The 41,890-nt window shown below is 65.3% G+C and carries 38 protein-coding genes, 1 rRNA gene and 1 riboswitch; of the genes, 24 read left to right on the top strand and 15 right to left on the bottom strand.

All coding sequences use genetic code 11. From position 1 onward, the window contains the following. The first annotated feature begins 49 nt into the window (after nucleotides 1-49). From VGR99_RS02975 to VGR99_RS02985, 3 genes are all read left to right on the top strand, one after another. Complete coding sequence (locus VGR99_RS02975; protein WP_326896809.1) at nucleotides 50-904, top strand: nucleotidyltransferase domain-containing protein; 855 nt, start codon at nucleotides 50-52, stop codon at nucleotides 902-904. Further along, nucleotides 904-1,806: a tRNA glutamyl-Q(34) synthetase GluQRS gene (gluQRS, locus tag VGR99_RS02980; protein WP_326896810.1), complete on the top strand. Its 903-nt coding sequence runs from the start codon at nucleotides 904-906 to the stop codon at nucleotides 1,804-1,806. Before VGR99_RS02975 ends, gluQRS begins: the two co-directional genes overlap by 1 nt. Before the next feature lie 71 nt (nucleotides 1,807-1,877). After that, nucleotides 1,878-3,140 carry an ATP-binding protein gene (locus VGR99_RS02985; protein WP_326896811.1) on the top strand — a complete coding sequence of 421 codons (1,263 nt, stop codon included), beginning with the start codon at nucleotides 1,878-1,880 and terminating at the stop codon, nucleotides 3,138-3,140. Here the strand turns inward: VGR99_RS02985 and VGR99_RS02990 are convergent. Continuing rightward, on the bottom strand, nucleotides 3,067-3,960 hold the full coding sequence (locus tag VGR99_RS02990) for a YihY/virulence factor BrkB family protein (RefSeq protein ID WP_326896812.1): 894 nt from the start codon (nucleotides 3,958-3,960) through the stop codon (nucleotides 3,067-3,069). The two genes, VGR99_RS02985 and VGR99_RS02990, sit on opposite strands and share 74 nt — an antisense overlap. A 164-nt stretch (nucleotides 3,961-4,124) precedes the next feature. Between VGR99_RS02990 and VGR99_RS02995 the strand changes: the two genes are divergently transcribed. The 6 genes from VGR99_RS02995 (at nucleotide 4,125) to VGR99_RS03020 (ending at nucleotide 8,290) form a co-directional block, all read left to right on the top strand. Beyond that, nucleotides 4,125-4,319, top strand: coding sequence for a twin transmembrane helix small protein (locus VGR99_RS02995; protein WP_008135291.1), 195 nt, complete (start codon nucleotides 4,125-4,127; stop codon nucleotides 4,317-4,319). A 1-nt stretch (nucleotide 4,320) separates the two neighbouring features. Further along, nucleotides 4,321-4,905: a cob(I)yrinic acid a,c-diamide adenosyltransferase gene (locus tag VGR99_RS03000; RefSeq protein ID WP_326896813.1), complete on the top strand. Its 585-nt coding sequence runs from the start codon at nucleotides 4,321-4,323 to the stop codon at nucleotides 4,903-4,905. A 142-nt stretch (nucleotides 4,906-5,047) separates the two neighbouring features. Further along, the gene (locus tag VGR99_RS03005; RefSeq protein WP_326896814.1) at nucleotides 5,048-5,797 is read left to right on the top strand and encodes an electron transfer flavoprotein subunit beta/FixA family protein; all 750 of its coding nucleotides are present in this window, start codon (nucleotides 5,048-5,050) and stop codon (nucleotides 5,795-5,797) included. Then, on the top strand, nucleotides 5,797-6,741 hold the full coding sequence (locus tag VGR99_RS03010) for an electron transfer flavoprotein subunit alpha/FixB family protein (RefSeq protein WP_326896815.1): 945 nt from the start codon (nucleotides 5,797-5,799) through the stop codon (nucleotides 6,739-6,741). The genes VGR99_RS03005 and VGR99_RS03010 overlap by 1 nt, the downstream gene beginning before the upstream one ends. Before the next feature lie 207 nt (nucleotides 6,742-6,948). After that, nucleotides 6,949-7,830 (top strand): 3-hydroxybutyryl-CoA dehydrogenase, encoded by an 882-nt coding sequence (locus tag VGR99_RS03015; RefSeq protein WP_188099940.1) that lies wholly within the window; start codon nucleotides 6,949-6,951, stop codon nucleotides 7,828-7,830. 265 nt (nucleotides 7,831-8,095) lie between these two features. Then, on the top strand, nucleotides 8,096-8,290 hold the full coding sequence (locus VGR99_RS03020) for a putative motility protein (RefSeq protein ID WP_027562813.1): 195 nt from the start codon (nucleotides 8,096-8,098) through the stop codon (nucleotides 8,288-8,290). Between the two features lie 3 nt (nucleotides 8,291-8,293). Here VGR99_RS03020 and tlpA read toward each other — a convergent pair whose 3' ends face one another. Beyond that, a complete protein-coding gene (gene tlpA / locus VGR99_RS03025; RefSeq protein ID WP_326896848.1) occupies nucleotides 8,294-8,959 on the bottom strand; it encodes a thiol:disulfide interchange protein TlpA in 666 nt (221 codons plus the stop codon). A 101-nt stretch (nucleotides 8,960-9,060) separates the two neighbouring features. Between tlpA and argH the strand changes: the two genes are divergently transcribed. The 3 genes from argH to lysA all read left to right on the top strand — a co-directional run bounded on the left by argH (nucleotide 9,061) and on the right by lysA (nucleotide 12,133). Beyond that, nucleotides 9,061-10,452, top strand: a complete 1,392-nt coding sequence (gene argH / locus VGR99_RS03030; protein ID WP_326896816.1) for an argininosuccinate lyase — start codon at nucleotides 9,061-9,063, stop codon at nucleotides 10,450-10,452. A 99-nt stretch (nucleotides 10,453-10,551) separates the two neighbouring features. After that, entirely contained in the window at nucleotides 10,552-10,842 is a 291-nt protein-coding gene (gene lptM, locus VGR99_RS03035) for an LPS translocon maturation chaperone LptM (protein ID WP_326896817.1), read from the top strand. A 25-nt stretch (nucleotides 10,843-10,867) separates the two neighbouring features. Then, on the top strand, nucleotides 10,868-12,133 hold the full coding sequence (gene lysA, locus VGR99_RS03040; protein ID WP_326896818.1) for a diaminopimelate decarboxylase: 1,266 nt from the start codon (nucleotides 10,868-10,870) through the stop codon (nucleotides 12,131-12,133). A 138-nt stretch (nucleotides 12,134-12,271) separates the two neighbouring features. Here the strand turns inward: lysA and VGR99_RS03045 are convergent, their stop codons facing one another. From VGR99_RS03045 to VGR99_RS03055, 3 genes are all read right to left on the bottom strand, one after another. Beyond that, the gene (locus tag VGR99_RS03045) at nucleotides 12,272-14,005 is read right to left on the bottom strand and encodes a tannase/feruloyl esterase family alpha/beta hydrolase (protein WP_326896819.1); all 1,734 of its coding nucleotides are present in this window, start codon (nucleotides 14,003-14,005) and stop codon (nucleotides 12,272-12,274) included. A gap of 224 nt (nucleotides 14,006-14,229) precedes the next feature. Further along, entirely contained in the window at nucleotides 14,230-15,135 is a 906-nt protein-coding gene (locus VGR99_RS03050) for an NAD(P)-dependent oxidoreductase (protein ID WP_326896820.1), read from the bottom strand. A 135-nt stretch (nucleotides 15,136-15,270) separates the two neighbouring features. Then, nucleotides 15,271-15,654 (bottom strand): carboxymuconolactone decarboxylase family protein, encoded by a 384-nt coding sequence (locus VGR99_RS03055; protein ID WP_014491654.1) that lies wholly within the window; start codon nucleotides 15,652-15,654, stop codon nucleotides 15,271-15,273. Between the two features lie 166 nt (nucleotides 15,655-15,820). Here VGR99_RS03055 and VGR99_RS03060 point away from each other — a divergent pair, with 166 nt between their 5' ends. Both VGR99_RS03060 and VGR99_RS03065 read left to right on the top strand, forming a co-directional pair. Next, nucleotides 15,821-17,989, top strand: coding sequence for a TIGR02302 family protein (locus tag VGR99_RS03060; protein WP_326896821.1), 2,169 nt, complete (start codon nucleotides 15,821-15,823; stop codon nucleotides 17,987-17,989). A 3-nt stretch (nucleotides 17,990-17,992) separates the two neighbouring features. Further along, entirely contained in the window at nucleotides 17,993-18,892 is a 900-nt protein-coding gene (locus tag VGR99_RS03065; RefSeq protein ID WP_326896822.1) for a DUF4175 family protein, read from the top strand. A gap of 163 nt (nucleotides 18,893-19,055) precedes the next feature. Here VGR99_RS03065 and VGR99_RS03070 read toward each other — a convergent pair whose 3' ends face one another. After that, entirely contained in the window at nucleotides 19,056-19,430 is a 375-nt protein-coding gene (locus VGR99_RS03070; protein ID WP_128954176.1) for a response regulator, read from the bottom strand. 48 nt (nucleotides 19,431-19,478) lie between these two features. Next, a complete protein-coding gene (locus VGR99_RS03075) occupies nucleotides 19,479-20,357 on the bottom strand; it encodes an MJ0042-type zinc finger domain-containing protein (RefSeq protein WP_326896823.1) in 879 nt (292 codons plus the stop codon). A 181-nt stretch (nucleotides 20,358-20,538) separates the two neighbouring features. On the opposite strand from VGR99_RS03075, the gene ftsE reads away from it, so the two are divergent. The 4 genes from ftsE (at nucleotide 20,539) to VGR99_RS03095 (ending at nucleotide 23,933) form a co-directional block, all read left to right on the top strand. Next, a complete protein-coding gene (gene ftsE, locus VGR99_RS03080) occupies nucleotides 20,539-21,198 on the top strand; it encodes a cell division ATP-binding protein FtsE (protein WP_326896824.1) in 660 nt (219 codons plus the stop codon). Beyond that, on the top strand, nucleotides 21,191-22,159 hold the full coding sequence (locus VGR99_RS03085) for an ABC transporter permease (protein ID WP_326896825.1): 969 nt from the start codon (nucleotides 21,191-21,193) through the stop codon (nucleotides 22,157-22,159). Before ftsE ends, VGR99_RS03085 begins: the two co-directional genes overlap by 8 nt. Nucleotides 22,160-22,432: 273 nt before the next feature. After that, nucleotides 22,433-23,137 (top strand): YdcF family protein, encoded by a 705-nt coding sequence (locus tag VGR99_RS03090; RefSeq protein WP_326896826.1) that lies wholly within the window; start codon nucleotides 22,433-22,435, stop codon nucleotides 23,135-23,137. A gap of 22 nt (nucleotides 23,138-23,159) precedes the next feature. Continuing rightward, nucleotides 23,160-23,933 (top strand): lysophospholipid acyltransferase family protein, encoded by a 774-nt coding sequence (locus tag VGR99_RS03095; protein WP_326896827.1) that lies wholly within the window; start codon nucleotides 23,160-23,162, stop codon nucleotides 23,931-23,933. On the opposite strand, the gene VGR99_RS03100 is transcribed toward VGR99_RS03095, so the two are convergent. After that, nucleotides 23,930-24,532: a gamma-glutamylcyclotransferase gene (locus VGR99_RS03100; RefSeq protein WP_326896828.1), complete on the bottom strand. Its 603-nt coding sequence runs from the start codon at nucleotides 24,530-24,532 to the stop codon at nucleotides 23,930-23,932. The two genes, VGR99_RS03095 and VGR99_RS03100, sit on opposite strands and share 4 nt — an antisense overlap. A 209-nt stretch (nucleotides 24,533-24,741) precedes the next feature. On the opposite strand from VGR99_RS03100, the gene VGR99_RS03105 reads away from it, so the two are divergent. Continuing rightward, nucleotides 24,742-25,926 (top strand): DUF2125 domain-containing protein, encoded by a 1,185-nt coding sequence (locus VGR99_RS03105; RefSeq protein ID WP_326896829.1) that lies wholly within the window; start codon nucleotides 24,742-24,744, stop codon nucleotides 25,924-25,926. A gap of 122 nt (nucleotides 25,927-26,048) precedes the next feature. Here VGR99_RS03105 and VGR99_RS03110 read toward each other — a convergent pair whose 3' ends face one another. The 3 genes from VGR99_RS03110 to VGR99_RS03120 are packed head-to-tail and all read right to left on the bottom strand — an operon-like array spanning nucleotide 26,049 to nucleotide 28,961. Continuing rightward, on the bottom strand, nucleotides 26,049-26,987 hold the full coding sequence (locus tag VGR99_RS03110; protein WP_326896830.1) for a prephenate/arogenate dehydrogenase family protein: 939 nt from the start codon (nucleotides 26,985-26,987) through the stop codon (nucleotides 26,049-26,051). Beyond that, on the bottom strand, nucleotides 26,984-28,078 hold the full coding sequence (locus tag VGR99_RS03115; protein WP_326896831.1) for a histidinol-phosphate transaminase: 1,095 nt from the start codon (nucleotides 28,076-28,078) through the stop codon (nucleotides 26,984-26,986). The genes VGR99_RS03110 and VGR99_RS03115 overlap by 4 nt, the downstream gene beginning before the upstream one ends. Nucleotides 28,079-28,112: 34 nt before the next feature. Then, a complete protein-coding gene (locus tag VGR99_RS03120; protein ID WP_326896832.1) occupies nucleotides 28,113-28,961 on the bottom strand; it encodes a chorismate mutase in 849 nt (282 codons plus the stop codon). Between the two features lie 221 nt (nucleotides 28,962-29,182). After that, a riboswitch (SAM riboswitch) is annotated at nucleotides 29,183-29,262 on the top strand. Nucleotides 29,263-29,347: 85 nt separating this feature from the next. Here VGR99_RS03120 and metX point away from each other — a divergent pair. Both metX and metW read left to right on the top strand, forming a co-directional pair. Next, complete coding sequence (gene metX / locus VGR99_RS03125) at nucleotides 29,348-30,568, top strand: homoserine O-acetyltransferase MetX (protein ID WP_326896849.1); 1,221 nt, start codon at nucleotides 29,348-29,350, stop codon at nucleotides 30,566-30,568. A 2-nt stretch (nucleotides 30,569-30,570) separates the two neighbouring features. After that, nucleotides 30,571-31,233, top strand: a complete 663-nt coding sequence (gene metW, locus VGR99_RS03130) for a methionine biosynthesis protein MetW (RefSeq protein WP_326896833.1) — start codon at nucleotides 30,571-30,573, stop codon at nucleotides 31,231-31,233. A 145-nt stretch (nucleotides 31,234-31,378) separates the two neighbouring features. Here the strand turns inward: metW and VGR99_RS03135 are convergent, their stop codons facing one another. Beyond that, nucleotides 31,379-32,242 (bottom strand): alpha/beta hydrolase, encoded by an 864-nt coding sequence (locus tag VGR99_RS03135; protein WP_326896834.1) that lies wholly within the window; start codon nucleotides 32,240-32,242, stop codon nucleotides 31,379-31,381. A 216-nt stretch (nucleotides 32,243-32,458) separates the two neighbouring features. Between VGR99_RS03135 and VGR99_RS03140 the strand changes: the two genes are divergently transcribed. Then, complete coding sequence (locus VGR99_RS03140) at nucleotides 32,459-33,103, top strand: TIGR02594 family protein (protein WP_326896835.1); 645 nt, start codon at nucleotides 32,459-32,461, stop codon at nucleotides 33,101-33,103. 130 nt (nucleotides 33,104-33,233) lie between these two features. On the opposite strand, the gene VGR99_RS03145 is transcribed toward VGR99_RS03140, so the two are convergent. Next, entirely contained in the window at nucleotides 33,234-34,022 is a 789-nt protein-coding gene (locus VGR99_RS03145; protein ID WP_326896836.1) for an MOSC domain-containing protein, read from the bottom strand. 242 nt (nucleotides 34,023-34,264) lie between these two features. Between VGR99_RS03145 and clpB the strand changes: the two genes are divergently transcribed. Further along, the gene (gene clpB / locus VGR99_RS03150; RefSeq protein WP_326896837.1) at nucleotides 34,265-36,904 is read left to right on the top strand and encodes an ATP-dependent chaperone ClpB; all 2,640 of its coding nucleotides are present in this window, start codon (nucleotides 34,265-34,267) and stop codon (nucleotides 36,902-36,904) included. A gap of 85 nt (nucleotides 36,905-36,989) precedes the next feature. On the opposite strand, the gene VGR99_RS03155 is transcribed toward clpB, so the two are convergent. Both VGR99_RS03155 and VGR99_RS03160 read right to left on the bottom strand, forming a co-directional pair. Continuing rightward, nucleotides 36,990-38,621 (bottom strand): hypothetical protein, encoded by a 1,632-nt coding sequence (locus VGR99_RS03155; RefSeq protein WP_326896838.1) that lies wholly within the window; start codon nucleotides 38,619-38,621, stop codon nucleotides 36,990-36,992. A gap of 142 nt (nucleotides 38,622-38,763) precedes the next feature. Next, nucleotides 38,764-40,827, bottom strand: a complete 2,064-nt coding sequence (locus tag VGR99_RS03160) for a M23 family metallopeptidase (protein WP_326896839.1) — start codon at nucleotides 40,825-40,827, stop codon at nucleotides 38,764-38,766. Nucleotides 40,828-41,811: 984 nt separating this feature from the next. Here VGR99_RS03160 and VGR99_RS03165 point away from each other — a divergent pair. Continuing rightward, nucleotides 41,812-41,890, top strand: a 16S ribosomal RNA gene (locus VGR99_RS03165); the annotation flags it as partial.

Genomic DNA, 41,890 nt, shown 5'->3' on the forward strand with positions numbered 1-41,890 from the left:
TAGGGACGATAAGACTAAGACCATACTATCGCGATCCTGGAAGTGCTGGATGAGTTTGAGACATATTCCTGTGGAGATGGACGGCGAGAAAGTCGCCCTGATCGATGCCATGCTGGACCGTGTCACCATTGAGCATCGCGTCTTCCTGCCACTGGCGATTGAAAGCGGCAGCCGGGCCTGGGGCTTTGCCTCGCCCGACAGCGACTATGACTGCCGCTTCGTCTATGTGCGCCGGGCGGTGGATCACATTACGCCGTGGACAAGTCGCGATGTCATCGAACTCCCGTTCGAGGGAGATCTCGATGCCAATGGATGGGATTTGCGAAAGGCGCTGCAGCTCCTGTTGAAGGGCAATGCGGTGATCGTGGAGTGGCTGTGCTCACCTGTCGTCTACCGGGGGCACGCATGGTTTCGCGATGATTTTCTGGCATTTGCGAGAGAGGCCGCGAGCCGGGAGGCCGTCTGCCGTCACTATCTTCATCTCGGCGAGCGTCAGCGTCGGGTCTATTTCGGCGATGGGACCAGCGTTCCGCAAAAGAAGATCTTCTATGCGCTTCGGCCTGCCGCCGCCTTGCGCTGGCTGCGCTTGCATCCCGCGGAAGCCGTCGCGCCGATGAATTTCCCAACCCTCATGGCGGAGTGCGATCCGCCGGCCGAATTGAAAGCGGAGATCGCTGATCTCATGGCGCAGAAGGCCATCACGCACGAGCTTGGCTCGGCGCCGTTGCCGCGCGCGGTGGCTGGCTTCATCGATTCGGAATTCGAGCTTGCCCGCGGGCAGTTCGAGGCAGGTGCAGGAAGTGCATCGGAAGAGATGATCCTTCGGGCCGAGCAGTTTTACCGTGGCGTGGTGGAGCGGATTGAACGCGAGAACGGCGCCACAATTCCGTTCCGGCTCGGCTGATGCCACCCGTTTTCCGATTTGCGCCCAGCCCGAACGGCTTCCTGCATCTGGGCCACGCTTATTCGGCGCTGCTGAACTTCGACCGCGCGCGCGAGACCGGCGGGCGGCTGCTGCTGCGGATCGAGGACATCGACGCGACGCGCTGCCGGCCGGACTATGAGGCGGCGATCTACGAGGATCTCGCCTGGCTCGGGATTGCCTGGGAGACACCGGTGCGGCGGCAGTCGGAGCATCTCGCCGAATATCGCGCCGCGCTGGAAAAACTCTCCGCGCTCGGCCTCGTCTATCCCGCTTTCGAAAGCCGCGCCGAGATCGCAAGGCTCGTGGCCGCGCGCGAGGCCGACGGGCCGTGGTCCCGCGATCCCGACGGCGCGCCGCTCTATCCCGGTCACGCCAAATCACTGTCTGCGGACGAGCGGACCCGCCTGATCGATTCCGGTGCGCCCTACGCCTTGCGGCTCGACATGGCGGCGGCCTGTCAGCATCTCGCCGGCCTGACTTGGCAGGAACTGGGCGAGGGACCCGATGGCGAGCTCGGCATCGTCCCGGCGCGGCCCGAGGCCTGGGGCGACGTCATCCTGGCCCGCAAGGAGACGCCGACCAGCTACCATCTGTCCGTCGTCGTCGATGACGCGCTCCAGGGCGTCAGCGAGGTCGTCCGTGGCCAGGACCTGTTTCACGCCAGTTCGGTCCACCGCCTGCTGCAAACCCTGCTCGGTCTGCCGGAACCCGCCTACCGTCACCACGCCCTGATTCGGGACGAGGCGGGGCGGAAGCTGTCGAAATCGAGCGGCTCGACCGGTCTGCGGGAGTTGCGTTCCGCCGGTACCTCGCCGGCCGGTATCCGTCAGTTGGTGGGATTAGATCAAGTTTCTCTGGGGGTTAGCAAAACGCCGCCGTGACTCCGGGGGTTCCCCCGTGCGATGCTTGCCCGACGGCCCGGGGTTCGAAGGGGATACTTCGAAGGGGAGTTATGGCGGCGAAAACGCGCGCAGCGCGCACTACGCGGACGTCCAAACGGGTGGTTCGGAAGCGGTCCGGGCCGGCCGCGAAGGTGCGCAAGCGTAGCACCAGGGCGGTTACGCCCGACGTCGTCCAGGCCGCGCTCGCCGCCTTTGCCCATGAGGTCCGCACCCCCCTCACCGGAATTCTCGCCATCAGCGACCTGCTCGCGACCTCCGATCTCGGCGAGCGGGAGCGGCGCTGGGCCGACACCATCAAGGCCGGCGCCGAGCATCTGGCGAGCCTTGCCACGCTGTTTGTGGACGCGGCCCGCACCGGCACAGGCGGAAATAGTCTGCGGCAGGACCTGTTCGACCTCAGGACGCTGGCCCGCAGCGCCGGCGACTCGCTGGCCGGCCGCGCCGCGGCCAAGGGCCTGCAGGCCCAGGTCGAGATCTCCGACAAGCTGCCGGGGCTGGTGGTCGGCGATCCCGTCCGCCTGCGCGCCGCGCTGGAAAACCTGATCGACAACGCCGTGAAGTTCACCGACCAGGGCGGCGTCGCGCTCGCGGTCGCGCCCTGGCGCCCCGCCAAGGGCAGGAAGACCGACAGGGCGAAGGGCAGGGTCGGCGTCGCCTTCTCGGTCTCCGACAGCGGCATCGGCCTCGCCATGGCCGAGATCAAGCGGCTGTTCCGCCCGTTCACTCAGGCCAATGTCACCATCGCCTCGCGCTTCGGCGGCGCCGGGCTCGGGCTGTCCTCGGTGAAGCAATTGGCGCGCGCGATGGGCGGCGACATCACGGTGGCGCCGCGCCGCGGAGGCGGCGCCACGTTCACATTGACGGTGTCCGTGGACGCGACGGGCTCGGGCAAGTCCCGCAAGTCGAAGGGCCAGGCCGAGGCAGATGCCGTGGCCGCGCTCCGCGTGCTCAGCGTCGAGGACAATCCGTTCGGCCGCGTCGTGCTCAACACCATTCTGACCGAGCTCGGCCATCATGCCGAGTTCATCGGGCGCGGCGAGGATGCCGTGAACCGGCTGGAGCAGGGCGCCTTCGACGCAGTGCTGATGGACATGGTGCTGCCGGGCATCGACGGCGTCGAGGCGATCAGGCGGATCCGCACCATGGCGCCGCCGCTGGCTCAGATCCCGATCATCGGCGTCTCCGGCCGCGGCGAGGACGAGGCCGCCTCGCGCGAGGCCGGCGCCGACGCCTTCCTGGTCAAGCCTGTGTCGCCCCGGGCTTTAGCGACTGCGCTGCTTGAAGCGAAACGCCGTGAGGAAGCCGCGACTTGATGATCGCGGCGTTGAGCTCGCCGCCGTAAACGAAGATCGCGGCGATGAAATACAGAAACACCAGCGCGATGATCACCGAGGCGAGCCCCGCATACATCGTCACGTAATTATTGGCGAAGCGCGCCAGGTACTGGCCGAACACGACGCCCGAGATCAGTGAGGCCACCATCGTGAAGACGATGCCGGGCAGGATCTGGAAAAAGCTGCGCCGTCCCGCCGGCAGCCAGGCGTGCAGGATGAACAGCGCCACCACCAGTGCGGCAATGGTGATGCCGTAGCGCAACCAGGTGAGGATGCTTTCGTTGGATTCGACGAACAGCGGAATGTGCCGCCGCGCCGCCTCGATGAAGAGCGGGCCGAGCACGATCAGGAACGCCATGGCGAGCGCAGTGACGGCCGCGACCAGCGTGTAGCCGATCGATTCCAGCCGCAGCCAGTACCAGCGCCGCATCTCCACCACCGCATAGGCGCGGTTGAGCGCGACCCTGAGCGCCTCGACGCCGTTCGAAGCGAAATAGACCGACAACACTGCGCCGATCGTCAGCACGCCGGTGCGGGTGGTGGTCAGCACGTCGTGAATCTCGCCGGAGAGCGAGTCGGCGACCTGCTGTGGCCAGATCTGGAGCATCAGGCTCGCGGCCTGGTCGGCCAGTTCCTTGGAGCCGAAGAAGCCGGCGAGCGAGGTCAGCACGATCAGAAACGGGAACAGCGCCATCAGCGTCGACAGCGCGATATGGCTCGCGATCGCCCAGCCGTCATCGGCCAGGAACGTGTAGAACGCGTCCTCCACGACGACGTAGATGGTGCGGATGGCCTTCACGGCTTGCCCCGTACGGCTGCCTCTCCCCGCAGGCAGGGGGAGGCGAACAAGGCCGGAGACGGACGCAAATCGGAAATCATCTCATGAGCTTCTGATATTCTTGGCGCAAAAGCCAGATCGCCAACGCCATGGCGGACCGGCGCGCACGGTGTTATCTACCGCCGATGGCATCTATCCTGAGTACTTTCATCCTGCCGGTGGCAGCCGGCGCTGTGGCGTTGGTGCTGCTGCTCGGTCTCGTCAACATGATGCGCGGCGGCTCGCCCAACACCTCGCAGAAGCTGATGCGCTGGCGCGTGCTGCTTCAATTCGTAGCGATCGTCATCGCGATGATCGCGGTCTGGGCGATGGGGCGCTAACATGGTCGTGCTCAACCGCATTTATACGAAGACCGGTGACGACGGCACGACAGCGCTCGGCTCGGGCGAGCGCCGTCCGAAATACGATCTGCGCATAGAGGCCTATGGTACTGTGGACGAGACCAACGCCGCGATCGGCGTGGTGCGGCTGCACACCCATGACATGCCCGAATTCGACGCGATGCTCGGTCGCATCCAGAACGATCTGTTCGATCTCGGCGCCGATCTCGCGGTGCCCGAGCGCGAGGGCGAAGGAACTAAAAGGGCGGAGCGGCTGCGCGTCGTGGCGAGCCAGGTCGAGCGGCTCGAGCACGACATCGACGCACTCAACGACAAGCTGGCGCCGCTGACCTCCTTCGTGCTGCCGGGCGGCACGCCGGCCGCCGCCTACCTCCACGTCGCCCGCACGATTTGCCGCAGGGCGGAACGCGCGATGGTGGAACTGGCGGCACGCCCAGGCGAGCCCGTCGGCGCCGCTGGCATCCAGTATATGAACCGTCTGTCGGACTTCCTGTTCGTGGCCAGCCGCGCCGCTAACCATAACGGAGCCGGCGACGTGCTCTGGGTTCCGGGCCAGAATCGCTGACCCCAAGGGTCGCAGACCCATTGAGCGGCGCATTTCTAAGGTCTAAAATTTGGCCCTGTCGCGCGTTGACCGGGCCGGATCAGGCCTTTAGGTTCCGCGCCAGTTCAATAGCCCCCCTACTAAATTGAGTGAAAGAGGATCGATGAAGGTCTTAGTGCCGGTAAAGCGGGTGGTCGATTACAACGTCAAGGTCCGCGTCAAGAGCGATGGATCGGGCGTTGAACTCGCCAACGTCAAGATGTCGATGAACCCGTTCGACGAAATCGCGGTCGAGGAAGCGCTGCGCCTGAAGGAAGGCGGCAAGGCGACCGAGGTCGTGGTGGTCTCCATTGGACCTGCGCAGGCGTCGGAGACGATCCGCACTGGTCTCGCCATGGGCGCCGATCGCGGCATCCTGGTGAAGGCCGAGGGCACCGTCGAGCCGCTCGCTGTCGCCAAGATCCTGAAGAAGGTTGCTGAAGAAGAGCAGCCGGGCCTCATCATTCTCGGCAAGCAGGCGATCGACGACGACTCGAACCAGACCGGCCAGATGCTGGCCGCGCTGCTCGGCTGGTCGCAGGCAACCTTCGCCTCGAAGCTCGAAGTCGAAGGCAGCGACTTCAAGGTCACCCGCGAAGTCGACGGCGGCCTGCAGACCGTGAAGCTCAAGGGACCGGCGATCGTCACCACCGATCTGCGTCTCAACGAGCCGCGCTATGCCTCGCTGCCGAACATCATGAAGGCGAAGAAGAAGCCAATCGCGGAGAAGACCGTCGCCGATTACGGCGTCGACGTTGCCGCGCGCCTCGAGGTTCTCAAGACGACTGAACCCGCGGGCCGCAAGGCCGGCGTCAAGGTCAAGGACGTCGCCGAGCTGGTGTCGAAACTCAAGAACGAAGCCGGGGTGCTCTGATGACGACGCTGCTGATTGCCGAACACGACAATGCGTCGTTGAAGGATGCGACCAACAAGGCCCTGACCGCGGCCGCCGCGCTCGGCGCCGACGTCGAGGTGCTGGTGGCTGGTCAAAACGCCAAGGCCGCGGCGGACGCCGCTGCCAAGCTTGCCGGCGTGAAGAAGGTGCTGCTCGCCGACGGCGAGGCCTACGGGCACGATCTCGCCGAGCCGCTGGCCGCGCTGATCGTCTCGCTGGCCCCGTCCTATGACGCGATCGTCGCGCCCGCGACCTCGCGCTTCAAGAACGTGATGCCCCGCGTCGCAGCCCTGCTCGACGTCATGCAGGTCTCGGAGATCATCAAGGTGGTCGCGCCCGACACCTATGAGCGTCCGATCTATGCCGGCAACGCCATCCAGACGGTGAAGTCGAAGGACGCAAAGAAGGTCATCACGGTCCGCACCTCCACCTTCGCCGCTGCGGGCGAGGGCGGCAGCGCGCCGGTCGAGAGCGTCGCCGCTGCGGCCGATCCGGGCCTGTCGTCCTTCGTCGGCGAGGAAGTCGCCAAGAGCGACCGCCCCGAGCTGACCTCGGCGAAGATCATCGTCTCCGGTGGCCGCGCCATGCAGAGCCGCGAGAACTTCGCCAAATACATCGAGCCGCTCGCCGACAAGCTCGGCGCCGGTGTCGGTGCCTCGCGTGCGGCGGTGGACGCCGGCTATGCGCCGAACGACTGGCAGGTCGGCCAGACCGGCAAGGTCGTGGCCCCCGAGCTCTATGTCGCCGTGGGCATCTCCGGTGCGATCCAGCATCTGGCGGGCATGAAGGACTCCAAGGTGATCGTCGCGATCAACAAGGACGAGGACGCGCCGATCTTCCAGGTGGCCGATTACGGCCTGGTCGCCGACCTCTACCAGGCGGTTCCTGAGCTGACCGCCGAACTCGCCAAGCTCGGCAAGTAAAAACCGCTAAAAACGCCGGCCGGAGGTATAAACTCCGGCCGGTTTTTCTTTTTCGAGGCGTTTTCTTTGGCGTGGGGCACGCCGGGGGAGCGATCCAATCTAGGTTTCGAGCCCGGGTTCTGATTAAATCAGGCTCCTGGTCAAATCAGACCTCCCGGCTCTGGGGGTAGCAGGCGCGACATGCGCGCCGTTCCGGTGGATGACATTATGGCGGCAGTGATCAAGAAGGTCGGCGTGATCGGCGCGGGTCAGATGGGCAATGGCATCGCGCATGTTGCCGCGCTTGCCGGCTTCGACGTGGTGCTCAACGATGTCTCGGCCGACCGGCTCAAATCGGGCATGGCCACCATCAACGGCAATCTGGCGCGCCAGGTCTCCAAGAAGGCGGTGACCGAGGACGACAAGACCAAGGCGATGGCGCGCATCTCGCTGGCCGAGAAGCTCGACGACCTCGCCGACTGCGACCTCGTGATCGAGACCGCGGTCGAGAAGGAAGAGGTCAAGCGCAAGATCTTTCACGAGCTCTGCGCGGTGCTGAAGCCCGAGGCGATCGTCGCCTCCGATACGTCCTCGATCTCGATCACCCGGCTTGCCGCCGCCACCGACCGGCCCGAGCGCTTCATCGGCATTCACTTCATGAATCCGGTGCCGCTGATGGAGCTGGTCGAGCTGATTCGCGGCATCGCCACCGACGATTCGACCTTCGAGGCCTCCAAGGAATTCGTCGCCAAGCTCGGCAAGCAGGTCGCGGTCTCCGAGGATTTCCCGGCCTTCATCGTCAATCGCATCCTGCTGCCGATGATCAACGAGGCGATCTACACGCTGTATGAAGGCGTCGGCAATGTCGAGGCGATCGACGCGGCGATGAAGCTCGGTGCCCACCATCCGATGGGCCCGCTGGAGCTTGCCGATTTCATCGGCCTCGACACCTGCCTGTCGATCATGCAGGTGCTGCACGAGGGCCTTGCCGACTCCAAGTACCGCCCGTGCCCGCTGCTGGTGAAATACGTCGAGGCCGGTTGGCTCGGCCGCAAGACCCAGCGCGGCTTCTACGACTACCGCGGCGCCAAGCCGGTTCCGACACGTTAAGGCGGTCTCGTGCCCCGGACGCTGCGCAGCGCGTCAGCGATGCGCTGCAGAGCCGGGGCCTAGAAGCCGCGCGCAAGCTGAGTCCTAGCAAGCTGAGTCATGGGTCCGGGCTCTGCGGTGCGTCACCATAGTGCGTCGAAGACGCGCGTGAACGCGCTTATGGTGCCGCGCCGCGTCCGGGACACGGACAGCGCCGTTACTGTGACAATTCATGTCGCGTTAACCCATCCGCCCTAGTGTCCGGCCCGGTACGAGGGTTCGCGTAATGGACATGATGGCGATGGTCAGCACCATGCTGGCCGCTCAGCAAGGCGCGCTGCAGTCGAATATTGCGGCGACGCTGACCAAGCAGAACATGGACATGGAGAAATCCACCGTCCTGACGCTGCTGGGCGCCGGTCAGCCCTCGCTCGCCAATGTCGGCCCCGGCGTCGGCGGCAACCTCAACGTCACCGCCTGATCTCTAGAGCGATGCGGCGGCCTTGCCCGTCGCGGCCCGGATCAGCTTGAGCGCATCCTCGCTCGCCCATTCTGCCGGCCCAGCGATCGTCGCGATCTCGCATCCCTGCGGGTCGACCAGCACCGAAGTCGGCATCCCCAGCGCCCGGCCTATTGCCTTAAGATCCTGAAAAACCTTGGCTTTCTGGTCGTTGAAATAGCCGATCCGGGTCAGATTGGCCTCTTTCAGGAAGGTCTTGGGCTTCTCGGGATCGCGGGTGTCGATATTGATCGCCACCACCTCGAAATTCGGGCCCGACAGCTTGCCCTGGAGCTCGTCCAGCGCCGGCATCTCCTTGCGGCAGGGCACGCACCAGGTGGCCCAGAGGTTCACCAGCAGCGTCTTGCCGCGGAAATCGGACAGTTTCTTCGGCTTGCCGTCGGCATCCTCGAAGGTGAGGTCGGGCAGCTTCAAGGGCGCGCTCGCCATGGTCAGGGCGGCCAGCTCGCCATGGGCGAGCGGGGCGAGTTTCTGCGCCGTTGCCACCGCCGGCTTGCAGGTCGGATCGCCTGAGGGCGCCCGGCTCAGGCCCAGCCCGTACAGCGCGGCGAAGCCGGCCAGCCCTCCAACCGCCACGGTGGCGATGACGAGGGGGATCCGGCGCGTGGCGGAGGGCTTCTTGTCGAGCATATCGTTTGTCATCCGGTCGCAGATATGGCTATCAGGGGCCTCTTAATACGGCTGGCTGCGGCCAGCAAATGTGCGGCAAGGCAAGGCGCGAGCAGGGGATCATGAGCAACAAGATGTGGGGCGGCCGGTTCTCGGAACGTCCCGATGAGATCATGGAAGAGATCAACGTCTCCATCGACGTCGATCGTCACCTGTTCGCCCAGGACATTGCCGCGTCCAAGGCCCACGCCGCGATGCTGGCCAGCCAGGGCATCATCACGGCCTCTGATGCGAAAAATATCGGCAAGGGTCTAGACACGATTCTGTCAGAGATCGGGAAGGGCGGCTTCACGTTCAAGCGCGCGCTCGAGGACATCCATATGAATGTCGAGAGCCGCCTGTCGGAGCTGATCGGCCCGGCGGCCGGGCGCCTGCACACCGCGCGCTCGCGCAATGACCAGGTCGCGACCGACTTCCGCCTCTATGTTCGCGACGTTCTCGATGAGACCGACGCGGCGCTCGCCGCGTTCCAGGCCGCGCTGGTCAATCGCGCGCTGGAACATGCCGCGACCGTGATGCCCGGCTTCACGCACCTGCAGACCGCGCAGCCTGTCACCTTCGGTCACCATCTGCTCGCCTATGTCGAGATGGCCGCGCGCGACCGCGGCCGTTTCCAGGATGCGCGCAAGCGGCTCAATGAATCGCCGCTCGGCGCCGCTGCGCTTGCCGGCACCTCGTTCCCGATCGACCGCCATGCCACCGCGAAGGCGCTCGGTTTCGACCGGCCGATGGCGAATTCGCTCGATGCGGTCTCCGACCGTGACTTCGTGCTGGAGACGCTGTCTGCGGCCTCGATCTGCGCCGTGCACATGTCACGTTTTGCCGAGGAGATCGTGATCTGGACCTCGCCGCTGGTGGGGCTGGTCCGCCTCAGCGACAAGTTCACCACCGGTTCGTCGATCATGCCGCAGAAGCGCAATCCAGATGCCGCCGAGCTGGTGCGCGCCAAGACCGGCCGCGTCATCGGCGCGCTCAACGGTCTCCTGATCGTGATGAAGGGCCTGCCGCTCGCCTATCAAAAGGACATGCAGGAGGACAAGCAGGGCGCGATGGAGGGCTTTGCCGCGCTGTCGCTGGCGATCCGCGCCATGACCGGCATGGTCCGCGATCTCGTCCCCGACGAGGCCAAGATGAAGGCCGCCGCCGGCGAGGGCTACGCCACCGCGACCGACCTTGCCGACTGGCTGGTGCGGACGCTGAAGATGCCGTTCCGCGAGGCCCACCACGTTACCGGCCGCATCGTCGCCAAGGCCGCCGAGGGCGAGATGGCGCTGCACGAGCTGCCGCTGAAGGAGATGCAGGCGATCGAGCCCAAGATCACCAAGGACGTGCTCGGCGTGCTCTCGGTCGAATCGTCGGTGAAGAGCCGGACCAGCTTCGGCGGCACCGCGCCGAAGAACGTGGCCTCCCAGGCCAAGGCCTGGGCGAAGCGGCTGGAAAAAGAGCGGAAATAGGGCTGAGGGCAAAATTTCGCTTATGTTTCATGGTCATCCGGCTCTCGCCAGAGCGCGCCAATCTCTGTATGGTGCAGCCCGCGTAGTGGGGATCTCGTCGTGACGTCAAAGTTTCGCCCGGCCGGCTCGGGGTGGGCCATCATTGTCTTGAGCCTGACGGCGCTCGCGCTGGCCGGCTGCGGCCGCAAGGGCCCGCTGGATCTGCCGCCGACCGCCTCGAGCGCGTCCACGGCCAACATCGCCGCGCCCACCGACACCGAGATCGAAGCCCAGAGAACGCCGAGCGTGTTCAACCCCACCTATGGTGCGGAAGCCGGCCCCGCGGCGCCCAAGGGCAGCAAGAAATCGTTTATTCTCGACCCGCTCCTGGACGACAGACCCAGCCGGTAGGCTGGGGACAAACTGAGCCGACGCCATGAATCATTTCGACTACCGCAACGGCGTGCTGCACGCCGAGGCGGTGAACCTGTCCGAGCTGGCCGCGACCGTCGGCACGCCGTTCTACTGCTATTCGACCGCAACGCTCGAGCGGCACTACCGCGTCTTCGCCGACGCCTTTGCCGGCGAGAAGGTGCTGGTCTGCTACGCCATGAAGGCGAACTCCAACCAGTCGGTGCTGCGCACGCTGGCCAAGCTCGGCGCCGGCGCGGACGTCGTCTCCGGTGGCGAACTGAAGCGTGCGCTCGCGGCCGGCATCCCCGCAAGCAAGATCCTGTTCTCCGGCGTCGGCAAGACCGAGACCGAGCTGCGCGCGGCGCTGGCCGCCGACATTCTCTGCCTCAACGTCGAATCCGAGCCCGAGCTCGAACTGCTGTCGCGCCTCGCGACCGAGATGGGCAAGACGGCGCGCATCTCCGTGCGCGTCAATCCCGACGTCGATGCCGGCACGCATGCGAAGATCTCGACCGGCAAGTCCGAGAACAAGTTCGGCATTCCGATCGCCTATGCCCGCGAGGTCTATGCCCGCGCCGCCAAGCTGCCCGGGATCAAGGTAACAGGCACCGACGTGCATATCGGCAGCCAGATCACCGATCTCTCCAAGATGGAGACCGCGTTCCGCATCCTCTCCGAATTCGTGCAGACGCTGCGCAGCGACGGCCACGACATCAGCCACGTCGATTTCGGCGGCGGCCTCGGCATTCCCTATTACATGGACCGCGAGGCGCCACCGGCGCCCGACGCCTATGCCGCCATGGTCAAGCGCGTCAGCCACAATCTCGGCTGCACGCTGATGTTCGAGCCGGGCCGCATGATCGTCGGCAATGCCGGCATCCTCGTCGCCAAGGTGATTTACGTGAAGCACGGCGATGGCAAGAATTTCGTCATCATCGACGCCGCGATGAACGATCTGATCCGCCCGACGCTGTATGAGGCGCATCACGACATCCTGCCGGTGACGCAGCCGGCGAGGGATGCCGCCACGATCATGGCCGACGTCGTCGGCCCAGTCTGCGAGACTGGCGACTATCTCGCGCTCGACCGCACCCTGCCGACGCCGAAGCCGGGCGATCTGATCGCCATCATGACCGCCGGTGCCTATGGCGCGGTGCAGGCCGGCACCTACAACACGCGGCCGCTGGTGCCCGAGGTGCTGGTGAAGGGCGATCAATACGCGGTGGTGCGCCCGCGCATCGAGGTCGAGCAGCTCATTGCGATGGACACGCCGGCGCCGTGGCTGTGATGTCGTAGCCCGGATGGAGCGCAGCGAAATCCGGGACAGTCTCTCTGCGGCCCAAGGCCCCGGATTGCGCTTCGCTCCATCCGGGCTACGGGACCCGGTAAAACGCCGGCGAGCCTATGCTCACCGGCGTTGCTCATTTCACGGCCCGTATTTCGGCGCCGGCTTCTGGTTGAAATCGTTCTCGTCAGTGACGCAGGTGAAGTTCGCGGCAGCGCTGGTGCTGCCGCTGCCGTTGTACTTTGCGACCTTGGGGAAGACGCAGAGCGGCCGGGTCATCTGCACCGCAGGTGGTGTGTCATCGACGAATTTCGTGGCGAGGATCGTTTCCGGCGGGACCCCGGCCTCGACCCATTTAACCAGCGGTGTGAGCGCATCGAACGTGTTGGGGCCGGGTCCGCCCGAGCAGTGATACAGCCCGGGCACCATGAACAGCCGTGCGTAGCTCTGGGTCCGCTGCAGCGCCGGATTGCCATTGCCATGATCGAAGAAGCCGACCGGTTGGAGCCCCTGGGCTTCATCCCCCACCAGCGCGAGGAAATAGTTGATGCTGCTCTGTGACGGAATCAGCGGGTCGGCCCAGCCGTGATACATCAGCAGCTTGCCGCCATGCTCCCTGAATTCGCTGAGATCCGTGCTGGTCGCGTTCAGCACTGCGGCAAGCTGGTTATCGACCTTGGCGATGTCGTGGTGGAAGTCGAAATTGGCAAAGTTGGTCGCGCTTGATGGGTAGCCGAAGCTCGGCCCGAACACCCAGTAGAACAGGCCGTCGAAGGCCGGCTCGGGCAACCGTTCCTGGAACGCGAGGCCGAGTGCGAGGATGTCGTCGGTCTCGTTGCCGCGCTGGGAGCCCGGATTGATGATCTGCCCGTTCACCGGGTCGTTCGTGCCGCCGTAATAGCGCTGCATGGTCGTGACCTGCTCGGAGGTCAGGCAGGCGGGCGGCGCGTTGCCGCCGGTGCAGAGCAGGACCTTCGGATCAAAACGGCAGTCGCGCGGATCGGTCAGGAATTGATCGGTCTTGGCGCCGCCGTCCCGGCCGACGCACTGCTTGAGCACGGCCTGGTTGATCAGCGTCATCTGGCCGGCCTGGATGAAGCGGCCGGGGCTCGCATGCGCGTTCTGCCAGCCATAGAGGCCGGCCATGTGCAGGTGGGTGCGGTTGAACGCGGCTGCGCCCGCCAGGATGCCGTCATAGTCGTTGGGGAAGCGCTGCGCCTCCATCAGCGCGTTCTGGCCGCCGGTGGAGCAGCCGGCGAAATAGGCCCTTTGCGGCTGGTGCCCGTAGAACGCGTTGGCGATTTCCTTGCCGCGCACGGTCATCAGATGGATCGCGCGGTAGCCGAAATCCTTGATCCGCTCGGGATGCCCGAACAGGCCGGTCGAGGGGCTCGCGGGATCGCCGAATTGAATGGCGAGAGGATTGCCCATGTTGCCGGCCGAGCCGCAGAACAGCGGGCTGCATCCCGAAGACCCGGTGCCGAGATCGCTGTTGGTCGCGGCAAAGCCGCCCTGGATGCCGAGGGCGAGCGAGTTATAGGTGATCACGCCCTGGAAGCCGCCGCCGCCGGTGCCGAGGAATCTGCCGTTCCACGTCGTTTCGGGCAGCCAGACTTCGATCCTGATATTGGAATCCGAAGTCGGCACCAGCGTTGCGGTGACGCGGCAAAACGCCGGAAGATTGGTGATCGGGCTCGAACCAGGCGGGACGAAGGTGCCGGTCGTGTTGTCGTCCGCCGAATTGATCACCGTGTGCTGCAGTTGCAAGGATCGAAGATTGGTGCACGCCGTCGCCATTGCGGGCGAAGTACCGAGTGCGACACAGGCAAACAGGGCCATGGTCGCACCGACAAGTAAGTGTCGATGACGCTTCATTCCGTCCTCCCTGATTTTTATGCAGTCGTGTAGGGCGGACAGGATAACTTACAAAGAATACAACTCAAGGGTGAATGGAGACGTCGCGAAATTTTTGAGAAACTCGCGCGTCAGTTGCGGTGCCGTAGCCCGGATGAAGCGCAGCGTAATCCGGGACTCTTGGCATCATCCAACAATCCCGGATTATGCTTCGCTCCATCCGGGCTACGGGACTGAGCGTGCGGTTACTTCCCCCCCAATCCACCCTTGCCGCCAACCACGACGCCGGCCTTCTTCTCGATCGGCTTGATCGCAGCGGTGAAATCGGACTCGGCGCCTTCCGTGCTGATGACGGTCTCCCACAGGTGCCCGACGGCGTCGGCCACCTCCATCGAGAGGCCGAGTTGCTTCATCTCGTCCAGCGCCAGCCGGACGTCCTTCACCATCAGCCCCGTGGCGAAGCCGAAATCGAACGTGCGCGGCAGCACCGAGCGCGGAAACTTGTCGCGGCTCGCGGTGTTCATGCCCGAGCCTGAATTGATGACGTCGATCATCACGGCAGGGTCGAGCCCAGCCTTCACGCCCATCACCACGGCTTCCGACGTCGCCACGATCGCAGTCGCCGACAGGAAATTGTTGGCGAGCTTCATGGTTTGCGCCGCGCCGGGCTTCTCGCCGATGAAGAACACTTTTCCGATCACGTCGAGTGCGGGCTTGAGCAGTTCGAACTCCGCCTTCGGCCCCGAGACCATCACCGCCAGCGTGCCCTTCTCGGCGCCGCCGACGCCGCCGGAGACGGGGCAGTCGATCTGCACGATGTTGCGTTTGGCCAGGAGGCCGTGAATCTTCGCGGCCATCGCCGAGCCGACGGTGGAGAGGTCGATGAAGCGCTTGGCGCGCTTGCCCTCGATCACGCCGTTCGCCCCAGTCGCGACCTCGAGCGAAGCCTGCAGCGAGGGCAGGCTCGCCATCACGGTCTCGACCTGGTCGGCGACATCCTTTGCCGATGTCGCAGCCGTGGCGCCGCGCGCCACGAGCTTATCGACGACCTCCTTGCGTGTGTCGAACACGACGAGCTTGTGACCGGCCTCGATCAGCCGCCGCGCCATCGGGAAACCCATGTTTCCGAGGCCGATGAATCCGATGTCCATGGTTCTATTTCCTCCCGCCGTCATTGCGAGGAGCGAAGCGACGAAGCAATCCAGGCTGTCTCCGCGGAGGGTTACTGGATTGCCTCGCCTCGCTCGCAATGACGGAGCAAATGCGTTGCGTTTTGTTTGTTGGCCTCACGCCTTCCCGTCGATCTCCGCGAACACCTCGCGCGCGATCCTGAAACTGTCGACGGCGGCGGGCATGCCGCCATAGATCGCGACCTGCATCAGGATCTCGCGGATCTCGTCGCGGCTGACGCCGTTGGTGAGCGCACCCTTGAGATGCGCGCGGAACTCGTGCTGGCGGTTGAGGATCGCGATCATCGCGATGTTGAGCATGCTGCGGGTCTTGCGCGGCAGCTCCTCGCGGCCCCACACCGTGCCCCAGCAATATTCGTTGAGCATTTCCTGGAACGGACGGTTGAAATCGTCGACGTTCTTCAGGGCGTTGTTGACATAGGCTTCCCCCAGCACCGCTTTGCGGACTTCCAGGCCCTTGTCGTGCATCTTCTTGTCCATGGCGTTCCTTTTTTCCCTCAGGTGGCGGCGCGGAAATTACGGGGTTGCTGCGGACCAGTCACGTCCTCGTGTTATGCGGGAAAAGGGGGCGCTCCCGTACAGGAACGGATGCCTCAGTGCTGCCGTTGTGGTACGCTTCTCTCCACCGGGCAACCTGGAGAGCTGATTGAACGGCGTCACCCCCGACCCGTCAGACCCGATCCGCGACGGCGACGCTCTGTCGCGGCTCAAGCTGGCGCAGGCCCTCGATCGGGCCATCTATGCCATCGCGTGGGAGCGTGCCTGGCCGAATTTGGCGCGGCTGCTGACCGTGATCGGCCTATTCCTGGTGGCGTCCTGGGCTGGCCTCTGGCTGGCACTGCCGTTCCTCGCCCGCGCCATAGGCTTGGTCATTTTCGCCGGCGCTGCGATTGCCGCGTTGTTCCCGCTGGTTCGTTTCCGCTGGCCGAGCCGTGAAGAGGCTCTGGGCCGGCTCGACCGTGGCTCCGGCATCCGCCACCGCCCGGCGACAGCGCTCACGGACACGCTGACCTCGCAGGACCCCGTCGCGCAGGCGCTGTGGCAGGCGCAGCGCGAGCGCACGCTGGCCTCGCTCAAGCGCATCCGTGCCGGTCTGCCGCACCCGAGGCTCCCCTTGCATGATCCCTGGGCGTTGCGCGCGCTGGTCATGGTGATGCTGGTTGCGACCTACTTCGCGGCCGGCGACGAGCGCGCGATGCGGCTCGGGGCCGCCTTCGACTGGAACGGTGTGCTGGCCCCGACCAATGTTCGCGTCGATGCCTGGGTCACCCCGCCGATCTACACCGGCAAGCCGCCCATCATCCTGTCGGCCGCCAACAAGGAGGCCGCGGCGCTGCCCGCGAGCGGCCCGCTCGCCGTGCCGGCCGGCTCGACCCTGATCGTGCGCTCCTCCGGCGGCAGTCTCGATGTCGCCGTCTCCGGCGGCCTCAAGGAGGTCGCCCCCACGGAGGCCACGCCCAAGGGTACCAACGAAAAGCACTTCGCCATCGCCGGCGACGGCACCGCGCATGTCCGCGCGCCCTCCGGCCAGCCGCAATGGGCCTTCACGGCGACACCGGACCGCCCGCCGACGATCGCGCTCGCCAAAGATCCGGAGCGCCAAGCCTACGGCGCGCTGCAGCTCTCCTACAAGATCGAGGATGATTACGGCGTCACCGGTGCCGAGGCGCAATTCGTCCTGCGTCCCTCCGACGCTCAAGACGCCGACACCAAGAACGCCGACGCCAAGAACGCTGACACCAAGAACGCTGACACCAAGAACGCTGACACCAAGGCCGCGCGGCCGCTGTACCAGCCGCCGCAATTCGCGCTCACCTTGCCGAACGCGCGCACCCGCAACGGCGTCGGCCAGATGGTGAAGGACCTCAGCGAGGATCCCTATTCCGGCGCGGACGTCACGCTGACGCTCACGGCCAAGGACGAGGCCGGCAACGAGGCGAAAAGCGAGCCCTTCAACATGCGCCTGCCGGGGCGGCTGTTCACCAAGCCGCTCGCCCGCGCGCTGATCGAGCAGCGCCGCATCCTTGCGCTCGACGCCAACAAGAACTCCGATGTCTACGCCGCGCTGGACGCGCTGATGATCGCGCCCGAGATGTTCACGCCGGAGGCCGGGCAATATCTCGGCCTCCACAGCGTCGCGCGCCAGCTCGAGGCGGCGCGCACCGACGATTCCCTGCGCGAGGTCGTGGCCAGCCTGTGGGCGCTGGCGGTGACGATCGAGGACGGCAATATCAGCGACGTCGACAAGGCGCTGCGGGCAGCCCAGGACGCGCTCAAGCAGGCGCTTCAGCGTGGCGCCAGCGACGAAGAGCTCAAGAAGCTCATGGACAATCTGAAGACCGCTCTCGACAATTACATGCGCCAGTTCGCGCAGCAGATGCGCAACAATCCGCTGGCGCGTCCGGCCATAGGCCTCGACGACCAGATGAAGCGGATCGAGCGGCTGATCCAGCGCGGCAATCGTGACGCCGCCGCGCGCGAGCTGGATCGTCTGGCGCGTTTGCTGGAACGCCCGCCCGGCCCGCCCAGCGCCGAGCAGCGAGAGATGGACGAGATCGCGCGCGAACTGAACGATCTGCTTCGCGAGCAGAACGCACTGCGCGACGAAACCGACCGCCAAAGCAAGGACTCCAAGCGCGGTCAGCGCGGCACCAAGCCGCTGCCGCCCAAGGTCGCGGAGATCCTGCGCAAGTCGAGAGAGCTGCGGCAGAAGACCCGCGGCGCGACCACCGAACAGCTCGACGATCTGGCGAGGCAGCAGGAGTCCCTGCGTGAAGAGCTCAGGACCTGGCGTGAATCCCAGGGAGGTAGATAGCTGATGAAGCCCACCTCGATTTTGCGAAACGGAAAGGCTGCGCGGGGAGGGCTTTCGACCGCCGCTCTCGTGCTCGCGCTCTCCTGTTGGACGGCTTCGACCTGCCTCGCCCAGTCACGCGACCAGCAGAGTCTCGATGCGCTGCTCGACAGCGCCGACAAGTCGATGAAGCAGTCCGCCGACAGCCTGAAGGAAAAGAACTCGGACCAGAGCATCGGCCAGCAGTCCAAGGCGATCAGGGATATGGAGAAATATCTCTATCCCGATCCGAACGATCCTTCGGCCTCGCGCGAGGGATCGGATATCCAGGACCGGCAGGAGCAGTTGAAGAAGCGGCTCGAGGCCCTGAAGAAGAAGCTCGCCGAGATGGGCCTGCCGCAGGACGGCCAAAAGGGCCAGCGCGGTCAGAAGCAGCAGGGGCAGCAGGGACAGCAGGGACAGCAGGGCCAACAAGGTCAGCCGGGTGACGGCGATCAGGACGGCGAAGACGGTTTCGATGCCGCCGAAAACGCCATGGGCGATGCCGGCAGTCAGATCGGCGAAGGCGATGCGGATGGCGCGACGACGTCGCAGGGCAAGGCCATCGACGGCTTGCGCAAGGGCATGCAGGACCTGGCTGACTCCATGGGCGGGCAGCAGAACGGCGAAGGCTCGGAGCCCGGCGATGGCGAAGGTCCCGGCCAGGCCGTCGGCCGCCAGTCGGGCAACGGCGAACGGACCGATCCGCTCGGCCGGCCGCTCCGCGGCAAGGACTATAGCGACGATTTCACGGTCAAGATTCCCGGCGAGATCGACGCCCAGCGCGCGCGCCGCATCCTTGAAGAGCTCCGCCGGCGCCTGAGCGATCCCGCCCGTCCGCAGATCGAGCTCGACTATCTCGAGCGGCTGCTGAAGGATTTTTGACGGCACGCTCGCTGCCGACACCACATTCGGTGTCATCGCCCGCGTAGGCGGGCGATCCAGTATTCCAGAGACCGGCGTTAGAGAGCTCGCTCTCGCCATATCCGCTGCCGCGTACTGGATGCCCCGCCTTCGCGGGGCATGACGGCGGAATGTGTGGCTGCCGCTAGCCCTTCTTCGCCGCCAGCGCGTCCGCCACCGCGGTGCGGATGTCGGCGACCGAGAACGGTTTGGTCACGACGTCATGTACCAGCGCGTTCAGGTTCGACGCGCGCTCGCGCTGGTCGGCAAATCCGGTCATCAGCAGGATCGTCAGATCGGGGAAATCGCGCGCGGCGGACAGCGCCAGCGCGATGCCGTCCATCACGGGCATCTGGATGTCGGTGAGCAGGAGGTCGAACGCGCCGTCCTCGCGGGTCAGGATCTCCAGTGCCTCGGCGCCGTCCTGCGCCGTCACGGTCTCGTGGCCGTCCATGGCGATGGCGCGCGCCACCAGCTGGCGCATCGAATCCTCGTCGTCGGCGATCAGAACTTTTGGCATCAGACCAACCCTTGGGGCCAACCTCCCGCGCGGACCCTGCGCGCCTGATTATACGCTGCCACCGGCAATGTCGCGCCGGTTGAAGAAACGGACGTCGATATTGCGGCCCTCCGCCGGCGGCGAGGCCAGGCGCGAGCGGAAGAAGGCGCGCTCCCCGGGCTGCAGCACGGTCTGCTCCAGCACGGTGTTCCAGGCGTAGATCTCGGCGCCCTGCGCATCGCGCACCGCAAAGCGCAGGCGCGGGATATCGAGCGGCTTCTTGCCCTGACCCACGATCACGCCCTCGATCACCAGCACCTGTTTACCGTCCACGGACTCGCTGGAAAGCTTGACGTCCTTGAAAGCCAGTCCGCGCAAATTCACGTCGAGCCCGACCAACTTGTAGAAGGCGGCCGTCTGCGGCAGCAGGCGCACCACGTCGCCGCGCCACATGATCAGGGCCAGCACCAGCGCGGCCATGGCGGCGCAGGCGGTCGGCAGGCCGAAATAGGATTTTCGTGGCGCTACAGTGGGGACCGGACGCTTCACCCGTGCCCCGCGGCGGCTGAACAGGCCACGGAACCAGGACTGGTGCTGGGCGCCGGCGGCATCCTCCTCGGCGGCCCGGGCTGCGGCTGTCCATTCGTCCTCGATCTCCTTGGCGCCCTCGTCCGGCCAGTCGCTGGCGATCGAAGGGCTGTCGACCACAGGCGCGTCGGCGGAGTTGTCGTCCTTGGCGTAGGAGTTCCACTGATCGGCGAGGTCGGACTGGTCGTCGGCCTGGCTGGCCGCGGCCATGGCCGGAACGGAGGCCTCCTCGATGGCATCCTCGGCATAGGCGACCCAGGTCTCCTTGCAGCGGGAGCAGCGGACCGTCCGTCCGTTCGCCCCGAGGCTGGCAAGCTTGATGGCGTAGGATGTCGTACAATGGGGGCAGACGATATGCATGGACACGGGCCTTGATGCACGGACTGGTCTTGACGATGCCCCGGTCGCGGAGAGCCGGGCACCCCAAATGCTACAGGGCGACCGTTAACGAACCGGAAACCATAACGGCCGCACAACCCCTTGATCGCGTGCGGCGAAACCTCGCCGGCCGCGCGGCGCCACCTCTCGAACGGAGCTGAGCTTGGTTCGGTTCGAAAATGTCGGATTGCGTTACGGTCTGGGGCCGGAGGTCCTGCGCGACCTCAGCTTCCAGATCCCGGCGCATTCGTTCCAGTTCCTCACCGGCCCGTCCGGCGCCGGCAAGACGTCGCTGCTGCGCCTGTTGTTCCTGTCGCACCGGCCGACGCGCGGCCTCGTCAATCTGTTCGGCCACGACGTCTCGCAGCTCAGCAAGGACGAGATCGCCGACCTGCGCAAGCGCATCGGCATCGTGCTGCAGGATTTCCGCCTGCTCGACCACATGACGACCTATGAGAACGTGGCGCTGCCGTTCCGCGTCATGGGCCGCAGCGAGTCGAGCTACCGCAAGGAGGTCATCGACCTCCTGCGCTGGGTCGGGCTCGGCGACCGCATGGACGCGCTGCCGCCGATCCTGTCCGGCGGCGAGAAGCAGCGCGCCGCGATCGCGCGCGCGGTGATCTCGCGACCTCAATTGTTGCTTGCGGACGAGCCGACCGGCAGCGTCGACCCGACACTCGGCCGCCGCCTGCTGCGGCTCTTCATCGAGCTCAACAAGTCGGGCACCGCCGTCATCATCGCCACCCACGACATCGCCCTGATGGACCAGTACGAGGCGCGACGCTTCGTGCTGCATCAGGGCCGGCTGCACGTCTATGAGTAAGACCGACGAGCGCGGCGTTCTGGTCGACCTCGGACAGGAGCGTCCGCCGCTTCCTGCCAAGGCGCGCAATTTGTCGCCGATCGTGCCGCGCGCCTCGATCCACGGCCGCGCGCTGGTCGCCGTCGTCGCCATCATGACGTTCCTGGCTTCGATGACCACCGGCACGGTGCTGCTGGTGAGTGCGTCCGCCGCGGAATGGCAGTCCGACGTCGCAAGCGAAATCACCATCCAGGTTCGCCCGCAAGCGGGGCGCGATCTCGATCGCGACACCGCGGCGGTGACCGAAGCGATGCGCGCGCAGCCCGGCATCGTCGAGGTCAAGCCGTTCTCGAAGGATGAAAGCGGCAAGCTGCTCGAGCCCTGGCTCGGCACCGGCCTGTCGATGGACGACCTGCCGGTTCCGCGCATGATCATCGCGCGCGTCCAGCCCGGCACGGCGCTCGATCTCGGCGCCTTGCGCGCGCGCGTGACGCAAGTGGCGCCGGGCGCCAGCGTCGACGATCACCGCGCCTGGATCGAGCGGATGCGCTCGATGACCAACGCCACCGTGCTCGCCGGCATCGGCATCCTCGCGCTTGTCATCGTCGCGACCATCATCTCGGTCTCGTTCGCGACCCGCGGCGCGATGGCGGCGAACCGCCCGATCGTCGAGGTGCTGCATTTCGTCGGCGCCGGCGACCGCTACATCGCCAACCACTTCCTGCGCCATTTCCTCCGCCTCGGGCTCGAGGGCGGCGTGATCGGCGGCGGCGTGGCCATGCTGTTGTTCGGCTTCTCCGAGTCGATCGCCGGCTGGTTTTCGGGGACCCCGGTTGGTGATCAGTTCGCAGCTCTGCTCGGCACCTTCTCGCTGCGGCCGTCCGGCTACATCGTGCTCGCGGTGCAGGCGGTGCTGATCGGCGCCATCACCGCCGTCGCCTCGCGCCAGACGCTGTTCGCGACACTGAACGATGTGGATTGAAGTTTCTTCTCCTCTCCCCGCTTGCGGGGAGAGGCCGGAATTCGCGCTGAAAGCGCGGATTCCGGGTGAGGGGGACTCTCCGCGAGTCCAACTGCTACCGTCCTCGCGGAGACTCCCCCTCACCCCAACCCTCTCCCTGCAAGCGGGGCGAGGGAGCGCACCACCTGCGCGGACAGAGTTGTGGTTCGTTGCGTTCGTAGAGCCCGGTAAACCGGACTCCACTTCGCCTCAAAACGTCCTAAAATCATCCGGGGAAGGGATCACCGACATCACATGACCGCGCCGACCGACGATCGATCGCCGAAACTGCCGCGCGGCTGGCTGCGCGCGGTCGTGGTGTCGACGATCGCGCTGGCCTTCGTCGGCGCGGCGGCGGGCTTCATCGCGTTCCTGTCGCAATTGCGCGGTGCCGAGATCGCCCCTAGCCGCAAGGCCGATGGCATCGTGGTCCTGACCGGCGGCTCCTCGCGGGTCTCGGACGCCATGGAGTTGCTCGCCGCCGGCTACGGCAAGCGGCTGCTGATATCAGGCGTGCACCCGACCTCGACGGCGAGCGACATCTCCCGCACCCTGCCGGAGAACCAGTCCTTCATGACCTGCTGCGTCGACCTCGACCGCACCGCGCTCACGACCCGCGGCAACGCGGCGGAGGCGCGGCGCTGGGCCGAGGGGCGCGGCTTCAAGTCGCTGATCGTGGTCACTTCGAACTATCACATGCCGCGCGCGCTCGTGGAATTCTCGCATGCGATGCCGGAGACGATTCTGATCCCGTTCGCGGTGGTCGGTGACAAATGGCGCGAGGAGCCCTGGTGGACCTCGGCGTCCACCTTGCGGCTGCTCCTGTCCGAATATGTCAAGTATATCGCGGCCGAACTCAGGGTGCGGCTGGAGGATTTCGGGATTGACCTTTCGCCCGAGATGTCGGAGCAGCCTGCAGGCCTGACGCCGAAGCGGCCCGCGACGGCACAGGTCAATTGAACGGCAATTGAACGGACCGTCGATGTTTTTGATCTTCCTGCGCTCGCTCGTGTTCAACGTGCTGTTCTACACCGTGCTGGTGGTCCTCGCGATCGTGGCGCTGCCGACCTTCGCCTTGCCGCCGCGTGCCATGCTGACCGTTGCCGAATGGTGGGCGAAGGCGACGCTGTTCCTGATGCGCGTGGTCTGCAACATCAAGGTGGAATTCCGCGGCGTCGAGAAAATCCCGCAGGGACCGTTGGTGATCGTCGCAAAACACCAGTCGTTCTGGGAGACCTTTGTGCTGCCGGGCTTCTTCAATCGCCCGATCTTCATCCTCAAGCGCCAGCTCATGCAGATTCCGGTGTTCGGCCAGTTCCTGGTCAAGACCGGGATGATCGCGATCGATCGCAATGCCGGCGTGAAGGCGCTGCTGGACATGACGCGCCGCGCGCGCGAGGCGGTGCGCAGCGGAAAGCAGCTCGTGATCTTTCCGGAAGGCACGCGCCGCGCGCCGGGCGCGCCGCCGGACTACAAGACCGGCTTTGCGCAGATCTATTCGTCCTGCGGTGTGCAGTGCCTGCCGATCGCGCTCAACTCCGGCCTGTTCTGGCCGCGCCGCACCTTCATGCGCTATCCCGGCACGCTGGTGGTGGAGTTCCTCGATCCGCTGCCGCCGGGCCTGCCGAAGGACGAGTTTCTCTCCCGCGTGCAAGCCGCCATTGAGGAGGCGACCGCGCGCCTCGTCGACGCGGGCCGCAAGGAGCAGGAGCAACTGATCGGCAGCGCGCCGAGCTACGCGCCGTCGGAGAGCTAGCGGTTCTCTTGATCTTCCACGGGAGGCAGTGCGTGCGCATCACCATGCAGCATGGTCGCAAGCTGATGCAGCTGCGTGTCGCGAAATCCTTCGGCCTCGATCGCCTTCACCGTCGCCGTGACGTAGTCGCGGTTGGCGCCGGACTGGCCATGGCCCTGGATCACGTGGCGGTGCTGGTCGGCGAGCGACAGCCTCCCGGCATATTGGACATGACCGCGGTCGACGACATAGGCGAGGGCGGAGACGCGCTCGCGCGCATCGTTCTCCAGCCACACCGAGCGCATCACCTCGCGATAGACCGAGGTGACCTGTTCGCGCGCGCGCAGATAGGCGACGACGTCGGCGCGGTTCTTCTCCGTGACGCGGAAGGCGATGCCGCGACAGGCGCCGCCGCGGTCGAGCCCGAGCACCAGGCCCGGCTTCTCCGGCGTGCCCCGATGCACGAAGGAATAGACACAGAGCGCGCGATGCTCGCCGACGAGCCGCGCCGGGACGCGTTCTGCGAATTCGAAGCCCGGCCGCCACATCAGCGAGCCATAGCCGAACACCCAGAGGTCGCCCTTGGCTGTAGTGACGGAGGGGAGGGTGATTTCGGACATTTCGGGCACGGCTAGAGCATGATCCGGAAAAGTGTGAAGCGGTTTTCCGAAAAGATCATGCTCAAACAAGGAGCTAAAGCGCGAGGCGATTTTCCAAATCGCGTCGCGCTTTAGCAGAACCGGGCCCCCAAGCGAAGCGAATTCTCCGCCCTTGATGTGAGGCCGGCCTCGCTTACATTTGCCAAAATCTGGCGTCAAAGGGTCGCCGCATGTCCGATATGACCGTTGCCGCAGGCCGGCGCTCCCGTTGGGGCCTTTTCATCGCTCCCGTTCTTGTCCTGATCCTCGCCGTGGCGTGGAGCTGCTTCTGGTTCTATGCCGCTTCGCAGGCCGAGGTGGCCGCCGACGCCTGGCGCGCGCAGGAGGCCAAGTCCGGCCGCATTTACGATTGCGCCAAGCGCTCGATCGCGGGCTTCCCGTTCCGCTTCGAGGTCCAGTGTTCCGGCGCCAGCGTCGCCCTGGTGTCGCAGAACGCCAGCAAGACGCCGTTCACGGCCAAGCTCGACAACATCCTGGTCGTTGCGCAGGTCTACGATCCCAAGCTCGTCATTGCCGAATTCTCCGCGCCGGCGACGCTGATCGACGGCGTCACGCAAAACACCTTCGTGGTGAACTGGAGCAAGGGGCGCAGCAGCGTGGTCGGCCTGCCGGCCGTGCCGGACCGCGCCTCCATCGTGTTCGACGATCCCAGCCTCAACCGCCTCGACGGCAGCGTGCAGGTGCCGCTCGCGCGCGCCAAGCAGATCGAGTTGCATGGCCGCCTCGCAGAGGGATCGAAGTCCGATCATCCCGTGATCGAGACCGTGCTCCACCTCGCGCAAGGCAGCATCCAGGGCGTTCATCCCCTGCTCGCCGAGCCGTTCGAGGCCGACACGCGCGCCAAGATCACGGGTCTCTCCGACCTCACGCCAAAGCCCTGGCCGCAGCGTTTCCGCGAGATCCAGGCCGCGGGCGGTCACATCGAGATCGTGCAGTCGCGCATCCAGCAGGGCGAGATGATCGCGGTCGCGGCCGGCACGCTCGGCCTGTCGGCCAATGGCCGACTCGACGGTGAATTGCAGATGACGGTGACGGGCCTCGAGCGCGTGATCCCGGTGCTCGGCATCGAGAAGATGCTGGAGGAGGGCGTGCCGCAGGCAACGCTCGACCGCGTCGCGCCCGGCGTGAAGTCGCAGGACCTCAACAATCTCTTCGGCGCGCTCGACCGCGCCGTGCCCGGCCTCGGCAAGGTCATCAAGCAGAACGCCAATGCCGGCATTGCCGCCGGCATCAACTCGATCGGCACCGAGAGCACACTGGAAGGCAAGAAGGCGAGAAGTTTTCCGCTGAAGTTCGTCGACGGTGCCGTGCTGCTCGGGCCCGTCAAGGTCGGCCAGATCCCGCCGCTGTATTGACTCTTTCTCGTAGCCCGGATGGAGCGAAGCGAAATCCGGGGCGGCGTTAGCGGGATCCAAGAATCCCGGATTACGCTGCGCTCCATCCGGGCTACGCAGCTTTGTCCGGGCTACATCACCGCTTACGGCTTCTTGCCGAGCTGCCCATGCTGGCGGCCGAAGTCCGCGGCGGCCGAATCCTGGCCGATCTCGACGATGCCGCGGCGGATGGCGCGGGTGCGGGTGAAGTGGTCGAACAGCGCTTCGCCATCGCCGCGACGGATCGCGCGGGTGAGCTTTGCCAGATCCTCGGTGAAGGTGCCGAGCATCTCCAGTACGGCCTCCTTGTTGGCGAGGAACACGTCGCGCCACATCGTCGGATCGGACGCCGCGATGCGGGTGAAGTCGCGGAAACCGCCGGCGGAGAATTTGATGACTTCGGACTCAGTCACTTGCGCCAGCTCATCGGCGGTGCCGACGATCGTGTAGGCGATGAGATGCGGCAGATGGCTGGTGATGGCGAGCACGAGATCATGATGATCCGGCGTCATGATCTCGACCTTGGCGCCCATCGCCGCCCAGAACGCGCGCAGGCGATCGGTGGCCGCGGCATCGACGCCTTCCGGCGGCGTCAGGATGCACCAGCGGTTGATGAAGAGCTCGGCGAAGCCGGAATCGGGGCCCGAATGCTCGGTGCCCGCGACCGGATGCGCCGGCACGAAGTGGATGTTTTTCGGCAGGTGCGGCGCCATGTCCCTGACGATCGCGCCCTTCACGGAGCCGACGTCGGAAACGATCGCGCCGGGCTTGAGATGCGGCGCGATCTCCTGCGCCACCGGCCCGCAGGCGCCGACGGGAATGCAGAGGATGACGAGATCGGCGTCCTTCACCGCTTCCGCATTGGTCGCCACGACCTGGTCGACGATGCCGAGCTCGATCACGCGCGTGCGCGTCTTCTCCGAGCGGGCGGTGGTAACGATCTCGCCGGCCAGGCCCTGGAGCTTCGCAGCGCGCGCGATCGACCCGCCGATCAGGCCGAAGCCGATCAGCGCGACGCGCTGGAAGTGCGGGTTCGCGCTCATTTGCCGGCCATGAAGTCGCGCAAGCCGTCGACGACGAGGCGGTTGGCCTCCTCGGTGCCGATGGTCATGCGCAGGGCATGATGCAGGCCGTAATTCTTCAGCGCGCGCAGCACGAGGCCGCGCTTGGTGAGATAGGCGTCGGCCGCATCCGAGGTCTTGCCGGTTTCCGGGAAGTGGATCAGCACGAAGTTCGCGACGCCCGGCGTCACCTTCAGCCCGAGCTTGGTGATCTCCTCGGCCAGCCAGTTGCGCCAGGTCTCGGTGAACTGCTTCGACATCGCCTGGTGCGCGGTGTCCTCGATCGCGGCAACGGCGGCGTACATCGCCGGCGTCGACACGTTGAAGGGACCGCGGATGCGGTTGACGGCGTCGATGACGTGCTCGGGGCCGAACATCCAGCCGATGCGCAGCGCGGCGAGGCCGTGGATCTTGGAGAAGGTGTGCGTCACCACGGTATTCTCGGTGGTGGCGACCAGCTCGATCCCCATTTCATAGTCGTTGCGGGAAACGTAGTCGGAATAAGCGGCGTCGAGCACCAGCAGCACGTGCGAGGGCAGGCCGGCGCGCAGGCGCTTGACCTCGTCGAACGGGATGTAGGTGCCGGTCGGATTGTTGGGGTTGGCGAGCCAGACCAGCTTCGTCTTCGGCGTCACCGCCTTGAGGATGGCGTCGACGTTGCAGGTGAGGTTGGTCTCCTGCGCGATCACGTTCTTGGCGCCGACCGCCATGGTCGCGATCGGGTAGACCAGGAAGCCATGCGTGGTCGAGATCGCCTCGTCGCCATGGCCGAGATAGGTGTGGGCGAGCAGATTGAGGATCTCGTCCGAGCCGGCGCCGCAGATGATGCGGTTGGGGTCGAGACCGAAGCTGCGGCCGATCGCTTCGCGCAGCACGCGTGAGGTGCCTTCCGGATAGTCCTCGAGGTGGTCAGCGACCTTCTTGAACGCCTCGATCGCCTTGGGCGAGGGCCCGAACGGCGTCTCGTTGGCCGAGAGCTTGAACACCTTGCGGCCGGGCTCCGGCACCGGGGTCTTGCCGGGCGTGTAGGGCGCAATATCGAGAATGCCGGGATTCGGCATGGGGCGGGACATCTTCAACTCCGGAATAGCTTAAGCGGTACGCAATTTACGATTTCGACCCGGTCGGGGTCACCGTATAGCGCGTTGCGTGGCTGCCGACGAGGGCCGTGGAGCGCACCGAGGCCCCCGCCTCGATCAGGGCAGCCTTGATCTTGTCGATGCTGGTGTCGCTCGTGACCGAGACCAGCAGCGCGGCGCCGTCGAAGGCGGTATCGGGCACCGCCACGATCTCGGCGAGCGGCGACAGGGCGCGCGCGACCTCGGCATTCCAACCCGAGACACGCACGCTGAAGGTCTCGACCTCCGTCACCAGCGCACTGTCGGCGACGCGCGAGATCGCGAACACGGGCAGCGCGGCCGGATGGTCGGCGCGCTCCACGAAAGGCATCCGTGCGATGATCTTCGGCGCGCCGTCCGCTTCGAGCTCCAGCCACCACGGCGTGCGGCTCGAGGTCGCCGAGACCAGCGCCAGGTCGCCCTTGGATTTCGCGACCGCATCAACCGCGGCCTGCGCGCTGAAATGCGCGACATAAGGAACGGTGAAGCCGAAATGAAAGCGCACGGAATCGCGCATCGCCGGCTCGCTCACCGAGATGTCGGCGTGCACGGAGAACGGCGCCTGGACATAGGTGAAGGTCGAGATGATGACGCGCCAGATGCTCTCCACCGTGTCGAGCGGCAGGATGCCGCGATGACGCTGCACGATGTCGCGCATCATCGATGCCTCGCGCGCCGGGCGGAACGCCGAGCCGACCTCCTGGGTCTGCTTCACCTGGATCAGGCGGTCGATGATGTCGCCGCGCTGCATCAGGAGGCGATGCATGTCCGCGTCGATCGCGTCGATCTCCTTGCGCAATTCCTGGAGCGATGGTGGCGCGGGCGGGCGTTGGGACATATCTGACTTGGGCTTTTGAGAGCTTGGACTGTTGAGAGGCGTTCCAATACGGATCGGCGAGGCAAATTGGTAAGCTCGGATCCGCTGCGGTCGATGTCCTGATTAGGCAGTCGGGGCGGCGAAAGCAAAGAGAAATGACAGCCTTTTGGGCCAAGACGGCAGAGACGAATTTGGCTCATCCCGGCCACGACTTGACGAAAACCGCCCAAGACAGTAGGTTTTGCCTGTTCCGTGGTCATTTGAGCCGGCCGGCTTGCAGCCACGTTAAAAAACTCGCTAAACAGGCCGGGGACGCTTCCGATCCCGGCCGAACCTATCGTTCAGGCCGGGTTTTTCATGGCCTGATGTCAGCGGCGGTCTAGCTTCCGTCGCATACGAGGTCGATGATGGTTGGCGTCAAGTCGATTCCAAGTCCTGCGATCAGTGCCCCCGCGATCAATGCCGACGACCGGTCGCATGAGGTCGATCATCCGAGTTCGCAGGTCGCGCTGTTCGGCGCCGACCAGCCGCTGCGGCTCGATTGCGGCATCGATCTCTCCCCGTTCCAGATCGCCTATCAGACCTATGGCGAGCTGAACGCCGAGCGCTCCAACGCGGTGCTGATCTGCCATGCGCTGACGGGCGACCAGCACGTCGCCAATGTGCATCCCGTCACCGGCAAGTCCGGCTGGTGGGAGACGCTGGTCGGCCCCGGCCGACCGCTCGATCCCTCTAGGTACTTCATCATCTGCTCCAACGTGATTGGCGGCTGCATGGGCTCGACGGGGCCGGCCTCGATCAATCCCGCCACCGGCAAGGTGTGGGGCCTCGAATTCCCCGTGATCACCATTCCCGACATGGTGCGCGCGCAGGCGATGCTGATCGACCGGCTCGGCATCGACACGCTGTTCGCAGTCGTCGGCGGCTCGATGGGCGGCATGCAGGTGCTGCAATGGACCGCGGCCTATCCCAAGCGCGTCTACTCCGCGCTGGCGATCGCCTGCGCGACGCGGCACTCGGCGCAGAACATCGCCTTCCACGAGCTCGGCCGCCAGGCCGTGATGGCCGATCCCGACTGGCACAATGGCGGCTATGCCGATCACGGCATCCACCCGCATCGCGGCCTCGCGGTCGCGCGCATGGCCGCGCACATCACCTATCTCTCGGATGCCGCGCTGCACCGGAAATTCGGCCGGCGGATGCAGGACCGCGAGCTGCCGACCTTCTCGTTCGACGCCGACTTCCAGGTCGAGTCCTATCTGCGTTATCAAGGCTCGTCCTTCGTCGAGCGATTCGACGCCAACTCCTATCTCTATCTGACCCGCGCGATGGACTACTTTGACATCGCCGGCGACCATGGCGGCGTGCTGGCGAAGGCGTTCGCGGGCATCCAGACCCGCTTCTGCGTGGTCTCCTTCACCAGCGACTGGCTGTTCCCGACCTCGGAATCGCGCGCGCTGGTGCATGCGCTGAATGCGTCGAGCGCGCGGGTGTCATTCGCCGAGATCGAGACCGATCGCGGCCACGACGCCTTCCTGCTCGACGTGCCCGAATTCTTCGACATCTCCCGCGCTTTCCTGCAATCAGCGGGCAAGGCCCGCGGGCTCACCGGCAACAAGGACGGCTAGCGATGTCTGCACAGGAAGTGTTGCCGCTCGGCGACGCCGCAGCGGAGCAGCCGGCCCAGTTTCGCGCCGACCATCTGCTGGTCGCCGAGATGGTCAAGCCCGGCTCGAAGGTGCTCGACGTCGGCTGCGGCGAGGGCGATCTGCTCCAGCTGCTGGAGAGCCGTGGCATCGACGGCCGCGGCATCGAGCTGTCGCGCGAGGGCGTCAACCGCTGCGTCGCCAAGGGCCTCGCGGTGGTGCAGGGCGATGCCGACACCGACCTCGTCAATTATCCCGACGATGCCTTCGACTACGTGATCCTGTCGCAGACGCTGCAGGCGACGCGGCAGCCGAAAGTGGTGCTGGAGAATCTGCTGCGCATCGGCCGCCGCGCCATCGTTTCGTTCCCGAATTTCGGTTTCTGGCGGATGCGGCTCCAGCTCCTGATCGGCGGTCACATGCCGCGCACGGAGAACCTGCCGGCGACCTGGTACGACACCGCCAACATCCATTTCTGCACCATCAAGGATTTCGTCGAGCTCTGCGACGCGATCAACGTTAAGATGGAGCGCTCGGTGGCGCTCGATCTCTACGGCCGCCCGGTGCCGCTGAACCTGCCCTGGTGGGTCTGGAACATGTTCGGCGAGCAGGGCGTGTTTCTGCTCAGCCGGGGCGGGGGGAAGTAGGTTCTCGTCGTCGAGACGAAGCGAAGTAGTAGACCCTCACCCTGAGGAGCGCGCTCTTGCGCGCGTCTCGAAGGGCGAGGCCACCGGCGGGGCCTTCATCCTTCGAGACGCGCGTTCCGCGCTCCTCAGGATGAGGAGTTGACAGTCAATGCGCCGCCAGCGACCTCGGATCGCGCACCGGCCAGCGGCCGGCCTCCACCAGCGTCACGAACCGCTCCACGCTCGCGTTGAACAGCGCGGGCTCTTCGAGATTGAGCACGTGGCCGGACTTCGGAAACATCGCGAGGCCCGCGGCCGGCAGATGCTTCTTCAGAAACAGGCTCGCACCGATGCAGGGATCGTCCTCGTCGCCGCAGATGATCAGCGCCGGCGTCGACACCTTCCTGATCGCATCCGCCAGCGTGTAGAGCGACGGACGGCCGCCCTGGAAGCCGCGCATCGTGCTGGCGGAGCCCTTGGCGTCGTGCCGTGCCAGCGCGGCGTAGAAATCGGCGTGGCCGCGCGGGTCCTTCACCAGGAAGGGAATCCGGCTCGGCGCCTCACGCGTGACCTTTGCGACCTCGGCGGAGCCGAGCGTCTCGAACTGCTCGGCATTGGCGCGGCACTGCCTGCGCCAGGCCTCCAGGTTCTCGAGCTCCGAGCCTGAGCCGACGCCGGCCAGCGTCATCGACAGCGCGCGCTCCGGCGCATTCAGCCCGATCTGGAGCGAGGAGTAGGCGCCCATCGACAGACCAACGAGATGCGCGCGCTCGATCTTGAGATGATCGAGCACGGTGAGCGCGTCGGTGTAGAAGTGTTTGTAGGTGTAGACCTCGCCGTCGGGCACGTCGGACGGCGTGTAGCCGCGCGCCGAATAGGTGATGCAGCGGTGGCCGCGCGAGAAGTAGCGCATCTGCGGCTCCCAATTGGTGTAGTCGGCCGCGAATTCGTGAAGAAAAATAATCGGCGTTCCCTGACCCGCTTCCTCGAAATAGATGCGGACGTCGTCCCTGGTCGTGGCGTGGGGCATTAACTGTTTCCCTCTCTTCAAGCCGCAATTCGAGGATCGCAGTTAATGTTGTTGTCCGCAATGCGGCAGCATCCAACCAGCACCAACACAAAATCATCGCAGCTATTCACTGGGGCGGCGTCTTTTTCTCGCCACATCGGACCGCTTAACGGCCGGACACACGTCGGCCACCGCACGGGCCGGCCTGGAAGAGGGGGTGTGAACTAAGGATGAAGAATGGTTGAGTTGTTTGCGTCTCGCCTGTCGCGTTGTGTTGTCGCGACGGCGATCTTCTTCGCGGCGGTTGCCGCGTTCGTTTCTCCGGCCTCAGCGCGGCCGCATCATCGTCACAGCGCAGAGCGGCACGTCTACGTGCACCATGCCAGACATCATCATTATCGCCACCACGCACGCAGCTCGCGCTTCGAGCGCAGCGCGGCGCAGTTGCAGGCGAGCGGATTTGCCGACACGCAGGCCAGCTATGATCCGAACGCGAATGCGGGCGGTGTGAGCGCGGGCGGCAGCTTCGGCGGCGGATCGGGCCTCGTGTCCGAGGCGCGCCGCTATATCGGCGGCAATCCGACCGGACGCGGCAGCCTGTGGTGCGCGCGCTTCATGAACATGGTGCTGCAGCACACCGGCCATCAGGGCACCGGATCGGACATGGCGAGCTCGTTCGCGCGCTACGGCACCCGTGTCTCCGGTCCGCAGGTCGGCGCCATCGCAGTGATGTCGCGCGGCCGCCGCGGCGGTCATGTCGGCATCATCACCGGCGTCGATGCGCAGGGAAATCCGATCATGATCTCCGGCAACAACGGCAACCGCGTCCGCGAGGCCCCGGTCTCGCGCGGCCGGATTTATGCGTACGTGATGCCGAACTAAAGCGAGATCCGTAGGGTGGGTTAGCTGGCGGTCGCGCGAAGCGCGGTCGGCTGGCGTAACCCACCATGCGTCCTCGGGTGGCGAACGAAGTTGGTGGGTTACGCCTTCGGCTAACCCACCCTACGAACCGTCACACCAATCTCGGCTCTTCCACCGCAACCGCGTCACCGACGCCGATCTCGCCGTCGGCGATGACCTCGGCGTAGATGCCGCAGTCCATGTGGCCGAGATTGCGCGACAGCGTCGGCGGGATCTCGAGATCGCGCTTGGCCGTCACCGGGTCCACGTTTGTGGCCGGGCAGCGGACGATGCGCTTGACCACCTTCAGCCGCGCCTGGCCGATCGCGAGCGTCTGGCCGACGAGGTCGAGCTCGGACCAGGCCGGCCAGCCGGTCACGTAAAGATTGCCGCGGAAGCGCAAGGGATGCACGGCGGTGCCACCGAGCATGGCCTCGATTGCGCGGACGCTGTTGAGATTGATGATCGACACGACCTTGCGGGCGACGTCGGAAAAGCTGTGGTCGCGGCCGGACAGGACCTTTGGCGGGCCCTTCAGCTCCGGCTGAAAATTCTCGGTGAAGTAGCCCTCGATGGCGGCGCGCCCGGCGGAGGTCTCGAGATCGCCGCTGGCGACGATCTGGCCGTCCTTGCGGATGGTGAGCTGGTTGGTCGCGTCCTCGAACCGGCTGTCGAGGGTCGCCAGCCGCTCATTGCGCGCCAGCATCAGGAACTGGATTTTCGGCTTCCAGGCCGGTGCTTCGGGATCGAACCCGCTCGGGCCGTTCTCGATGGCGTAGCGGCGGTCGGCGGGCAGGGTCTGGCCGGTCCGCAGCGGAACCCGGGGCAGGCTCTCGGGTGTCAGGCCCTTGATCGGGTAGCGGTAAAGGCCGGTGATTTCGGCGGTCTGGCTGGCTGTCATACGACTACTTAGGGGATTCGACCCGGCTCCGCCAAGCAGGCGCATCAGCGCACGAAATTGTGAACTCGCCTCTTCCGATCAGAGGGCACGCTTCCCACATCTGGGTCAGGTCGGCGCCAGCGCCGGCTGATAACGACCGCTGCTGGTTGAGGAACGTCAACGCGGCCAGCGGAAACCCAATGAAGATGCCGTTTGGGGTGCCTTAGAGGGCCCCATGGGCAGGCCGAGGGACAGAAAAGACCATGAATATCGACAAATATACCGAACGCTCCAGGGGCTTCATCCAGTCAGCGCAGTCGCTTGCGGTGCGCGAGGGGCACCAGCAGTTTTCCACCCTGCACATGCTGAAGGTCCTGCTGGACGACAATGAAGGCTTGGCTTCCGGCCTGATCGACCGCGCCGGCGGCAATTCCCGAGCAATTCTCAAGGCGACCGAGGACGCCCTCAACAAGGTGCCGAAGGTCTCCGGCGGCGGCGCCGGCCAGATTTATCTGGCGCCCGAGCTCGCCCGCACCTTCGACGCTGCTGAAAAGGCCGGGGAGAAGGCCGGCGACAGCTTCGTCACCGTCGAGCGGCTGCTGCTCGGCCTGACGCTGGAGAAGACCAGCGAGGCCGGCGCGATCCTCGCCAAGGGTGGCGTCACCCCGCAAAATCTCAACGCTGCGATCGAGGCGCTGCGCAAGGGCCGCACCGCTGACACCGCGACGGCCGAGAACGCTTATGACGCCCTGAAAAAATATGCCCGCGACCTGACCCAGGCTGCGCGCGACGGCAAGCTCGACCCGGTCATCGGCCGCGACGAGGAGATCCGCCGCACCATCCAGGTTCTCTCGCGCCGGACCAAGAACAATCCCGTCCTGATCGGCGAGCCTGGCGTCGGCAAGACCGCCATCGCGGAAGGGCTCGCGCTGCGCATCGTCAATGGCGATGTGCCCGAGAGCCTCAAGGACAAGAAGCTGCTGTCGCTCGACCTCGGCGCGCTGATCGCGGGTGCAAAATACCGCGGCGAGTTCGAGGAGCGGCTGAAGTCCGTGCTCCAGGAAGTCACCGCCAGCGAAGGCAACTTCATCCTGTTCATCGACGAGATGCACACGCTGATCGGGGCCGGCAAGGGCGACGGCGCGATGGACGCCTCCAACCTGCTCAAGCCCGCGCTCGCGCGCGGCGAGTTGCACTGCATCGGCGCGACCACGCTCGACGAGTATCAGAAGCACGTCGAGAAGGATGCGGCGCTGGCGCGGCGTTTCCAGCCGATCTTCGTCAGCGAGCCCTCGGTCGAGGACACCATCTCGATCCTGCGCGGCCTGAAGGACAAGTATGAGCAGCACCACGGCGTGCGGATCACCGATTCCGCGCTTGTTGCCGCAACGACGCTGTCCAACCGCTACATCACTGACCGCTTCCTGCCCGACAAGGCCATCGACCTCATGGACGAGGCCGCGGCGCGGCTGAAGATGCAGGTCGATTCCAAGCCGGAAGAGCTGGATTCGCTCGACCGTGAGATCATCCGGCTCAAGATCGAGCAGGAGGCTCTCAAGAAGGAGAGCGATCTCGGCTCCAAGACCCGTCTCGAACTGCTCGAGAAGGAGCTGGCCGAGCTAGAGGAGAAGTCTGCGGCGCTGACGTCGCGCTGGAGCGCGGAGAAGAACAAGCTCTCCGACGCCCAGAAGCTCAAGTCCGAGCTCGACGCCCTGCGCGTCGATCTTGCGAATGCGCAGCGTCGCGGCGAATTCCAGAAAGCTGGCGAGCTGGCCTATGGCCGGATCCCGGAGCTGGAGAAGCAGCTTGCGGACATCGAGGCCCGCGAAGGCTCCGGCGAGATGATGGAGGAGGCGGTCACCGCCAACCACATCGCGCAGGTGGTCTCGCGCTGGACCGGCGTGCCGGTCGACAAGATGCTGGAAGGCGAGAAGGAAAAGCTCCTGAAGATGGAGGACCAGCTCGGCACCCGCGTTGTCGGCCAGGCTGAGGCCGTGCGTGCGGTGGCAACCGCCGTGCGCCGTTCGCGCGCGGGCTTGCAGGACCCGAACCGGCCGACCGGCTCGTTCATGTTCCTGGGCCCCACCGGCGTCGGCAAGACCGAGCTGACCAAGGCGCTTGCGGAGTATCTGTTCAACGACGAGACCGCGATGGTCCGCCTCGACATGTCCGAATACATGGAGAAGCACTCGGTCTCGCGGCTGATCGGCGCGCCTCCGGGCTATGTCGGCTATGACGAGGGCGGCGCGCTAACCGAAGCGGTGCGGCGCCGGCCTTACCAGGTCGTGCTGTTCGACGAGATCGAGAAGGCGCATCCGGATGTCTTCAACGTCCTGTTGCAGGTGCTCGACGACGGCCGCCTGACCGATGGTCAGGGCCGCACCGTCGATTTCCGCAACACGCTGATCATCATGACCTCGAACCTCGGCTCGGAGTTTTTGGTGAACCAGCCGGAGGGCGAGGACACCTCGGCCGTGCGTGAGCAGGTGATGGGAATGGTGCGGGGGCATTTCCGCCCCGAGTTCCTGAACCGCGTCGACGAGATCATCCTGTTCCATCGCCTGCAGCGCAGCGAGATGGGCCGGATCGTCGAGATCCAGTTCGCGCGCCTCCAGAAGCTGCTGACCGATCGCAAGATCGTGCTGACGCTCGATGCTGCCGGCCGCGACTGGCTCGCAGCCAAGGGCTGGGATCCCGCCTACGGCGCAAGGCCGTTGAAGCGGGTGATCCAGCGTTACCTCCAGGATCCGCTCGCTGAGATGATCTTGGGCGGCGACATCAAGGACGGCGACAGCGTTGCGATCTCGTCCGCAGGCAACGTGCTGACCTTCAACGGCAAGGCGCAGCAGACTGCGGAGATCACCCAGTTCGACGCGCCGGCCTCGAAGCGCAAGCTGAACTGAGCGCTGGCATTCGGAGCCTGAAACCACACATCGCCCCGGAGAGGTTCGTCTCTCCGGGGCGATTTTTTGTTGCTCGGCGTGCGCGTTACTTCTTCACGACCTTGTAGATCGCGTTCTCCACGTCCGAGGTCACGTAGATGACGCCTGTCGCACCGATCGCGACACCCGTCGGGATATGCGTCGGCAGTCCTCCAGGCGCCCCGGTCAGGCCGATCGGAAGATTGGCGGCGATCTCGGTGATCTTGCCGTCCTCCGGCGCGATTTCGATCAGCCGTTTCGCGCCGACTTCCGCCACGATCAGCTTGCCGTCGCTGCTGCGGGCGAGGCCTTCGGGCATTTTCAGGTCCTTGGCGATCACGGTCTTTTCGCCGTTCCTGTCGACCCTGGAGAGCTGTCCAGCGAAGGCCTCGGTGACATAGACCTCGCCGCTCGAGCCGCCGACGAGCCCGATCGGGCCCTCGAGGTCCCCAATCAGCGGGGTGCGGTCCTTGCCGTGCTCGCCGCTGACACGGACCAGCGATTTGGTGCCGAGCTCGGCCACAAGGATGCTGCCGTCCTCGAGCACGATGGCGTCGTGCGGCGCCTTGAAGCCGTGCAGCATGTCACGCGTGGCGCCGGTCTTGCCGTCGATCACCTGCACCGTGCCGGTGAACCAGCTCGACAGGATCACGTCGGTGCCCTTCGCCGTCGCGCTCATCGGGTATTCGAGCGTGACGCCGTCGGCATGCATGCGCGCTTTCTCGGTGACATCGCCGGTCGCGCCGTCGACCGTGCGATAGGCGAATACGTCGGCGACGTGGATCGTATCCTTGTCGTTCTCCGAGGTGACGCCGATGCCGCCGGGCAAAGCGAGCTTGCCGATGATGATCTGCTTGGCCTGGCCGGTCGCGGGATCGACCTCCTGGATGCCGTTGTCGGCCATGTTGGAGACGTAGATACGGTCCTTGTCGTCGATTGCGAGGTTGTCCAGCGAGGGCTTCAGCTGTGCGACCACGGCTTTGGCGCCCGATTGGGGATCGACCCGGACGAGCTGGCCGAGCGCGGTGTCGACCACCCAGAGATTGCCCTTGGAATCGAAGTTCACGGCGGCCGGGACCTTGAAGCCGTCGGCAACCACCGTCAGCTCGGCCTTGTCGACATCGACTTTCGCGACCTGTCCCTTGAACCAGAGCGGACCGTAGAGCTTGTCGTCGGGCCCGAATTCGAAGCCGTTGAGGCCGCCCATCTTCTCCATGATCTGGCGGGGTGGTTTGACGCCTTCGACGTCGATTTCATAGAGCGTGTCGCCGAGGAAGACCGTCGTGGCGTACAGCCTGCCGTCCTTGCGGAAGGCGAGCGAATTGATGCCGGGAAGGCCGCTGGCCAGCTTCTTGATCGGGCCGTCGCCCTTGCGCGCGTAGAGATCGCCGGCGAGGAAGCCGGTCCAGGCCATGGTGCCGTCGGGCGCGAATGCGATGTCGTCGGCCATCCCGATCGGAGCGGGGATTGCAACCTTGGCGGTACCGCTGGAAATATCGACCTCGTAGAGCATCGCGCCCGCGACGCTGCCGGCGAACAAATGGCCGGCCTTGTCGATCCCGAGCCCGTGCACGCCATGGAATGCGGAGCCGGGGACGAGTTTCGTGACCTCCCAGGTTCTCGGTGAGGTCTGCGCCGATGCACTCGTGACGGAGAAAAGCGCAGCCATCAGCGCTGCGCAGGCGAGCCTGTTCGTCATGGCGAGACCTCCCATTTTTTGGAAAGTATTCGCCCGTCATGCGGCTTTGGCAAACGAAACTTGAGATTGTGACGCGGCGTCGTTTCGCAGCGTTCCGTTCAATTCTGTTCGGAGATGTCTGGCCGGAACTGGCCGGTTGCCACTAACGGTTGCTGACCTGCAGCGGTCCGCCGGTCGCATCCGACATGCGGGCGATGGCGCCGTTGCGGCCGCTCATCATGCCGTCGAGCCGGTCGCGTTCCTTCTCGAAGCCGGCCAGCACCGTGCCTTCCAGCGAACGGCCGCGCGGCAGTTTTACGCGCAGCGGATCGACGAAGCGGCCGTTGACCAGGATTTCGTAGTGGACGTGGGGTCCGGTGGACTGGCCGGTCGAACCGACGAAGCCGATGACCTGGCCCTGCCGCACCTTCTTGCCGATTTCCATGCCCTTGGCGAAGGCCGACATGTGGCCGTAGGCGGTCTCGTAGCCGTTGGAATGCTTGATGCGGATGTACTTGCCGTAGCCGCCTTCCGGGCCGGCCTTCTCGATCATGCCGTTACCGGAGGCGAAGATCGGCGTGCCGTAGGCGGTGGCCCAGTCGACGCCGGTGTGCATCTTCACATAGCCGAGGATCGGATGGCGGCGGCCGCCGAAGCCGGAGCGCATGATGGCGTTGTTGACGGGCTTGCGCACCAGGAACTTCTTCGCGCTCTTGCCGGTCTCGTCGTAGTAGTCGACGACGCCGTCGTCGGGGCTCTGGTAGCGGTAGTATTTCTTGGTTTCGCCGCCGACCGTGAGGGAGGCGAACAGTACGTCGTTCTTTTCGTTCGACGTCGTGCCTTCTTCCTCGCCGGCGTAGAAGACGTCGAAGGAATCGCCCGGCTGCACCTTGCGCTGGAAGTCGACGTCGTAGGAGTAGATCTTGATCATGTCCTCGATGACGGGCATCGGGACCTTGTTGCGCATCGCGGTCTCGTAGATGCTCTGGTAGAGCCGCACGCCGGTGCCGTCATCGTCATCTTCGTCGTCGCTGTTGGCGTTGGCCGTGGCGTCGGCGACGGTGTTCATGGTGGAGACGTCGACCGCGACGTATTTGCCGAGATCGGACAAAGCCGCGATCGCCTCGACCACCGTGTCGTTTGCAACCACGACGCGATAGGGCTGGAGGCGGGCGCCGGGGCTTGCGGGCGCCATCAGGATGCGGAGCTTCTCGCCTTCCTTCAGGCCGCCGTCGCGGCCGCGCGGGCCGAGCGTTGCGGTGATCGCCTTGATCTCGTCGGCGGTGGCGCCGAGATCGCGCAGGACGGAGCCGACGCTGTCGCCCTTCTTGACCATGTGGACGCGTTCGCCGTTCGGATTTCCGCCGGTGATCTGCTCCTTGGTCTTCGGCAGCAGCGTCACGTTTTCCGGCACCACGCGGGTCTCGAAACCGGCATAGGGATCGGACGGCGAGGATTCAGGGGCGTAGGCGCTTCTGATGTCGGACGGGCCCGTCGCGCTGGAGACATCGGCAGTCGCGTTGGCGAGCGAGGCGTAGCGCACCCCGCCATTGCCGCGCCAATTGGCGGCATCACGCACCCGCATCAGGATGTCGTCGAGCGCAACCACGGCGGTAATCTTGGCTTTCGGCAGCACCGGCGACAGATCCTTCGTGACGAAGGAGACCTCGGCGTCGGGCTCGACGGCTTCAGGATTGTTCGGATCGTCGGAAGCGGTCTTCGGATCGGAGCCGACGTCGGTGAGCAGGCGCTGGGCGTTGAACGGCGGAATCTTCGCCGACAGATCGCTCGTCGTCATCGACAGATTGCCGGCGATCCGGACGAAGGGGCGCACCCGCATCACGTCGCGGTTGCCGACGCGGGCGACGGTGGAGACGCGCACGATGTTGCGCGAGGCCGTGGATTCGTTCGGCGGCGGCAGGCGGTCGCTCTTGTGCAGCGTGGCGGCGCGATCAGCTGTGCCGAACGCACCCCGCAGCGCGCCTTCGACGCGCTCGGGCACCTTGGCGAAGGTCATTTCACCGTCGAGAGAAGCGAAAACGGCGCCGCCGATCAGGGCTGCGCCGCAAAGTCCGGTCAGAATTGTCCCGCTGAACCATTGTACCGAGACGCGACGGCGATCGATGACGGCGGCTTCCGAACCGTCGACGGACAGCGGCGGCTCGTGGCCGAGATCGATGATCCCGGTTTCACGCCCATAAGCGCCGCGTGACGTCCTGTGGTTCAACCCAAGTCCCCCAATCAACGACCCAAGAGCCCGGTTTCGAACCCTTTCCTGGTCGCCCTCTTGGAGGGGCATCGCAGGAAAAGGCAAGCCGCATAGGCGTCCGCGGTCAGAAGGCCCAGATGACGGGCCGGCCGAAATTACGAACAGCTAAGCGGAAAAAGATCTCTCGATGTCTTTCGAACGTCTGAGGAAGGCCGCTTCATCGGTATGATCGCCTTCCTCTGACCCCACGCAAATCGCCGGCAGCCCCCACTGGCATTCCCGCGATTCAAGCTTGTCTCTTATCAGAACGCCGCGGGATTGTGGCTCAAGTACGGCGCCTAATATGGAAAAAGTTTCCTGGACGGCCCGGCGCCGGGGGCCGCCCGGGAGGGGCGCCCAGGACCAGGTCCGGAGCCCCTCCGGAGCCCGCTGGGGCCCAGCCCTTTTTTCAGATTTTTTACCGTCCGACCTCAGTTGGCGTGTCCCTTGGCTTCCTAATCGGCTGGAATCGCTTGAATTTTTCTACTGATCGCTGTGCGACGATTTGTTGACGATTGGCGTTGACAGCCCGGAAGGTGGGGCCTATAACCCCAACCACTGAGCGCGGCGCCGCCGGGTCATTGACCAAGGCGAGCGAACGCGTCGCTGATGCTCCTCACCTTGTTGAGTGACACAACAGCCGACACAATCGGTTGGAGTCATTCGACGTCGGTAAGGGTGTCGGAACCCTTCCTCTCAGGAAGGTTGGGGCCTGCATGGTCCCGGGCTGTTTGACAAGTGAAGATGAAGAAAGAGAAACGTGGACGGCGGAGTCCTTGCGGGTCTCGGTTCTGGAGAGCTTCGGCTTTTTGGATCGAGACCGGACGAAAGACTTCGGCGGTACACGTTTCAAAGGAAACACCATCGTTGCCCGCGATGTGAATCGCAGGCAGCACATCGACTTTTGTCGATAATGGTGGGACCTCGTCAAACGTTGTGATCAGCCGGTTCAAAGTTCAAGTCCAACTTGAGAGTTTGATCCTGGCTCAGAGCGAACGCTGGCGGCAGGCTTAACACATGCAAGTCGAGCGGGCGTAGCAAT

This window comes from Bradyrhizobium sp. (assembly GCF_035935975.1).
In the GTDB taxonomy this organism is placed as follows: domain Bacteria; phylum Pseudomonadota; class Alphaproteobacteria; order Rhizobiales; family Xanthobacteraceae; genus Bradyrhizobium.

Excerpts from the sequence above, each read along its gene's own strand:
- VGR99_RS02975 (WP_326896809.1), top strand. The coding sequence starts at position 50 with ATGAGTTTGAGACATATTCCTGTGGAGATGGACGGCGAGAAAGTCGCC.
- gluQRS (WP_326896810.1), top strand. The coding sequence starts at position 904 with ATGCCACCCGTTTTCCGATTTGCGCCCAGCCCGAACGGCTTCCTGCAT.
- VGR99_RS02985 (WP_326896811.1), top strand. The coding sequence starts at position 1,878 with ATGGCGGCGAAAACGCGCGCAGCGCGCACTACGCGGACGTCCAAACGG.
- VGR99_RS02995 (WP_008135291.1), top strand. The coding sequence starts at position 4,125 with ATGGCATCTATCCTGAGTACTTTCATCCTGCCGGTGGCAGCCGGCGCT.
- VGR99_RS03000 (WP_326896813.1), top strand. The coding sequence starts at position 4,321 with ATGGTCGTGCTCAACCGCATTTATACGAAGACCGGTGACGACGGCACG.
- VGR99_RS03005 (WP_326896814.1), top strand. The coding sequence starts at position 5,048 with ATGAAGGTCTTAGTGCCGGTAAAGCGGGTGGTCGATTACAACGTCAAG.
- VGR99_RS03010 (WP_326896815.1), top strand. The coding sequence starts at position 5,797 with ATGACGACGCTGCTGATTGCCGAACACGACAATGCGTCGTTGAAGGAT.
- VGR99_RS03015 (WP_188099940.1), top strand. The coding sequence starts at position 6,949 with ATGGCGGCAGTGATCAAGAAGGTCGGCGTGATCGGCGCGGGTCAGATG.
- VGR99_RS03020 (WP_027562813.1), top strand. The coding sequence starts at position 8,096 with ATGGACATGATGGCGATGGTCAGCACCATGCTGGCCGCTCAGCAAGGC.
- tlpA (WP_326896848.1), bottom strand. The coding sequence starts at position 8,959 with ATGCTCGACAAGAAGCCCTCCGCCACGCGCCGGATCCCCCTCGTCATC.
- argH (WP_326896816.1), top strand. The coding sequence starts at position 9,061 with ATGAGCAACAAGATGTGGGGCGGCCGGTTCTCGGAACGTCCCGATGAG.
- lysA (WP_326896818.1), top strand. The coding sequence starts at position 10,868 with ATGAATCATTTCGACTACCGCAACGGCGTGCTGCACGCCGAGGCGGTG.
- VGR99_RS03045 (WP_326896819.1), bottom strand. The coding sequence starts at position 14,005 with ATGAAGCGTCATCGACACTTACTTGTCGGTGCGACCATGGCCCTGTTT.
- VGR99_RS03050 (WP_326896820.1), bottom strand. The coding sequence starts at position 15,135 with ATGGACATCGGATTCATCGGCCTCGGAAACATGGGTTTCCCGATGGCG.
- VGR99_RS03055 (WP_014491654.1), bottom strand. The coding sequence starts at position 15,654 with ATGGACAAGAAGATGCACGACAAGGGCCTGGAAGTCCGCAAAGCGGTG.
- VGR99_RS03065 (WP_326896822.1), top strand. The coding sequence starts at position 17,993 with ATGAAGCCCACCTCGATTTTGCGAAACGGAAAGGCTGCGCGGGGAGGG.
- VGR99_RS03070 (WP_128954176.1), bottom strand. The coding sequence starts at position 19,430 with ATGCCAAAAGTTCTGATCGCCGACGACGAGGATTCGATGCGCCAGCTG.
- VGR99_RS03075 (WP_326896823.1), bottom strand. The coding sequence starts at position 20,357 with ATGCATATCGTCTGCCCCCATTGTACGACATCCTACGCCATCAAGCTT.
- VGR99_RS03085 (WP_326896825.1), top strand. The coding sequence starts at position 21,191 with ATGAGTAAGACCGACGAGCGCGGCGTTCTGGTCGACCTCGGACAGGAG.
- VGR99_RS03090 (WP_326896826.1), top strand. The coding sequence starts at position 22,433 with ATGACCGCGCCGACCGACGATCGATCGCCGAAACTGCCGCGCGGCTGG.
- VGR99_RS03095 (WP_326896827.1), top strand. The coding sequence starts at position 23,160 with ATGTTTTTGATCTTCCTGCGCTCGCTCGTGTTCAACGTGCTGTTCTAC.
- VGR99_RS03100 (WP_326896828.1), bottom strand. The coding sequence starts at position 24,532 with ATGTCCGAAATCACCCTCCCCTCCGTCACTACAGCCAAGGGCGACCTC.
- VGR99_RS03105 (WP_326896829.1), top strand. The coding sequence starts at position 24,742 with ATGTCCGATATGACCGTTGCCGCAGGCCGGCGCTCCCGTTGGGGCCTT.
- VGR99_RS03110 (WP_326896830.1), bottom strand. The coding sequence starts at position 26,987 with ATGAGCGCGAACCCGCACTTCCAGCGCGTCGCGCTGATCGGCTTCGGC.
- VGR99_RS03115 (WP_326896831.1), bottom strand. The coding sequence starts at position 28,078 with ATGTCCCGCCCCATGCCGAATCCCGGCATTCTCGATATTGCGCCCTAC.
- VGR99_RS03120 (WP_326896832.1), bottom strand. The coding sequence starts at position 28,961 with ATGTCCCAACGCCCGCCCGCGCCACCATCGCTCCAGGAATTGCGCAAG.
- metX (WP_326896849.1), top strand. The coding sequence starts at position 29,348 with ATGGTTGGCGTCAAGTCGATTCCAAGTCCTGCGATCAGTGCCCCCGCG.
- metW (WP_326896833.1), top strand. The coding sequence starts at position 30,571 with ATGTCTGCACAGGAAGTGTTGCCGCTCGGCGACGCCGCAGCGGAGCAG.
- VGR99_RS03135 (WP_326896834.1), bottom strand. The coding sequence starts at position 32,242 with ATGCCCCACGCCACGACCAGGGACGACGTCCGCATCTATTTCGAGGAA.
- VGR99_RS03140 (WP_326896835.1), top strand. The coding sequence starts at position 32,459 with ATGGTTGAGTTGTTTGCGTCTCGCCTGTCGCGTTGTGTTGTCGCGACG.
- VGR99_RS03145 (WP_326896836.1), bottom strand. The coding sequence starts at position 34,022 with ATGACAGCCAGCCAGACCGCCGAAATCACCGGCCTTTACCGCTACCCG.
- clpB (WP_326896837.1), top strand. The coding sequence starts at position 34,265 with ATGAATATCGACAAATATACCGAACGCTCCAGGGGCTTCATCCAGTCA.
- VGR99_RS03155 (WP_326896838.1), bottom strand. The coding sequence starts at position 38,621 with ATGACGAACAGGCTCGCCTGCGCAGCGCTGATGGCTGCGCTTTTCTCC.